This is a genomic window from Pseudoalteromonas sp. DL-6, from assembly GCF_004328665.1.
Taxonomy (GTDB): Bacteria; Pseudomonadota; Gammaproteobacteria; order Enterobacterales; family Alteromonadaceae; genus Pseudoalteromonas.
Genome location: NZ_CP019770.1, coordinates 1,903,160 through 1,960,830 on the forward strand (window position 1 = coordinate 1,903,160; position 57,671 = coordinate 1,960,830).

Consider the following 57,671-nt stretch of genomic DNA (forward strand, 5'->3'; position numbering starts at 1 on the left):
GATCACTTCATCACGCGTCATACCAATACCATTATCAGAAATGGTTACTGTGTTAGCGTCTTTATCGGCGCTTATACGTACGCGTAAATCCGCATCACCTTGATAAAGGTCACCGTTTGAAAGAGCTAAAAAGCGCAGTTTATCGGCTGCGTCAGATGCATTTGATACAAGCTCGCGTAAAAAGATTTCTTTATTTGAATAAAGCGAGTGAATCATTAAGTTTAATAGTTGTTTTACTTCTGTTTGAAAGCCTAATGTTTCTTTTTGTGCTGCAGTCATTTATGTATCTCCAATTTGCAAAGTGTCTGCGTTATGCACTTAATATGGGGTGAGCCGTGAGAAGTTCAAGTAAAAAAAATAAAAAACCTCATTCAAAGACACTTTAAAGGGCTTAATCAACTAAAAAGGCGTTGCGGCATGCCCGTGCATTGGCTTATCAGTGCGTGGATGCACAAAAAATAAGTCGCTGGCATGCAATAATAACCGTTGAGCTCTTTGCTCACTGCAATCATTTTTATATAAATCACAGCCGAGTATGGGGTGGCCAAACGTTAGGCTATGTATCCTAAGTTGATGAGTGCGTCCAGTTATAGGAGTAAAATCGACCAAGGTTTTTTGCTCTTTGTAAAAACGTTTAACCACTTTAAATTGAGTCTGCGCGGGTTTGCCGCTCTGGTGGCAAATTTTTACTTTCGGAAATAACATTTTATCTTTTGCTATTGGCGCAGTAATTTCTCCCTGAGGCTCAGAAACCAGACCCGCGAGCATTGCACGGTAATATTTTTTAACATTTCTGGATTGAAATTGCTGATTCAGTGCTTTAACTGCTTGCTCGTTAAGTGCCACCACCATTACTCCTGAGGTGCCCAAATCTAAACGATGAGGTAATATCGCTTTAGGAAACGCTGCGGTAACGCCTTGCTGACCATTGACAAGCCTATAGTGAACCGAATCCCAGTTAAGAGGGTTTTTACCCGACAAACTTAACAAACCGCTAGGTTTATTGATCAACAAAATATCATCATCTTGATAAATAATTTTTATGTGTTCATGGCAAACAGGTGCGATAAAGTCATCAACAATCACATTAGCACTTTGGGTTATTGCTGCCATACCATCCTTAAGTTTTATTTATATTCCAATCAAAGCCAATAAAAAAGCCTACAACATGTATGTAGGCTTTTAAAGTAAGTTCAAATAGTTAAGCTTAAAATAAACTATTCATGGCTGACTAAGCGCCGGCCATTAAATGCATGCATTAAGGTTGTGCCATCGACTAAATCAAGCTCGCCACCCACAGGAATACCATGAGCTATTCGCGATGCACCCACTTTGTATTTATGACAAAGCTGGGCAATATAATGAGCCGTTGTTTCACCTTCAACCGTTGGGTTAGTGGCTAATATAACTTCATTAATACCGCCGTGCGCAAGTTTTTGTTCAAGCACGTCCAGGCCAATTTCTTTAGGGCCTATGCCATCAATCGGTGACAAATGCCCCATTAATACAAAGTAGAGTCCTTTGTATTGGCCTGTTTGTTCAATCGCTAACACATCTGTAGGCGACTCAACCACACATAAAATGCCACTGTCTTGGCGCTTAGTGCTTAAGCAAATATCACATTGCGCTTGCTCGGTAAACGTACGGCACGACTGACAATGCCCTACAGCCGTCATCGCTTTTGTTAGCGCATTACCAAGCTGAGCGCCGCCTTTACGGTCGCGCTCTAATAAATGAAATGCAATACGCTGAGCAGATTTCGGGCCAATACCTGGCTGACAACGAAGTGCCTCTATGAGCGATGTTAAACTATCTGAAAGTTGCATAGTTGCTTAGAACGGCATTTTCATACCAGGTGGTAATTGCATACCACCTGTTACTTTGCCCATGCGCTCTTGAGTTTCTTCAGCAACACGGCGAACAGCATCATTACACGCTGCTGCTAGTAAATCTTCAATCATGTCTTTGTCGTCTTCCATTAAGCTTTCATCAAGCTCAACACGACGAACATTGTGGTTACCAAGCATGGTTACTTTTACTAAACCAGCACCGGCTTCACCAACCACTTCCATCGTTGCGATTTCTTCTTGGGCTTTTTGCATGCGCTCTTGCATTTGCTGCGCTTGCTTCATCATGTTACCCATTCCACCTTTAAACATAATCGTCTCTCTTTCTTTTAATACATTAACTGGAGTATAAATAAGGGCACTGGTCGTTAATTACAATGCCTGAATACTGTTTTCGTCAATTTCAGCGCTAAATAGCTGTTGGAATTGTACTATATTTTCATCGCTGGTGATCACATCAATCGCTTGCTGGTGACGACCGGCATCAATTTTTTGTTGAATCAAATAAGGTGAGTCAATCACCCCGCTAGCAAAATCAATATTAAGCTCAACGTTGTGTCCATAAATAGTAGATAACGCCACATTTAACTTTTGACGTAACATTGGCGTATCTAAATGCTTTTGCGATTCATCCACTTCAATATGAAAATGATTGTCTTGTTTGGTAAAAATTGAATGCAATGCAAACTGGCGCATGCGTCCGCCAAGTCCCATACGCTTTATTAAATAGGCCCATTCATCTTGTTGATGGGCAAATCTAATTTCACTAATTGGGCTTTGAAAATCATCAGGTACGGGAATACTAGGCTCTTGTTCAACAACAGGTGCTGGTTTTTGCGGGTTAATTTGCTCTAATAGCTCGGGTGCTAAATTTTCAGTAATCGTTTGATGCTTTGCTTTAAAGTCAACTTTGCTCGCTGGTTTGTTTACTACCTGAGCTTGGCTCCCCTGTGCTGGGAGCTGAGGCTTTTTTTGCAGGTCATCGCTCACCTCACTATCCCATGGGGGTGGCTGCTGCGATACAGTTTGTGCTTCATTGCCCTGCGGGCGACTAAATTCGGATTTTGTCGGTGCTGGTTTTTCTTCAGTTGGCTTTTCAATAGCGGCACTTGAAAGCTTACCGGCACCCGAAATGTTTCTATCGCGCAAAATACGCGCTATTGCTGACTGTGCTCGCGCTTCTTGCTCACCCATTGATGACGCAGAGTGATCTGCGTTACTAGTGACATTTGCTAACTCAGGATTAAATCCTTGGTCAACCGCGCTACTCATTACATCATCGTATTGTGCGGCAATGGTTTGTTCTACATCACTGTGCTGCATGTAAGCATCATCTTCGCTTTGACGCTGAGCTTGTTCATCACTTATTACGGGGGTATCGACAATTTGAGGCTGACTTTGTACCGAACTTTGCTCATCCTGTGTTTGGCTATTATCAGGCTTTGAAACCTCAGGCTCATCGGCTTTTGTTGGCTGCGTATTAGTTGCTAATGGCTGAATTTGTGAGGTATTACTCTGCGCTGGCTTATTTTTATTTAAAATATCACGCAGTGCATTAGCACGCCCTGCACTATTTTGCTCTGGCGTAGCTTGTGAGCTAGGTTCAGGTTGAATGGTTTGGAGCTGCGCAGGTTCAAATGCTAGCAATCTGAGCATAATCATTTCGAAGCCTAAACGAGGCTCAGGTGCCCATTGTAAATCTTTTTTGCCGTTAAGTAATAGCTGGTAATACACTTGAATTTGTTGAGCATGGGTATGCGCTGCAACATGCTCAATGTAATCAGCGTTATTGCTATCAAGCGCCGCCGCTTCAGGGACTAATTGACTCAATTGAATCACATGCGTTAGCGCAATTAAGTCGTCAAGCAGCGCAATATAATTTGGATTTCGGCTAGCGACTTGAGCCACTTCATTCATCAGGGTTGTGCCATCTTGCGCTAATAGTGCCGCAAGTAAGCTCTGACTGTAATGCGTGTCCATTAAACCAAGCATGTCTTGTACCGCTTGATTTTTAATATCACCATTTGTTTGAGCAATCGCCTGATCGGTCAGACTTAATGCATCTCGCATACTACCATCGGCCGCTTTGGCAATAATACTTAGCGCATCATTATCAAAATTAAGCTGCTCATGGGTAAGCACATGCTCAAGCTGTTGCTTAATCTCAGCTTGCGACAATGCATTCAGATTAAACTGTAAACAGCGAGATAAAATAGTCACTGGTAATTTTTGAGGATCGGTGGTTGCGAGCAAAAACTTCACATGCTCAGGCGGCTCTTCAAGCGTTTTTAATAACGCATTAAAGCTATGCTTTGACAACATGTGTACTTCATCGATTAGATATACTTTGTAACGTCCACGCGTTGGCGCATATTGAACGTTATCAAGGATCTCACGCGTATCCTCAACCTTAGTGCGTGAAGCCGCATCTATTTCGAGTAAATCAATGTAGCGCCCTGCTTCTATGTCAACACAGCTACTACATTGACCACATGGTGTGGCAGATATACCTTCATCACAATTTAAGCTTTTGGCAAAAATACGGGCAATGGTGGTTTTACCAACACCACGGGTTCCAGTGAATAAATAAGCGTGATGCAGTCTATTTTGAGTCAGGGCATTTACCAACGCCTGTTTTACATGAGACTGCCCAACCAATTCATGAAAGGTTTGAGGACGCCATTTTCTCGCTAGAACCTGATAACTCATCGATTATTCGCCTTCGAATTCAACCAATTTTAAAATATTGATGCCCATTTTCTCAATGCGTTGCTCACCACCAAGCTCTGGAAGTGATACAACGAAGGCAGCATCTGTGGCGTTTCCGCCTAATTTTGCAACCAACTTGGCTGTTGCTTCAATTGTACCACCGGTCGCCAACAAGTCGTCAACTAACAAGACTTTATCACCGGCTACAATCGCATCAGTATGAAGCTCTAGTGTATCTTCGCCATACTCGAGTTGGTAATCTTGGCGAATAACTTCGCGCGGTAATTTACCGGGTTTACGAACAGGGATAAAAGGGATACCCAAGGCATAAGATAACGGTGCACCAAAAATAAAGCCACGTGATTCAGTGCCAATAATTTTAGTAAAACCTTGATCTTTATAAGCGTCAATAAATGCATCTATGGTTGCTTTAAATGCTTCAGGGTTTGCCATTAGGGTTGTTACATCGCGAAACATAATGCCCGCTTTAGGATAATCAGCAATTGTAGTAATGCTGTTTTTGATAATTGCTGGTGTTACTTGAGTCATAATTTTAACTGCTCAATGATTAATATTACAAAGCAGGTGATTATAACCTTAAGTGGTCGTAAATTGCGAGTTTGCGATAATTATAAAGTGTCGGGAGAGGGAAGTGATAAAAATGTAAGGCTGATGACAAGCAACAGCCTTAAAATAAAACCTGATTAAGTTAAGCTGGTGATCCAACCTAAAATGGCATTTAAACACCCTATTCCAGCAAATACGGCTAAGAATGCAAAAAAGTAAGCCGCATTGAACGGGTCTTTAAAGTCTTTATCATCTGACATGGGTACAACCTTTTATTAAGCACAACAAATAAAGGCGCTATAATAGACGATGTGAAATAATCAATAAAGAGCTTAGCCTTGATTTTTTGTCACTATAATTTGCCGCTGTGCCATAGCTGTTAAGGTACTCAGTGCCCCTTGTGTTATTTGCTCTAGATTAAATTGTGGTGCATTTTCACTAACCTGTTGGCAAACCTGCTCAAACGTAATCCCCGCTTCATTTTCAATAATAGACAGTAGCATGGCGGTCATGGCATTGGTTGCCAAAAATTGCACTTCATCATCCTCATCGCGATAAACAACAAAGAAATACGGCTGCTCTGAAGGCTGTTGAGGTTGAAATTCTTCACTAATATTTTGCACTGGATAGTCGTAGCTTAAGTTACGCGCTGTTTTAGATAAATACAAAGGAGAATGGGTAAGCTTATTAGCGCTTAAAGGGGACTCAAGGGGGTCAGCCTTCATTACAGACACATCAAGTTCAATCCATTCATAATGGGCTAGCGCCAGCATAAATACCGGATCAGACTCCTTAGGTACATAGCTTGTCATTAAATAGGTAATAAATTCTTCAGCAATATCTAAAAAGTAAGGAGACTGGCAATCATGTTCACTAAAAAATTGACGAACCAGTAATAGCCACTGTTGATCACTGTAGAGTGTTTTTAAAACTGGAAATGCAGATGAAACAAAGCCATTAATATTATTAAAAAACAGATCCCGATAAATGGCCATTCGTCTGTCTTCAATATCGGTTGGACACGGCTGCATATTAGGCTCTCGAATATGGGCCATAAACTCATTTTGCACATCGATAAAACTCATAATAACGACTCTTATAAAACCCTAAAATAGCAAGTACTTATTAAATTCAAACAGCTAAGCGCTTTGTGCTGTTGATAACAACTTAAGATGCTTTGCTTGTAATTGATGGATTGTATCCAACTCTTTGGTTAACTCATTAATAGGCGGAATATTAAAATCTCGCTCTAGCAGTGTGGGAAAAACACCATGTGCTTGATATGCGCTATCGAGCAATTGCCAAACAGGATCTATAACATCTGCGCCGTGAGTATCGATAATTAGGTCATCAGCTTCATTGTAGTGACCTGCAACATGGCAATAGGCAATTTTATTAGTTGGTAGCCCACTTAAAAACGCTTGTGCATCATAGCCATGATTAATCGAGTTCACATAAATATTATTAACGTCTAATAGCAGCTGGCAGTCTGCGTCTTCTAAAATAGCATTGGTAAATTCAAGCTCCGATAGTTGCTGGCCAGGGGCACCATAATAAGACACATTTTCCAGCACAAGTGGTCGCTCTAATATATCTTGTACCTGTTTAACCCGAGAAACGACATGTTTAATCGCTTCTTCAGTAAAAGGAATTGGCATTAAGTCATACATATGGCCTTTACCTGAGCAGTAGCTTAAATGTTCGCTATAGGCCTTAATATTGTGGTGATCAAAGAAAGATTTTAACGACTTTATAAATTCAATATCGAGCGGCTCAGGCGAGCCAATAGAAAGTGACAAACCATGACAAACAAAGTGATTATTATTAGTTAACTGTTTAAATTGCTTTTCAAAGCGCCCACCTAGCTTTAACCAGTTCTCTGGAGCTACTTCCATAAACTCAATTTGTTTTGGTATTGCATTTTCAAGCTCATCTAGCATTTCTCTTCGCAAACCTAAACCGACCATGCCAAAGTTAGGCGTTTGAATGTGAGCCATAATAAAACCTCATATTAAATAAAAAGGGCCTAATGGCCCTCTCACTTGTATCAAAAAAAGAAAAATTTAGTGGTTACCACCACATTTACCTTCGCCACACTTACCTTCTTTTTTTGCTTTAGCGTCACCGCCACATTTACCTTCTTCGGCTTTGCCTACTTTTTTGGCTTTACCTTGTGCGCCGCATTTACCCTCACCGCACTTACCTTCTTTTTGAGCTTTGCCTTGTGCACCGCATTTACCTTCGCCAGCTTTACTTTCTTTCTTAGCATCGCCGCCACATTTGCCTTCGCCGCATTTGCCTTCTTTTTTAGCCTTTGCGTCGCCGCCACATTTGCCTTCGCCGCACTTACCTTCTTTTTTAGCCTTAGCGTCGCCGCCACATTTGCCTTCGCCGCACTTGCCTTCTTTTTTAGCTTTAGCGTCACCGCCACATTTGCCTTCGCCGCATTTGCCTTCACCAGCGTCTAACTGATAACCAGCTACCATTTGTTGAAACTCAAATGGGTTAGCTTGTACATCAGTACTCGCCATACTTGCACTGCCAACAACCACTGCGCCTAATGTTAATGCAATTGAGTTTTTCTTTATTGTATTCATTTTTAATTACCTTTTAAACTTGTTGAACATCATTATACAAGTAGACCTGCATAAAACTAAAAACTTTCAAATTATCTGTTTTTTTTGCAAATAAGTTATTTAACTAACTATGAACCCTAATAAGCGTTTTATCAATTTATCATTTACAGGTAAACTGACGCTCTTTTTTAGTAATACATTAATCACACTATGAAACTTATTTTAGCACCCATGGAAGGTGTTGTTGACTTTAAAATGCGCCAACTACTCACCGACATAGGCGGCTTCGATCTCTGTGTGACCGAATTTATCCGTGTTGTAGATACTTGTTTACCAGATAAAGTATTCCATCGTTATTGCCCTGAACTCAAAAATGCGGGGCTCACTCGTAGTGGTACTCCAGTACGTATTCAGTTATTAGGCCAAGTAGCCGACGTTTTAGCTGAAAATGCGGTAAAAGCAATTGGCTTAGGCTCTTATGGCGTTGATTTAAACTTTGGTTGCCCAGCAAAAACCGTCAATAAAAATAAAGGCGGTGCTGTATTACTCAAAGATCCAGAACATATGTACTCGATTATAAAAACAGTAAGGGATGCTGTTGATAGTAAACATGACGTCAGTGCTAAAATACGTTTAGGTTTTGATGATGATAGTAATAGCCAAGAAATAGTTGATGCCGTTGTTAGCGCCGGCGCTACCAGTATTGCTATACATGCACGAACTAAACGCGATGGTTACAATCCACCCGCCTATTGGGAAAAAATCCCTCCTTTAGTCAAAGATAAACAAATTGCTGTGGTTGCCAATGGAGAAATTTGGCAAGTGGAAGATGCACTTTTATGCCAAACACGCAGTGGTTGTCGTGATTTGATGATTGGTCGTGGCGCCCTTTCACATCCAGATTTGGCTAGAAAAATTAAAGCGCAAGTTAATAACGAAAGCTACAGCGAACTGACATGGGAAAATATTTTACACCATATTATTCATTCATCTATGCACCAAACAGCCAGCAAAGATACTAAATACTTTGCATCTCGGACAAAGCAGTGGCTTGGTTATTTAAAACGCCAATATCCACAAGCAGGACTATTATTTGATGAAATTCGTCGTTTAAAAGCCAAGGATGAAGTAGCCGAAGTATTAAAGAAGTATGCGAAAGCGCCACAATTTGATGCAAATCATAACACCTAAGTAAATCTAAATAGATAATAGCAGTATCACTACTAATTAACTAAGGGTTATACTGCTAATGCATCATCAGCAACGACTAAACGATGAAATAGAAAGTGTTAAAGCAACGATATTAGGTTTGTTGTCACAATCAACTCACCCTACACATCAAAACCTGCTCTGCATCCTAACCCATACATCCAATGAAGAGTGGCTCGATTTAGCAGCTCAACAATTAGGTAATGAGTATAATCCGTTAATTGAACGAATGAATAAGCTTGAAGCAGCAATTAGCCAAATGGATATTGGTCAATATGGCTACTGCTGTGACTGTGAAGAGAAAATATCAGAGCAGCGCTTAGAAAGAGACCCTGCTGCACAGCGGTGTGATAAGTGCGCTAAGTAACAGCGCACTTTTGTTTAATTGAGTAATTGCGGTGCAAAACTAAATGATTGCCCTGGATAAAAAATAATATCCTCAACTAATATGCTCGCATCTTCTTCACTAATATTTAAACGTTTTAGTAAATTTAAACGCGCTTGCGATAATGTCCACGCATGATAATGCACCCCAAGATCAGTTTCCATCATCGTTAAATAGAGTCGCTTATCAGCAGCCGTTAATTGCTTATTGTTAGCATATTGAGGTAAAAGCATATAACCCGTTGACCAGTCTAAACCTAATACTTGCGTCTCTTTTAAAAATGTTTCGCTAAGCTGCGATACATCAGAGATACCCACCGTTATTTGCTCGGTTGAGCTTTGCATTGTTTTAAATTTACTATCTATAAGGCTTAGCCACTCAAGCGGTGAAAGTACATCATTTGCAAAATAATTTAGTTTGCTCTGATACCATTGGCTGCCATTAGCAAGACCAGACAACCCAATACTGCCTCTTGGCTTATACTGCGCTAAGTAATTATTTAATACACTCAGAGACTCATTTAGCTCAATAGGTGTGTTAGTACTGTTAATTGCTTGCTGCACATAATGTTTTAAATAAGTGTGCTCTATTTTATTAAGCTTTAAGTTACTTTGCTCAGCGGCTTTAAGCTGTGTTTGAACAAATATCAGCCATTGCTCAATGTTTTTATACTGAGCATCATTTTTAACTATCGAAAGCATGTTTGATAGCACATCAGTGTGTGCAGGCCATGCGAAATACCGCTCTGGAAATCGCTCAGCAATCACCAAATAATTTACCTGATTAGTTTGCGCAACAGTTAACTTCATTTGCATTAGCTGCTGGTAAATAGCGTGACGACGCGCTAAATATGCATCAGTAAAAGGCAGTTGCTCATTACTGAGTTCTGTAACATGTGAGTTTTTTTGTGCACTTAAAGCCGTATTAAGTGATATTAACGCGGTTTGTGCCTCTTCATAAGATGAAAATAAGTCAGCTGGCTTAGAGCAGGATGCTAAAAGCAAACAAAAGAGCAATGAAATAATAGGCGTTTTGTTCATGTTAATTCCAATAAAAAAAGCCCCAATGGGGCTTTTTAAAAATACTAGAGTACATTAAATATTAAATTTTAACACCGTTGCGAGCGGCTTTATCTTTAATATATGTAGCCCAACCTTTTGCAAACCTACGTGTGCTTGGGTCGTCCATAGCTTTAGTAATAGCAGCATGTGCTTGCTTATACTTGCCTTGGTAGTAAAACGCTTCAGCTAAATCTGAATAAATAGTACCTTTCTTTTCAGAGCCAAGCTCTAATGCTTTGTTCAAACGAACAACAGCAGCACTGAATTTTTCAGATTGTAGAAGTAATGAACCTGCTTTGCGGTAAAGCTCAGCATCATTATCAAATTTAGCAGCTTCTTCGTAGTACTTAGCAGCTTTCTCTATATCTTTCGAACGATGGTAGTTACTAGCAATTGCACTCATATTTTGCTTAGTGCGTTTAACTTTTTCTTCTTTAACGGCCTTTTCAAGCGTTACAGCTGCTTTATAAGGAATTTCGTTTAAAGAATAAAAGTTAGCTAAAACTTTGTATTCAACTTCGTTTTCAAAGTAACCGTTCTTGTAAGCAACTTCCATAGTTGCTAGCCCTTTCTGGTATTCTTCGGTTTGTAAATAATACTTACCTAAGCCTACCCAAGACTTTTTGTCTTCAGGCCATACGCGAACGATTTCTTCAGCAACTTTAACCATATTTTGATATTGCTTTTGCTCAAAATAGGCAGCTAATTTAAGTTGATAAGGAGCTTTATTAGGCTCTTTTGCTAACTTAATTGCTTTGTTTGCCGGCTCAAGAACCTCATTAAACTGTTTAAGCTCATAACTTGCTTGCGCAATACGAGTGTAAACTTTTGGGTCCTCTTCGCCTGTGAAGTCCATCCAATCAGAATATGCTTGCTTGGCAGCACTGTATTGTTCAGTACCCGCATACATATCACCCAAGGTTTTTAAACCCTGAGCCTGATCAGCAAAGTTTAATACATCTGGTGCAATCGCTGCTTTCATATACTTAATAGCAACCTTGTACTGCTCTTTTTGAGCATACATGCTGCCTAAGTAACGATTAACGGTCGCTTTGTCAAAATCATTAGACGGATCTAACTCTTTCAATAAAGCAATTGCGCCATCAACATCATCTTCATTATACAAATCAAACGCTTTAATTACTTTTTTACCAGTACGTTCGCCCATGATTTTAGTTTTTGCTTTCTTACGCTCTTCAATTTTCGCGTAATCTGGCGCCGCTAAAACAGGTGCAGTCAATGCTACACCTGACACAGACATAAGAATTGCAAGTGCAGTTACTTTAGAAAAATTTCTCATTACTCGCCTCCTTAATTGCCTTGGTTAAGTTTAAAGTCTAGTTGAACTTGTAAACCAACTTGCTTTTGTGGTTTTCCGTCAATGATCTTAGGACGGTATTTCCACTTGCGCAATGCACGTTTAGCTTCACGGTCAAAGATACGTTTTGGATCTGCGTCAATTACATCAACGTCAATCACGCCACCTAACTCATCAATTGTGAATGAAAGTTGAACCCAACCTTCTTTACCATCACGTGCTGCTTGTGTTGGATATTTTGGTTCAATACGAACGATCGGTGTCGCATCACCATCTCGTCCAAATGCACCTGGACCACTCAGTCCACCGGCCGTGCTTCCCACATCGATGCTTGGCATATTAAACGACAAGCTCGTATTTGGGTTGCTGTTTTCCGGCTGTGGCGGCTGCGGTTTAGGCGGCTGCTTTGGCGGTGGCGGAGGCGGAGGCGGTACACGCTTCCTCTCCTGCACCTTAGATTCAGGCGGATTCGTCATAATTTCGACTATGATCTGCTCTTTTTGTTCCGTATTACGGTCAGCCCCACCAGAGATGAGGTATGCCATGAAGTAGAACAAGCCGAAAGTAACTGCCCCACCTGCAATCAGTGAAAACAGAAAACGAATCATTACTGATCTCCAGCTATTGAAATTCTCAGGTTATCACCTGTCGCTTTAATCTGGTCCATCACTTTAACCACTGTGCCGTGTTTTGCTTCTTTATCAGCTTGCAAAATTACAACATCAGTAGGTTGTTCTGCTAATAAACTTTCAATTTTTGCTGAAACACGTTCAACATCAACTTGCTGTTTATCAATCCAGATTGCACCGTCACTGCGAATAGCAATAAAAATGTTAGCATTTTTTTGCTTCGTAGCTTGGGCAGCTTTTGGTTTATTGACCTCGATACCAGCCTCTTTAACGAACGATGTAGTTACGATAAAGAAAATAAGCATGATAAATACGATGTCAAGCATTGGCGTCATATCTACCGCTGCTTCTTCTTCTTCACGAAAACGTTGTTTACGTGCCATATTTAATTCTCTCTCTAGTGATGAGGCATACTATCTACAAGTTTGGCTTTCACCATTCTCGCTCTTGCCTCAAGGCGTGAGCTAAAGAATACCCCAGATAGTGCCGCAACCATTCCAGCCATTGTTGGGATTGTTGCCATTGATATGCCTGATGCCATTAAACGTGCATTACCTGTACCTTGGGTTGCCATGGTTTCAAAAACCGCGATCATACCCGTAACAGTACCAAGTAAGCCTATTAAAGGACATACAGCTACTAATGTTTTAATCAACAACATACGCTGATCTAATTTTTCAGACGCTTCAGAAATCCATGCTTCACGGATTCTGTGTGCGTACCAAGACGTAGTGTCTTGGCGGGCATCCCACTTGGCTACAATTTCCTTCGTTAAACGAGGAAACTCAGCAAGTAGGAACCAATAGCGCTCAATCATTAAAACCCACATAAGAAAGAGTGCTATCGCGACCACGTATAAAACCTGGCCGCCTGTGCCAACAAAATCCCTGATAGATTCCCATATCTCCATCAGGACTAGCATTAGGCTTTCTCCTTCTCCGCGTGAGTCGCGATGATACCCGCGCTTTGCTCATCAAGGATGTGTAATACCGACTTACTACGACCTGCAACAATAGAGTGAAGTAGGATAAGTGGTAGTGCTGCAATTAGACCTAGCGCTGTAGTTACAAGTGCTAGAGAGATGTTACCAGCCATGATCTTCGGATCGCCCGTACCGAACAATGTGATTGTTTGGAACGTTAGGATCATACCGATTACCGTACCTAATAGACCTAGTAATGGTGCGATAGCAGCAAGGATCTTGATGATATTGATACCCGCTTCGATGCGTGGCGTTTCACGAAGAATCGCTTCATCAAGTTTAAGCTCAAGGTTTTCAACATCTTGGTTTTTGTTGTCAGAGTACACTTTAAGAATACGACCCAGTGGGTTATTTGTATTCGGTGTAGACAAGTTCTTAAGCTGACCTTTGATCTTAGAAGTAGTAAGCGCTAAGTCAACGAAACGTACTAAGAAGATTAAAAGACCTACAGCAAGTAGTACTGTGATGATGTAACCAACTTCAGCACCTTGCTCGTAGTACTCCATAAGAGACTTTTTCTGAGTGTTGATACGTAAAATTGCACCACGTGTAGGATCCACGTATACGCCAGCGTAATTATCAGCTGAAGTACCTTCTAGATCAGAAATACCTTTAAGGATATAGCTGTCAGGTTGCTTACCTAGAGGCTGGATAGATTTAGTCTCTGGTGAGTAGATTAAGTAGCCGTCGTCTGTAACTAAGTTGAAGTTACCGATACGTGTTACTTTTTTCATTGACGGGTTACCGTCAAGACCTGCAACTTCAGTTTCAAACGTTGAAACTTTAGCTGACTCAGTCATTTCTGTTTGAAGTGAAATCCAAAGTTCTTCTAATTCACGAACTGTTGGAAGTTCTTTAGCGGCTGCTAATGAACGAAGTACTTCTGCACGACCTGGTTTTTCAGCACTTACTAAAGATGCTTCAATTGAACCAATTGCGTCAGCTGCTGCACGACGAACAACACCAAACATTTCACCTAACGTACCTTGTGCGTTTTGAAGAGCTTGCTCTTTTTCTGCTAAAGTATTTTCGTTTTGTGCATATTCTTTGCTAAGACGATCACCACGTGCTTTTTCAGCAGCTAGTTGGCTTTTCGCTTTGTTAAGTAACGCTTGCTTATCAGCACGATCTGACAAGAACTCTTGTTCACGTTGCTTATTGATTTTTCCTTCAGAAATACGCTCTTGCTTTACTTGCTCTAGAATTTTATCTAAAGCATCAGTATTTGCATGTGCATTAAGCGCGGTACCGGCAGAAACAGACAGTACTGCTGCAACAGCAAAACCTTTAAATAGTTTCTTCATTATTGATTACTCCGCGCCAAAAATTGGTAGTTTAACAAGTTCTAGTGTCGCTTGCTTACGTGCCATACGGATCACTTCTTTAACAGGTTTTAGGTATTCTTCACCTAATTCTTTCCACTGTTTAGTGTTGTTATCCCACACCCAAGCGTGTTTTAGATCGAATGATTGCGCTACGTAAGTAATACGACCTAAACGACCGATATCAACGTTAATGCTACGACCATCAACATCTAAAGTACCTTGAGAAGCAGTTACAGCTGAGCTGTAGGCTGTTTCAACAGTGTACGCTTCAAGAACCTGACGGAACTTCTCAGACGTTGTTACAGATGCAGATGCCATGATCTCACGTAATCTTTCAACGCGTCCAAGACGGTTTTCTAGATTAAATGGAACGTCCGCTTTGATGAATTGCTCAAGCGTATCGATCATGCGATACATCAAAGGCACAACGTTTTGTTTAGTGTTGTCGATAGTCGCGATTTGACGATCGAACGATGCGATAGACGCGTTTTGGTCTGCGACCAAACGTGCTACGTGATCGTTGTACACTTTCATAAGTTCAGTCTCATCAACGATGCTACGGTACTCAGCGATTAGCTCCTGAGTTTGACCATATACATTGTCAATTTTAGTTTGAGACTTAACCGCAGCCTTTTGAATTGTTTGACCTGCTTTTTGCACGTCATTCAAAGGATCTGCAATCACATTGCTGCTTGCAAATGCAAAAGCGCCAACCAACGCAGTTGCTACAAGACTCTTTCTGATTTTAACAGACATAGTTCCCAACCAATTAAGTAATGTTACTTTTATAATTTAATTATCAACCCGCTAAGGGGAAGACAACCCTGATATCTTTTAATAGATATCAACTTACCAATAATGCTAAATGCATTAAGTCATGTCAACTTCATGTTTAGCATAACCTATAAATAAATCAGCTTGTTTGTAAGATATTTACTGGGCTCGACCAAAAAAATTAACATTATTATAACTAACGTGATAATCATAATTTCTGCAAACCCTGATATAGTAAGAATAACGATAACCCCCTCTGTTAATGTAAACAAAAATATAACATTTAAAATTAACTTTATCGTTGCTGAAAAAAAATTAAAAATAAGCTAATTTTCTGTCCCGAATATTCATTTTGAAGGTTTTTTAAGACTTTTTTGCCCAAAAATACAGCTAATCGTAATTATTGGGTTATTCATCGCATAAGAATAATGACGTGCAAATTTAATAAAAAGCAGTACAAAGGAGGGGAAACCGATTACAAAAAATCATTTTTATTAACACCTGTGTTTTTTCTCTCTTAAAGCATAAACACCCAGGCCTTTTTTTGTATTTTCCCAAGTACAAATCTCAACTTTAAATATGTATTTCCTCAGCAATAACTAAATCCGTATGAGGCTGTTAGATTAGTCATAAGGTTAAATAACTAATGTGCAATTATTGACCAATAAAATACTTAAAACATAAAAGTTTGTATTCGAACAAATGAGTAGAAGTTTAAAACTAGATGAAGGTGTTAATATATGAGGGATACTACAAAGGGATTGAAAAGTTTTAGATTTATATGAATTATGGTGAAACAGGTTAGTGCTTCACCACGATGAACTTAGGTTCACATAATAAATTATGCTACTTCTACGTTCTCAGCTTCTGGGCCTTTTTGACCTTGCTTGATGCTGAAAGTCACTGCTTGACCTTCGCTAAGAGTGCGAAAACCAGAACCAGTGATTGCGCTGAAATGTACAAACACGTCAGGACCATTTTCTTGTTCAATGAAACCAAAGCCTTTAGCTTCGTTGAAAAATTTTACTTTACCAGTAACCGACATACTAAATTTTCCTGTAAGTCAATAATTAAAATTCAGCCATATTATTATGGCAATATCCTCCCTGAGTCAATGCCCAAAAAACTGGAGGTGATAGTACAGGAAGAAGTAATAACCAAACCGGTAACCTTAAACGCAGCACAATACCGTAATTCAATACGCAAAAACTCAAAGCCAATTAAGGTTAACACAATAATATTTTTTTAGCTCTATTAATTGGGATTTATTTTTGAAGATTCATCGATTTATTAATTTTTTTATAAGTTTCTAATTTTTAAAAGGATAAACAACATAAAACTTGTATTTTTTATAAGCAGATTATAAATTTTTAAAATATGGCTCACCCGAACCGCTTTTTTGGTAACTTAAAATAAAAAAACCACCTTAATTTTAAGGTGGTTTTAGTTTAAATTTTAACTATTTAACTTGCCAGTCAATAACGCTATCGGCTTTAATTGGTACAACTTCTGAGTCGCCTAGCGAATAGCTAGACGGCACTGTCCAAGGCGCTTTTTCTAAAGTAATAGTGTCTGCATTACGCTCAAGGCCATAAAAATCAGGGCCGAAGTGACTTGCAAAGCCCTCTAACTTATCAAGCGCTCCCGCTTCTTCAAAAGCTTCAGCATAAAGTTCAATAGCAGCATGTGCGGTATAAGCACCAGCACAACCACATGCCGCTTCTTTTTTATCTTTATAATGTGGGGCTGAATCCGTGCCTAAAAAGAATTTTTTACTACCACTTGTAGCTGCAGCCATTAGCGCTTGTTGATGAATGTTACGCTTTAGTATAGGTAGGCAGTAATAATGTGGGCGAATGCCCCCAGCTAACATGTGATTACGGTTGTATAATAAATGATGCGCAGTAATTGTAGCTGCTACATTATCCGAGGCATTTTCAACAAACTCTACTGCATCTTTAGTGGTTATGTGTTCAAGAACAATTTTCAGCTCAGGAAAGTCTGCAACAACGTCGCCTAAAATAGTGTCTAAAAACACTTTTTCACGATCGAATATGTCAATAGATGAATCAGTAACCTCACCATGGACGAGTAACAGCATGCCAACTTCTTGCATTGCTTTTAATACCGGGTAAATATTTTTTACTGAAGTTACGCCAGAATCTGAGTTAGTTGTTGCACCTGCTGGGTAGAGTTTAGCTGCAAAAATTTTACCTGTCGCTTTTGCCTTTTTTATTTCATCCGGCGTCGTTTTATCAGTAAGGTAAAGCACCATTAAAGGTTCAAACTGGCCTTGAGGTTTAGCAGCCATAATTCGCTCTCGGTACGACAATGCAGTTTCTGTACACGTAGCTGGCGGAACTAAATTTGGCATAATAATCGCGCGGCCCATATATCGGCTAATATCACGCACCGTATCTTTTAACTGATCTCCATCGCGTAAATGCACATGCCAATCATCGGGTCTAGTAATCGTTAAAGTTGTTATTTTGCTCGTCATCGTAAAGTCCTAATGCTTAAGTTAACTGATCATAGGCATATGGTGTTTTCGAGTAAAGGGCTTATTAAAAATAATCCTTAGATACTAAATATAAAGTAAGCTTTACACTTTATAATTATCATTTAACGTTTTATTTTGTAGAAAAGTTAATATTAGGTTAACGTATATACCTTTAACAATAATTATAAGGCCTTCCATAGCTGCCTATGTCGAACAATATCGATACCTCTAAAGCGCTCGAAACTAAAACAGACCAATTGAGTATAATCAATCAGTTTTCATCAAGTTTATTGCAACTGAATACTTTAGAAGAGCTTTTTAGTTATGTCACTACACAGGTCGTTAATCGGCTTGGGTTTGTCGATTGCGTTATTTACTTAGCAGATGACAACCAGTCTTTGCTAAATCAAGTGGCTTCTATGGGCATTAAAAACGGACATATTAGTTATCAATCTGAGCGCAAAATTATTCGCTTTAGCGAGGGAATAACTGGCTATGCAGCATCCACAGGGCAAGCATTAATAATTGGCGATGTAAATAAAGACAGCCGTTACATAGCTGATGAGCGTCCAGCTCAATCAGAAATATGCGTACCCTTAATATATAAAGATCGTGTTTTAGGAGTTATCGATTGTGAGCACCCAATAAAAAATTACTTTACTAGTTCACATTTAGAAATATTAACCACAGTCGCTCACTTACTCAGTGCAAAAATAAATCAGGTCAATACGGTTAATAGCTTGCAAGATACTGTAATGCAGCTCAACAATGCACAAAAATTAGAAAGTAGCCTACTGCAAATAGCTAACTTAACCTACAAAGCACAAAATTTAGACACCTTTTTTCAATCCTTACACGTAATCATTGACAGCTTATTGACAGCGAGTAACTTTTTTATTGCGCTATACGACAAAAAAGAAGACGCACTCGACTTTGTTTATACCGTTGAAGGCGGTGTACAAACAAATACCCATAAAATAATATCCAAAGATCAACTAAAAGAAACAGCCTCTTATTATTTGCTGATTAATGAACGACCATTACTACTTAATAAACAGCAATACCTTGAACATATTACACAAGGGCATTTTAAGTTAGTAGGTGAACAAGCGGATTCATGGCTAGGCGTTCCCTTTAAAGTTAATGAGCGCATGAGTGGCGTCATTGTTGTACAAAGTTATGACGAACAACATTACTACAATGAGCATGATAGCTCGTTGCTAACGTATGTAAGTCGACAAATAAGCATGGTTATAGATAGGCATTTAGCCCGTCAAGAGCTGGAGCACAAAGCGCTGCACGATGAACTAACTGGCTTGGCAAATCGTTCTCTACTCATAGAAAGAATGAAGCATGCGATTTTACGCCTAAATCGCGCTAAAAAAGGGACTTTTCATGCCCTGCTCTATCTTGATTTTGACCGCTTTAAAAGTATTAATGATTCGTTAGGTCACGAAGTAGGCGATCACTTTTTAATTGCTATATGTAAGCTTATTACTCAAACCGTGCGCAATACAGATACCTTTTCTCGCTTAGGTGGCGATGAATTTGCTATTTTTATGGAAAATCTAAGTCATCGTGACCAAGTAAACGATGCCCTGACTCGTATTAAAACCGCGCTATCGGAACCCGTTAATATTGATGGCCATTTACTTCAGCCCTCTACCAGTATTGGCGTTGCATTTAGTGACAGCGTAGACGATGAAGCATTTTTATTATTGCAACAATCAGATGCGGCTATGTATGAGGCAAAATCATCTGGGCGTGGCCAAGTTAAATTTTTTAATAACGTGATGCGCAATAAGCTAAAAACGCATGCAGATCTTGAAAACGATTTACAGCACGGTATTGAGCATAATGAATTTGAACTGTATTTTCAGCCTATCTTTACTATTAACAGTGGCGAGGTTATAGGATTTGAAGCTCTCGTACGTTGGCATCACCCAAAAAAAGGGTTTATATCACCGAACGACTTTATTCCAATTGCTGAAAAGACCGGGCAAATTATTAACTTAGATTTGCATTTACTAGACCTCGCAGCGCAACATATTGCTTTATGGCAACAGCAAGGTCATCGCTTTTTACGTGTCACGGTTAATGTATCGTCGCGGCATTTTGCCAGCTTAGAGTTTGTAGAACAGCTTCATGCTATTTATAAAAAACACCAACTGCCTTTAGGTTCATTGTGCCTGGAAATAACAGAGTCGGGCTTAATTGAAAATTTAGAATTAGCGACACAAATTATACAAGGGTTATCGCCATTAAAAGTATTACTTTGCTTAGACGATTTTGGCACTGGCTACTCTGCCTTAGGCTACTTGCACCAACTGCCTATTCATGTACTTAAAATTGATAAAAGTTTTATTGATAATTTAAAAACCACTGCTAACCCGTTAATAGATGCTATTTTAACCTTGGCTATTTCTTTAGAGCTTATTGTTATTGCAGAAGGAATAGAAACCGCTGAGCAACTTACAATTTTACAAAAAACCCAATGTGATTATGGGCAAGGCTTTTTAAAATCAAAACCTGTTACAGCAACAGAGGCTATTTTACTAATACACACCCCTCTTTAATAAGCTAAGCACAGGTGAAATTTACAACCAAATATTCAGGTTTAAACTGACGGCTGTGCTTACCCGCTTTTATACTCTATACAATGCATTTAATCAGGCTTGTAACAGCAGCTAATGAAGTCTTAATAATAACCTCATCGGCACTTTTCAAAATCTGAATAATCGCTAAATATGCACAGCTTAATCACCGTATAACCAAGCGACCCTAACCTGTTCTTAATTTCTGTTTAACCATTAAAACCTTAATTATGCAGTGCAGCGATGTAAAGTTTCGGTATAAGTCATTAGATAATATTAAAATAAGGCGTTCATCATCAAGCCTTACAAACACCTCCATTAAACATGAGCTAAATTCAACAATAAACAAAAAAAAAACATCATTTGACTATACAAAGTTAATAAATTTAATGTTTACCGTAAAAAACACGCCAAATTTAATTTTTATAGCCATCCAGACGTTGAAACGTTTTTTGCAAAGGCGTAGTATGTAGTTAATCTAAGCAATACTCACCATACCCATGAGATTTATTAAAGATGATTGACATTAAACACCTAAAAACTATAGCGACCCTTAAAGAAACGGGATCGTTAGTTAATACAGCCCGCGAGCTATTTTTAACTCAGTCAGCTTTATCACATCAAATCAAGGACTTAGAAAATAAATTAGACTGTCAGTTGTTCGAGCGAAAAACTCAACCCGTCCGATTTACACCTCAAGGTATGTTGTTACTTGAATTGGCACACGACATATTACCTAAATTAGAAGCAACTAAATGCCGATTAAAAGAAAGTTTAAATCAGCCAATATCACAGTTGCGTCTAAGCGTAGAATGTCATGCCTGTTTTCATTGGTTGTTGCCTACTATTAAAGAGTTTAATAATTTTTGGCCTGACATAAAGATTGATTACGAGCGTGGTTTTAGCTATGACGCTATTCCAGATTTACTCGATGATGAATTGGACTTAGTGCTTACATCGGATGTTCGCGACCCAGACAAACTAGAATACGCCCACCTGTTTGACTTTAAACTTAAGCTTATTGTGGCACCGGATCATGACTTAGCTAAAAAAGCCTATGTAACTGCGCTTGATTTAAAAAATGAAACCATTATCTCTTACCCTATCCCGCGTGAGCGCCAAGATATATTTAAGCATTTCATTCAAAATGCACGTTTTGACGGCACACTAAAAACAGTTGATCAGGGCCTACTTATATTTCAGTTAGTCAGCGCTGGAATGGGGGTTGCGGCCTTACCCGATTGGCTGGTTACCCCATATGAGAGCCAAGGGCTAATTAAATCAATTCCACTTGGCGCACTTGGTTTAACCCGTCCTATGTATTTAGCGATGAAAAAAGAGATGAAAGACAACCCTGTTTACCGTCATTTTTTAAACACCTGTAAATTAAATAACGGTCGATAAATCCAAAAGTTATGAGTAACATGCTGGTAAATATATTCAACCGTGTTACTCATTATGTTTGAACTTAAAAAAATACTGAGCGGCTTACTTATGCCGTTACCATTACTGGGCTTGCTTAGTCTAATACTACTTATTTTTGCACTCAAACAACGAAAGCTTGTTATTACCTTATCTTTTTTGAGTCTCGCGACCTTATTACTTGCCAGCACGCCCTGGGTTGCCAACTTATTGATTAAACATAATCAACCTACTTCATTGGCTTTTAATTTCCTTAAGCACCCAAAAATAGACAAAATTGTGGTGCTTGGCTGTGATATAAACCCTAACCCGGCACTCAGCGCTAACAGTCAGCTAGGAAATTGTGCATTAACACGTTTAGTGGAAGGCATTAGGCTCGCAAATATATATCCGCGAGCTCAGCTAATTGTATCGGGTGGGGGTTATGAAAAAATAACCAACAGCGCACTCATGTATAAAACGGCAATTAGCTTGGGTATTAATAAAAATCGTATTGTACAAAATCCAAACGCAATGGACACAGCGCAAGAAGCTGCATTTTTAGCCTCAAAACTTGTCGACTATAATACCGCTTTAGTTACCTCTGTAAGTCATATGCCCAGAGCAATAAATTTATTCAATGCACAAGGTGTCGCAGCGATCCCTGCAGCAACTGACTACCACAACTTTGCCGCTTACCCGTGGTACAAGCAACTCATACCCAACGCAAAAGCATTATTAGTGGTAACTCAATTTGCCCATGAAGTTGTAGGTAATGCATGGATAAAAATACGTCGTACAATAAATCCTGAAGCTCTTTGATTTATTAAATCTTTATTTAAGTAAATATATTATCCCCCGTGAAAAACTGCGGCAATTAGTTTATTAACAGGGGGTATTAAAAAATAAAAAACACTATCAGCTATAAACAAGCCTATATTTGTTATTGTTGATGAGTTTTAACCTCTGCAGCTTGGTTCCAAAGACGATACAGTGTAAGCAAGAATACACAAAGAAATAATAAACTGAGGGCTGTTAAGCTATCAACCCCAAAAGAATCAAAGGTAGCGCCAAAAGTGAAGCCTCCACCAACTAAAACAACGACCCAAGCCAGTGCAGAGCATGCATTTAATAGGCTAAAACGGCGCCAACTAATCGAGGTGAGCCCAATCGGGAGAGCACCAATAGTACGAAGCCCTTTTGGATACCGATATAAAAAAATATAAGCAGTGCCATATGTTCTTGCGAGAGCAAATCGTAATTCATCCCCTAAATATCCGCCCATAAAAGCTGCCAGAGCAACATAGCCAACATCAAGTGCACCGGTATGTGCAGCATAGCCTGCAAATAAAGGTAACCACCCACTTTTTAAAGCACAATAACCAAAAAGTAACAGATAAACCAACAACCCATATTGCTGTATTAAAGCTAACATGCCTTCCATTTTATACCTTTACGTTGAATTGCCTGGCGGCGAGAAAATAACATTTTAATTTAAACGGGATAATTGCAGCGAAAGATCTGTTATGTACCAATGGAATAGAAGCTTCCTTTGGCTTGATAAAGTAGTTAGTTATTTTGAAGATTTTAAATAACCTACTCAGGATAAATGATGAGTAGGTTACATTAATGACATTGCTTTTACGGCAAGCGTTTACACAGGGTTATCTATATCAATAAATGTTACGTCAAAACCATATTGCTCTGCGAGAAGCTCTCCCAGCGCTTTAATACCGTATCGCTCGGTGGCATGGTGGCCTGCAGCAAAAAAGTCGATATTTTGCTCGCGAGAACTATGTATAGTTTGTTCTGATGCTTCACCGGTTAAGTACGCATCTAGCCCCTGCTCAGCTGCTAAATCTATATAGCCTTGCCCACCACCGGTACATAAGGCAATGGTTTCAATTTTACCAGTGCGCACTAAGCTCGTTAATGGCGCTCGATTAAGCACTTGGCTAATTTTGTCAGCAAATTCACTGCCCGTTAACGGTGTTTTTAAACGCCCTTTCATGGCTACACTGTTGTTGACGGGCTCAAGGCCTGCTTCAATTTCAATATCGAGCAATTGCGCCAGCTGTGCGTTATTACCCATTTCAGGGTGAATATCTAACGGCAAATGATAGGCAAATAAGTTAATGTCTTTGGCGAGTAACGCAGCCACGCGGCGTTTCTTCATACCAGTGATCGGTTGCGACTCACCTTTCCAAAAATAGCCATGATGTACTAAAATAGCATCGGCATTTTTTTCAATCGCGGCATCAATAAGTGCTTGGCTTGCCGTTACACCCGTTACTATGGTGCGTATCTCATCTTTACCTTCTACCTGAAGTCCGTTTGGACAAAAATCGTTAATGGTTTCTGGCTTTAACAGGGTATTTAATAGTTGATTAAATTCTCTACGTTGCATACTACTTACCTTACTTTGCACTGAATTTTGTACAAATTTTGGCGGTTATGCGCTAAAAATGAAAGGAAAATCGCAAAAAATTGAAAAACAGTTCTAAAATAGGTATAAATACCTCTTCTTTATCTGTGAAAACAACGTATAGGGTCTCTGATGAGCAAACTAGACAAAACAGAAGTGTTATCTGCCTTTGAAGCTGCATATGAAGCTGCCAACGGTAAAAAACCTGAAATAACAACTAAACCTGGCTGGTACAGCGTTGATGGCGGCAAGAATATGCGCCTAGCTGATGTAGCAGAGCTGACTAAAGAATTAAGCTCTGGTAAGTCTACAAAGAAAGCTGCAGTAAAAGCACCTGCTAAAAAAACTAAAAAAGCTGCTCCTGTAAAAGCACAGAAAAAAGCGCCTTTCACCGTAATCACTGAGAACGAAGAAGGTTACACAGCAGAAGAGCTTTGGATAGTAGAGCTTGCTCGTAAAGATCACGACTGCCGTCTACCGCGCGGTGTAGTGTAATTCACTGAGTGCTCAGTATAAAAGAAACCGCGTCAAGCGGTTTTTTTATGTTTAGTTTCTATCAATAGCTGCAAAAACCACGTCGCGACAAAACCACACACCACAATAAATACTGTCCCGGCAAGTACTGGCATTATTAAAAAATCCCAACTTTGGCTAGACTCAATAATTAAGATAGGGTTTGCACCGGCAGCAGGGTGAATGGTTTTAGTAATCATCATCAAAGTTATAGCAATACCCACAGCCAGCCCAATCATGATCGCACTATCAGCACTATAATAGCTAAAAACAACCCCAATCATTGCGGTCAGCATATGCCCCCCTATTACGTTTTTTGGCTTAGCTAATGGGCTCTGTGGTACGCCAAAAACAAGCACAGCTGTTGCGCCAAATGGCGCCATTAACCAAATACCGTAATCACCCATATAATTTAGCCACGCCAAAAAACCCAAAACAAAAGTAGAAAAAACACCTGCGATTAATGCCGACTTTATTTGCTCACTATGCATATTACCTCCTCAAAAGTAGACCGATTTGTCTACACTTGCAATATAGACAAGTCGGTCTACCTATGTCAAGCTGTGTTTTTACTGCTCAAATTTGGAATATCATGAATAAACAACAACAAATAATCAGTACGGCACTGAGCCTTTTTTATAAAAAGGGTATACACGCTGTTGGTATTAATGAAATTTTAGCTGTATCCGGCATTGCAAAAAAAACCTTATACAAGCACTTTGAAAGCAAAGATGCGCTTATTTGTGCTTGTTTAGTCGCACGCGACATGTGCTTTAACGCTTGGCTAAAAAAAATATGTCTACAACCAAGTGCTATATTAGTCGCGCAAGCAATTTTTTTCGGACTGAAAAAGTGGATTAATAATGAGGTTTCAGAGTTAGGTAACTTTAATGGCTGTTTTTTTATTAATACTGCAGCTGAATACCCTATAGAGAATGACCCTATTGCCAAACTTTGCAAACAGCATAAGCAAACGAACTTTGAGATTATACTATCAGCTCTTTTAGAAACCCCTGAATTTGCTCATAATAGAGAAAAAGCAATTGAAGCCGCACACCATTTACTCATTTTAAAAGAAGGATTTATAACTAGAGCGAGAGTGATGCATGATGTATCAGTAGCTCCACCTAGTGATAATATTTTAAAAGCGATAGTAGCAGTTGGTTAAATAGGTAAACACAATATAAAAAAAGCGGCTAAATAGCCGCTTATTAACTAAAAAACGCCTGCCTTATTCAAAAAATAATGGGGCACGTTGTTTTTTACCAACTTCGTTCATCGTTGCTGCGTCGAACAAGCGGCCGTTGATCATGGTGTAATCAATTTTGTCTGAATCGCGGATGTTTTTCAGTGGGTCGCCATCTATAACCATTAAATCTGCCAGTTTACCGACTTCTAATGAGCCTACGTTTTTATCTAAACCTAGGTATTTAGCAGGATCGAGCGTTGATGCTCGAATAGCCTCAAGCGGCGTCATACCACCTTGAGCAAACATCCACATTTCCCAGTGCGCACCTAAACCTTCACGCTGACCATGTGCACCTAAATTAACCAGTACACCTAAATCTTGTAGTTCAGCTGCCACACGTGCATTGTTAAAGTGGTTATAGTGATGATCGGGCGCTTTAACACGACGCATTGAGCGTGGTAGTAACTGGTTTTTAGGCACAAATTTACTTAATCGAGGATGATTCCACACATCAGTTTTATCGTACCAGTAGTTTTCACCCCAAATACCGCCATAAGCAACCACCAATGTAGGTGTATAACCTACATCACTTTGTGACCACAACTGTTTAATATCATCATAAATATGTTCAACCGGAATGGAATGCTCAATCCCTGTATGCCCATCAACTACCATACTCAAGTTATGTTGTAATAATGAGCCCCCTTCTGGTACCACCATCATTTCAAGTTCACGACCAGCCTCAATCACTTGCTGACGCTGCTCTCTGCGAGGTTGGTTATAAGATTTAACACTAAACGCCCCTACTTTTTTCAAACGCTCTAAATGAAATTTAGCATCATCTAATGAATCAATATGCGAAGTATAACCAGGCATATTCGCTCCATATAAAATGGTACCGGTAGAGAAAATACGCGGGCCGACAATCATACCGGCTTTTTGCATTTCACTGGCAGTGAATATTTCAGTGGTGTCGTTTGATGGATCGTGGATGGTGGTAACACCCAGCGCAAGGCCTGCAAAATTTTTCCAGTTTTGTTGTGGAATAATTTCATCGCTTGCTTGTGAGCCATGCGCATGCGCATCAACCATACCAGGCATAATTGTTTTGCCTGTTACATCAACAACCTTAGCATTTTTTGGAATGCTAATATCTGCAGCAGAGCCAATAGCTTTAATATGTTTACCATCGGTAACAATAACGCCATTTTCAATGACTTTTTCGCCGTCCATGGTAATAATTTTTGCGCCAGTTAAGGCAACCATGCCTTCTGGTTCAGCCATTTTTTTACTAAAACCAATGTTAGTCCCGCTTTTGACTTTAACGTCTTGGTCATCGGCTTTATTAATAGCAAACATTCCCTCTAAGCTGGCATGGTATAGCTCAGGGCCAAGTGTCCAATAGAGTTTATTGCTGTTGGCACTCCAGCTAATATTTTCACCAGCACGAACAGATAATTGCTCAATTGGAAATTGGCTGTCTTTAGGCCCAATATTAATGGTTTTACCGCGCTCAACAAACGGTGTTACAAACACTTTAAAGCGCTCTGCAAATGCTAAGTACTCACCATCAGGTGAGACCCTAAATTCAGTGGCATGCTCTGACTCATAGAGTTTGCGCACTTTTTTACTTTCAAGCTCAACCACACTCAACGTCGGTTTAGGCCATGGGCTCATAATATAAACACGATCGTTGGCACTACCAAACTGCGGTTGGTAGCCACTTTTAGAAATTAGTTCACTTTTACCGCCTTTAGCACTGACACTGTAAACCCCAGGATGCAGTGACCATTTAGGATTTAAAATGCTGCCGCCGCTGGCTTTACGATATATCACTGTTTTGCCATCTGGACTAAAGGTAGGCTCTACATATTTACCCGGTTCGTCGGTAATCGTATCGCCGCGACCACTGCGTGCAGAAACAACGCGCACTGTCCCTTGTTCATTATCGTCCCACGTGGTGTAGACAATTTTTTTACCATCACGAGAGTACTGTGGAAATAACTCATAATGATCGGTTTGCTTGGTTAAACGTTTGATTTTTCCTGAGTCTAAATCGCGTTTATAAATATGACCCAGTGCTTCAAAAAGTGCTGTTTCACCATCTGGGCTAATTTGTACATTTCGCAGCATTTTTACATCAAACTCTTCAGTATCGATATTTTGAGTAAAACGCACTGCTTTTTGAATTTTTTTCGTGGTATCTACTTTGAATGCAATATCGCTGACAGATTTATCATCGACATTGAGTTTATGAAGGGTGCCACCAGCCCAAAATACTAGTTCTTCATTATCTGGTGTCCACGCAATTGTTGGGTATACCCCATGAATAGCCCACGTTTCTTGCATATCGCGCTCTAGCTTGTCATATAGTTTGGTATGCTCACCGCTGGTTAAATCGTATAAGTACAAACTAGTTTGAAAGTCATCGCGCTTTATATAAGCAAGTTTTTTACCATCAGGTGACGGGGTCGGTCTGATTGCCCCACCCATACCACTAATAATCGTTTCTATTTCACCCGTTTCGCGGTCATAACGCTTAATTTTATAAATACCCGCAACCGAGTCTTTTGAATAATGAAAGGTTTTACCTGGGGTGGCATCATGAGAAAAATAAACATAACGACCATCAGGTGAAAACATCGGCTCACCTAAATCTTTTTGATCGTTTTCACGCTTAGTCAATTGAACCCCTTTACCACCCGCTTTATGATAAAGCCATACTTCACCCGCGCCCAAAGAACGACTGGCGGTAAAGTGCTTACGTGCAACTAAATAATCGCCATCAGGGCTCCATGCCGGGCTATTAAGTAAACGAAACGTTTCATCCGTTACTGCGGTTTGGTTCTCGCCATTAACGTCCATAACCCAAATATTATCACCGCCCCCCTGATCTGAGGTAAATGCGATATGTTTACCATCTGGGCTAAAACGCGGCTGCATTTGCCATGCGATATCTGAGGTTATTTGAGTGGCTTTACCACCGCTCATTGGCATAGTGTAAATATCGCCCAGTAAGTCAAATACTAAGGTTTCTCCGTCAGGGCTTATATCTACATTCATCCATGTGCCTTGTTGCACACTAATTGATGCATCTACAAATTGTCCTTTTGGTGAATCAACTTGCCATTTTGTTTCATCTGTTTGCTCTGCGTGTACTTGGCCTAATGCCAATGAAACCGATAACGCAAGCGCTGTTTGCAGCATTTTTTTCATGCTTATCTCACTTATTATTGTTGCTGTGTGTTGCTCTATTACATGATTGCAACAAAAACGCTAGCAAGTTACCAGCGTAATAGGATGAAGTGCATAAAATTAATGCCAAACGATAGGATCAAATTGATAAAAATCCACCAGCAGACGGTAAATCTCGGGGTCTTCACGGCGTAAATCCGCAGGTTTCTCTAAAAATGTTTCGGTGATCACCGCAAAAAATTCAGCCTCATTTGTAGCTCCGTAACTATGAATAACATGCGGCATACTGTAGGCTACGTGCGTTTTTAACTGCGAAAATGCTCGGCTAAATACCTTGCCCCATTGTTGATATTGAGCCTGCGATGAAAGCAGTGGCGTGCCGGTGGTTTTACCGGTTTCTTGATCAAGTTGATGCGCAAACTCATGAAACACTAAATTATGCCCATCACTGGGTAAGCGATTACCCTCAAGCACATCATGCCAGCTCAGCACCAGCGTGCCTCCTGGCCACGACTCACCCTGCCTTACGGTATTATGAAAACTAACAAGTCCAGCGTTATCACGACTCGACTGAGGCGCATAATAGGCGCTGGGATAGAGTAAAATTTCCTTCACGTTTTTATACAAAGGCCAAGGTTTATTTAGTACCAGCAGGCAAGCATCGGCGGCAATAATGAGTTTCATTGCTTCAGTTAGTTGTAACCCATCACAGCCAACAAAGCGCTTTTCATTTAAAAACCATACAATATGAGATGCTAACTTGGCTCGCTCTGCATCGGTCATTTTGTTATAGATTGGCATAGCCCGTATTAACAGCGCATGCTGTTGTGGGCTTAATGATAAGTTACTGTATTTACGACGCCATAGGGTATTTTGAATATCAGACCAACGCCAAAAAATGGCTATAAATACAATTAAAACAAAAATTAATAGCGCATTTATCATTGGCTCACCCTAAGTCAAACCATTTAGCTTTAACGCTAAAACACCGCGTCCTCGATTATTTAAATAATATGGGTACTGAAGAGCTGTTTTTCAATCACACCACTTCAGTTCGATTTCGGCCATTGTTTTTAGCTTTATACAAAGCTTGGTCAGCATGTGATAATAACCGATCGTAATCATCGACGTTATCTGAGTCAGAAACACCAAAGCTCACGGTTACGCTAAGCCCCTGGGCAATAGACGAAAAATCTTTATTTTCGATTTCTTTGCGTAATTGCTCACATAATTGCTGTGCTTGCACAGTATTCATGTCAGGAAATACAAATGTAAATTCTTCACCGCCCCAACGAGCCACTTCTTGCTCGCCTTTACAATGCGCTTTAAGAATATTGGCGACTTCGCATATAACCTGATCGCCAATCAAATGAGACCAGCCATCATTAATTCGTTTAAAGTGGTCAATATCCATAATGGCAATCGCAAGCGGGGTATTACGCGCTTTAAAATCTGTAAAGTTGTCGGCCAGCCAACCATCAAATGCCCGGCGATTCGGTAAGTCGGTGAGCTGATCATGGGTAGCTTGATAAGCAAAGGCACTTGCTTGCTCTTGCAGTGCTTGAGTTTGCTTCACCACTCGGCTGGTTAATTCTTTTTCTACTTGTTTATAGTGGTACAAGCGATAACGATATGCGCTGTATATAACAACAACAAAAATAAAAAACACTAATAACTTAAAGCTGGTTTTTTGCCAAAAATGCGATTGAATTTCAAAATGAATCACTTTGTCATTTTGCTGCCAATCGGTATTAGGATAGGCAGAACGCACTGCAAATGAATATTTTCCTGCGGGTAAATTAGTATACTCAGCTGTCGCAATGTGCAAACGATCGACCCATTCATCATCAAAACCTTTCATTTTTGTTTGAAAGTTTAATCGCTGCGGCATAATAAAACTTAAGCCCGCATAATGGAACGACAGCCGTGTAACTCCAGGTGGCAAAACAAGTGTTTCACCATCAACAGGCAGTAACATGGGTTTACCATCAACAGAAAAACTTTCTACAATAGTTGGTAACGGTATCTCGGTGGCTTCTTTTAATCGCGCGGGTTTAACCGTACTCACCCCTTTTGCGGTGGCAAACCAAATAGTACCATCTGAATGCGCTGTAGCCGAAGGCGTTGACCCTCCATTGGCTTGCGCACTGAGCATGCCATCGCCTTCATCATATAATTGAAAAGCTAGCGACTGACTATTGTTTGTAGGTGAATCTAGTAGCTGATTAACCTGTTTATAATTAACTTCAATAATGCCACGGTTACTTGATAGCCAGAGTGAGTCTTTAAACGGCACAATTTGAAAAAGCTTATCAACCGGTAATCCTAACTCCCTCCCTAAAATAGTCATATGGCCATTTGAATGTTGATAACGCAATAAACCTCTATCGGTCGCCATCCAGGTATATTTATCGTCAATATAAAAGCCAAACGCATATTTAGCCGAAAACGCTTTAGGGAACTGAATTGGTTTAAATTTATCCGTTTGGGTATTGTAAACTACTACGCCATTGCCAGTGCCTATCCAAATATTAGCCCTCTTATCCTCACTCAAAGCTAGAATAAAGCCACTCGGTAACTCTTTCTCATTAGTAAATTGCACTAAACTGCCGTCGGTATTAACTCGCGTTAACCCCATGGCTGAACCTATCCATAAACGATTTTTTGAATCAAAAAGTAACGAGCGTACTTCATTACTACCAAGGCCATTATCACGATTTAAGTAAGGTACAAGCTCGTTATTCACCACCTTTAACACACCTGAAGTATAAGTACCGACCCAAACATCACCTTGGCTTTGTTCAAGTAAGCTCAATACTGAATAAGGAGAGCCTTGCTTAGTGCCTTTAATATGGGTAATTTTATTATTTTGCAGCCGATCTAAGCCTGTACTCCCGCCTATCCATAAACTGCCATCAGAATGTGAAAGTACCGTTCGTACGTAGTCGCTAGATAAGCCTCGCTTTTTTCCCCACGATGAAAACGGGGCTTCTCTTAATCTAAATACACCCGCGTTGGTACCTACCCAAATACTGTTTTCTCTGTCTTGCAATAACGACAATATGCGGTTTGCAGGTAAGCCATTTTTAGCATCTAATTGTTCTATGCCATCAACACTAAGCCTAAATACCCCTTTATTAATAGTGCCAAACCATAAATCACCATGGTTATCTTCTAATAAACTAGAAATAGACTCGGCATTAAGCTGTGGATGGGGCGACTCGAACACATTGCCATTTAATACTCGCGCACCTCTTTCACTGCCAATAACAAGACGACCTTCACGAGTAATCAATAGAGTATATACAGGTGCATCTGGCAAACCATGATGTGGAGTCATCAATTTAGCCGTGTAGTTAACTATTTTATACAGCCCATCACTGGTTGCCGCCCATATAACCCCCTGCTTATCCTCAATTATTCTGTAAGCACTAACGTTTTGTATTATTGGGATATCTTGAGTGCTTTTGGCAGGTCGATAAAACACACCATCATTTTCAAGTGCCAACCACAAATCCTCGTTTTTACTCTTAAATACGTGATTAACCATTGCTTGGGCATTAGGTTGAGTGTCCCATTCTCGGTGCTGATATAAACTAATACCGCCGCGCGCTCCGGCTATGAGTAAGCCGCCATCGGATGTGGGGGTAAGCGCACGTACGCCTGAGTCAGGCAAATCGGTAATTTCTGAGCGGGTAAATAGTTTAAATTCTTGACCGTTAAAGCGGGCAAGCCCTTCCCAAGTACCTACCCATAAATAGCCATCTTGTGTTTGTGCAAGGCTATTAATACTATTGTGAGGAAGGCCCGAACGGGTATTCCACGTTTCAAAAAAATAATCGCGCAACGGCAGGCGAGTCTGTTGCTGAGCATCAACAGTAAAAATCACCAACAAGAAGCATAAAATCACCAAGCGATTCATCAGACACTGCCTTTATAATTATTAGTTTTTATATTTGAGTAAATTCAAGGTGAAAATTTAATTAAAAAACATCACCAACAAATAATAACATAAGATTTACAACTTTTTCATTAAGTATTATCACTTAAACTATCAAATGTATGTTGTAATTGTTGAACGAACTTAGCCACATGTAGTCCATCTAGTAACGCATGATGAACATCAATGGAGAGTGGCATTTCGCCGGTATTAGGGTTGTATTGGCCGAACACAAATTTAGGAATGCCACAGCTTTGACCCTGGGTAAACGCATGCGAAAAGCTACTAAAGTTTAACCAAGGTAAAACAGAAACGTGAATTAAATCAGCTTGCCCTTCTGTTGCCGCAAAAGCATCAGAAAACAGCGGGTTTAACTTTGCTTCATGACTAATCGCTTTTGCTTTATTAGCAAACTCATTTAACGAGTTTTGCTGTTTAAAATAACTAAAGCGAAACGAGTCATCATCGGCAAGCTCAACAACACTCGCGCGCATGGTGTTTAAATAATAAGGTTTTTGATTAACAATACGCAGCATCATCGGCTCATACTCATGACATGCTTTTAATAAGCAATAAACATAACCATGAAAAAAAGCACTATTAGTTTGCTTACACACGGTATATAGCTTTTTAGCACTGAGCTTTACACAAACATTAAAATAAGGCTGAGTGAAGTTTTGAAACAATTCAAAATGTTGTTTGCGCGGCCACTGATCAAAATCAATAGCCCGAAGAGATAAATCGGCAGAAGACATAAATTATACACAGAGCAAAAGTAAAATTTTACCTCGCTTTGCCTATATTCGCATTAACTAAAATGATGCTTTGGGTGTAGTTATACCAAAGTCTTATATAGGCATAAAAAAAGGAGCGATAGTCGCTCCTTTTTTGAACCGTGTGAAAACTTAAAGTCCGTTTTCAATAATTTCTTGAGCAAGTTCATCAGCAATTAAATGCGTTGATTTTTGCTCTTTTTCACTGCGTGTAAAGATTTCAGCTAATGTATCGAAAATCTTCTCTACGTGTTTATTAGACGCCTCTTTACTGTAACCTTCAGGTGCTGTTTCGTAATACACGTTAATAATACCGCCTGCATTTATTACATAATCTGGTGCGTATAAAATACCTTTTTCACGTAAAATTTCACCATGGCGTGACTCTGCAAGCTGATTATTTGCACAACCTGCAACAATTGTTGCTTTTAAACGAGGGATTGTTGTGTCATTGATAGTGGCACCTAACGCACAAGGCGCATATACATCAACATCTAAGTCGTATATTTCATCAATACCAACCGCTGTTGCACCAAAGTCGTTTACTACACGCTCAACTGCAGCTTGGTTAATATCAGTAACAAATAATTCTGCACCAGCTTCAGCCAAGTGTTTACACAAGCCATAAGCCACTGCACCTAAACCTTGCACAGCCACTTTAATACCTGAGAAATCTTGAATGCCGCGTTGATGGTGGAGCGCTGCTTTCATACCTAAAAACGTGCCGTAAGCTGTAAATGGCGATGGATTACCACTTTTGCCTTCAAGGCCTAGCACGTAGTTTGTTTCTTTGTTCATTAAGGCAACATCATCACAGGTGATGTTTACGTCTTCTGCTGAGTAGTAACTGCCATTTAAACGCTCTAATTGACGACCAAATGCACGGAATAGCTGTTCAGACTTGATCTCTTTTGCATTACCAATAATAACTGACTTACCACCACCAAATGGCAAGCGTGCCACAGCATTTTTATAGGTCATCCCTTTTGATAGACGCAGTACATCGTATACTGCATCCTCATCGTTGGCATAATCCCACATTCTACAACCGCCTACAGCTGGGCCTAAGTTTGTGTTATGTACCGCAATAATGGCCTTTAAACCAGACGCTTTGTCTGAACAAAAAACCACTTGTTCATGGTTATCAAATTCAACTTGATTAAATACAACCACTTTAAATACTCCGAAAATAATGAGCCCTTTTGGGCAAGCACGCTACAAATTGACGAGACTTTATCACTTCAGATACTGGTTCGCTATACTATGAGTAGATAAACCAAATAAACCGCACTCAACTGAAAAACAAAACGACTTATTGCGATAAAAATGCATAAAAAAATCAATAATAATCATTTCATTAAATATAAAAACTAAAAACACCACCGCAATTAAAGTTTACGCTTACGTGAACGTCACTCTAAATTTATATGTAAACTTAATCGTACATCTTGAAAAAGAACACTAGCTCATAAAATACAATGGCTTATACAAAAACTGCCTATGTAGCACAAACTGGTCTGAGGTGTATAAGTATCTGCAAATTTAAAAATAAAAAAACGAGCACAGGGTGCTCGCTTTTATGATTACTCCGCAAATTTACTTCATTTTGCTGTCTAGTTCTTCAATTTTTGCTTTCCAAATTGCAGGACCTTGGGTGTGGGCATTTGCACCCTCACTGTCAACGGCAACCGTTACTGGCATATCTTCTACTTCAAATTCGTAGATAGCTTCCATACCTAAATCTTCAAACGCAACAACACGTGCTTTTTTAATTGCTTTAGATACTAAGTATGCCGCACCACCTACAGCCATTAAATACACTGACTGATGCTTTTTAATAGATTCAACCGTTGCTGGGCCTCGTTCAGCTTTACCAATCATTCCCACGATGCCTGTTTTTTCTAACATCATGTCGGTAAATTTATCCATACGAGTAGCCGTTGTCGGGCCAGCAGGACCTACTGCTTCATCGCCTACTGCATCCACAGGACCAACGTAGTAAATAAACTTGTTATCAAAATCAACACCTTCAGGTAAACCTTCCCCTGAGTTGATCATATCTTGCAGACGCTTATGAGCAGCATCTCGACCCGTTAAAATAGTACCTGATAGTAAAACGGTTTCACCCATTTTCCATTCTTTAGTGTCTTCTTTAGTCAGGGTATCCAAATTAACACGGCGTGTGCCCTCACCGACTTCGAAAGTCACTTCTGGCCAATCTTCTAATTTAGGTGCTTTTAAATTCGCAGGGCCTGAACCATCAAGCGTAAAGTGTACGTGGCGCGTAGCAGCACAATTTGGGATCATAACCACTGGCTTTGAAGCCGCGTGAGTTGGCGCCGTTTTAATTTTAATATCAACAACCGTGGTTAAACCGCCAAGGCCTTGCGCACCAATACCTAACTTATTAGCACGTTCAAAGATTTCTAAACGCAGTTTTTCTTCTGTTGTTTCTGCGCCACGCTCAATTAGTTCATGAATATCAACAGGATCCATTAATGACTCTTTCGCCATTACCGCTGCTTTTTCTGCCGTGCCACCAATACCTATGCCTAGCATGCCTGGTGGACACCAACCCGCCCCCATTGTCGGTAGCGTTTTTTCAACCCACTCAGCCACATCGTCAGATGGGTTTAACATCACCATTTTACTTTTGTTTTCTGAGCCGCCGCCTTTAGCAGCCACCATTACTTCAACTTTATCGCCTGCAACTAAGTCAATGTGTACCACTGATGGCGTATTATCTTTAGTATTTTTACGTGTTCCCGCAGGATCAGCAACAATCGACGCGCGCAAGGGATTGTCTGGATTTAAGTACGCACGGCGCGTTCCCTCATCAACCATTTGTTGTACTGTTAAGTCGGTTTTATCCCAATCAACATCCATACCTACTTTTACAAAACAGGTGATGATCCCGGTATCCTGACACAGCGGGCGCTTACCTTCTGCCGACATACGCGAGTTAATTAAAATTTGCGCAATCGCATCTTTAGCGGCTTTGCTCTGCTCTTTGTTGTACGCTTTTTCTAGCGCTTGAACAAAATCAAGAGGATGGTAAAACGAGATGTATTGCAAGGCATCTTCGATGCTATCAATAAAGTCTTGCTGACGAATTGTACTCATAGTGGTTCCTTAAGTTGTTGTTACGCACGCTGCACGTAATCTTTATCAAACCCGTGACGGTGGTTCGAACTGTTTTCAACCACAGCGCTCACTAAACGCTGCCAAAAAAATTTGACTTATGATACCCTCCCAGCCCGTTTCGAGCCAGTTCTTAAAGGGGTAGTAAATGCTAAACAATAAAAAAAATTGTGTTGAATTAGCCATATCACAAAATTGTATAGAGGTATTTTCGCATTTTGCTCATTTACCCTACGCTATTTTGCTAGATTCGGGTGATAGCGATCACATTAACAGTCGTTTTGACATGATTGCGATTGAACCTCAAAGCACCCTAGAAGTTAAAAATAATCAAACTGTTTTTAATAACCAAGCGAGTGCTAAAAGCTGCTTTGAAATAATGAACGATGAATTAGCTAAGCTCGATACAACAAAAGCCGCTAACAATTTACCCTTTAATGGTGGCTGGCTTGGTTATTTTGGTTATGACTTAGGGCGTACCATAGAGCAACTGCCAAGCAGTGCTTTAAACGATATTGATTTACCACAAATGGCCGTTGGACTTTACCTTGATGCACTCATTTACGATAAACAACTGGATACTTGGTTTTATGTTTCGCAGCCCAATGTAAATCGTCTCTGGTTGTATCAGCAATATTTAACGCAACCACCTAAGCACGAAAGCTTTTCGCTTACATCACAGTGGCAGTCAAATATGAGTCAGACAAGTTATAGCGAAAAATTTGCCGCGATTGAAGAATACTTAAAAAGTGGTGATTGTTATCAAATTAATTTAGCTCAGCGTTTTAGCGCTCATTACCAAGGCTCTCCTTGGGCGGCTTATGTTAAATTAACGCAGGCCAATAAAGCCCCTTTTTCTAGTTTTGTTAATCATCCTCAAGGCGCTATTTTATCAATATCACCCGAGCGTTTTATTGCTGTACATGACAACCAAGTAGAAACAAAACCGATTAAAGGCACGCTACCACGTAAAGCCGATGCTTTAGAAGATGCTAAACAAGCCACATTATTGGCAAACTCCACTAAAGACCGTGCTGAGAATGTAATGATAGTGGATCTGTTACGAAATGATTTAGGTAAAGTCGCAAAACCGGGCTCTGTTGTTGTGCCTTCATTATTTGCTATTGAAAGCTTTCCGGCAGTACACCATTTGGTAAGTACAGTTACATCCATCCTTGATGAAGGAAAAACAGCAGTCGATCAACTTGAAGCTGCATTCCCTGGAGGGTCTATTACCGGGGCACCAAAAGTGCGCGCCATGGAAATAATAGAAGAGCTGGAGCCTCACAGACGCAGTATTTATTGTGGCTCTATTGGCTATATCAGCGCCTGCGGTAATATGGATACCAGTATTACCATTCGAACTTTAGTTACTCATCAACAACAAATACATTGCTGGGCTGGCGGTGGCATTGTTGCTGATTCAAAAGTCGAATTGGAATATCAAGAAACATACGATAAAGTAAATAAAATACTCCCTACATTAAATGAAGGTTGCTTTGAATAATGAAACCATTTCGGCTCGTTTTCAATTAAACCGCAGTTTAGCCGTGGTTCAGCTTAAAGATAATAAAAAAAAGCGCGCCAGTGCGGTGATGCTACCTTTGATTGATATAGATAACGAAGCACATATTTTATTATGTAAGCGACCAACCTATTTACATCACCACCCTGGGGAGATTTGTTTACCGGGTGGTAAATTTGAAATTAATGATGTTAACCTGCGCACCACAGCGCTACGTGAATTACATGAGGAGCTAAACATTGCCCCGCATAATGTTCAAGTTTTAGGTCAGCTGCCGGAATACTCTACCCTGACTGGATTTACCATACGTCCTTTTGTGGGCTTGATTAAAAAAGAAACGGTATGGGAGAACGATCACAACGAAGTACAAGCCAGCTTTTTGCTCTCTATCGAAGCGTTAAGTAATGAAGCTAATTGGCAACCAATCCCCTTTGAACGTAATGGAAGAACCCTAACTTTAAATGGCTTCATCACTCCTCACGGACTTTTGTGGGGAGCAACGGCCAGTATTATTAAAAACTTTACAAAGCAACTCGCCATACCAGTTTAAATCTTTGCTAATAAGGGTTACACACCTGGATTTCCACGTTATTATAGTCGACCGTTCAAAGAACAGCTTAATGCTGAGAAAACTAAGTAGAGACACACATTATGATCAGTGCATTTGACATGTTTAGCATTGGTATTGGCCCTTCATCGTCACATACCGTCGGCCCAATGCGTGCATCACGCTTATTTGTTAATGACCTAAACGAGCAACAACTATTAGCAAATGTGACCGATGTAAAAGTAGAGCTTTACGGCTCACTGGGCCAAACAGGTGTTGGTCACGGTTCGGGAAAAGCAGTAATACTTGGCTTAGCCGGTTATGATCCTGAAACCATAGATGCCGATTTGGTGGACGACATTTTAGCAAAAATAGAAAATGAGCAGGTTATTTACCTAAACCAAACTCATAAAGCTAAATTCCCTAAACAAGGCGCTATTGTTTTTCATCGCAGAAAAACACTCCCTAAACATTCCAACGCAATGGAAATTATTGCCTATAACAATGGCGAAAAAGTATATAGCAAAGTTTACTACTCTATTGGTGGCGGGTTTATTGTTACGGATGAAGAGTTTGAAAAAGAAAAACAAGCCGCTTTAGATATACGCGAAGAAAACCCTGCCCCGTTCCCGTTTGGGTCGGCTAAAGAATTACTCGAAATGTGTAAAGAATCGGGTTACAGCGTCTCTACGTTAATGATGAAAAACGAAAAAACCCTACGTAGCGAAGAAGCTATTAAAGACGAGCTATTTAATATTTGGCAAGTAATGAAAGCCTGTATTGAACGTGGTATGCGCACCGAAGGTATTTTACCCGGTGGGTTGAAAGTAAAACGCCGTGCACCAAGTTTATATTTAAAACTTAATGTAGAAGTGAGTAACGATCCACTTCGCGCTATGGATTGGGTTGATTTATTCGCATTAGCAGTAAATGAAGAAAATGCAGCAGGCGGTCGTGTGGTTACTGCACCAACAAATGGTGCAGCTGGTATCCTACCAGCCGTGTTAATGTACTATCATACTTTTATCAAAGAAGTTGATCGCGACATTGCTACTCGGTATTTATTAACCGCGGCCGCTATTGGTATTTTATACAAAAAAAATGCCTCTATCTCAGGTGCTGAAGTGGGTTGCCAAGGTGAAGTTGGTGTTGCCTGTTCAATGGCTGCTGGTGCGCTGACTGAAATTGTTGGTGGTAACGTGGTACACGTAGAAAATGCCGCTGAAATTGGCATGGAACATAACTTAGGGTTGACCTGCGACCCTGTGGGCGGCTTAGTGCAAGTACCCTGTATCGAACGTAATGCAATGGGCGCTATTAAAGCAATTAATGCCTCTCGCCTTGCTATTCGCGGCAGTGGTGAACAAAAAGTATCGCTTGATAAAGTAATTAAAACCATGCTCGATACCGGTAACGATATGAAAACAAAATACAAAGAAACCGCTCGCGGTGGATTAGCTGTTAACATTATCGAGTGTTAATTAGATAGCATAAAAAAAGCCGCTTAGTTGTAAAACTAAGCGGCTTTTTCATTACTGTGTAGCTGTTATTTAACCGGTAATTCGATATCAGCAAATAATTTATCAACATCGTCTTGATTACGCAGCAAACTTGCTCGCTCTACTCGCTCTTTGGTTAAATGCGGTGCAAAACGTTCGATAAAGTCATACATGTAGGTACGTAAAAAGCTACCTTTTCTAAAACCAATCTTAGTGGTGCTTGCTTCAAATAAATGGCTAGCATCAATGCACACTAAGTCGTTGTCGTTTACCTGATCAATTGCCATAGATGCAACCACACCGACACCTAATCCCAGGCGCACATACGTTTTAATAACATCGGCATCGGTGGCGGTAAATACAATATGTGGATCAAGCCCATAGGCGTTAAATGCTTTATCAAGCTCTGAGCGACCAGTAAAACCAAATACATAAGTGATCAAAGGATACTGCGCTATATCTGCCACTGTTAAGTTATCGACTTTTTTCGCAAGAGGATGATCTTTAGCAACCACAATACTACGATTCCAATGGTAACAAGGCAACATAACTAAATCTGAATATAAGTGCAGTGCTTCAGTAGCAATCGCAAAATCTGCATCACCGCGGGCAGCTGCATCAGATATTTGTTGCGGCGTACCCTGGTGCATATGCAATGACACTGCTGGGTATTTTTGGGTAAAGCCTTTAATTACGCTTGGTAACGCATAACGTGCTTGCGTGTGCGTAGTCGCAATATTAAGTTTACCTTGATCGGGCAACGTATGCTCATTAGCCACCGCTTTAATGCCCTCAACTTTTGAGAGTATTTCTCGCGATATATTAATGATTTCCTCGCCAGCACCTGTAACGTGAGTTAAATGTTTACCACTACGGCCAAAAATTTGTACACCTAGTTCATCTTCTAACATACGTACTTGCTTAGAAATACCAGGCTGGGAGGTAAATAAACTCTCAGCGGTAGCTGAAACGTTTAATTTATGATTTTGAACTTCTACGATATATCTAAGTTGTTGTAATTTCATGGCTATGTAGTTTCGTTATAATTCACATTGACAGATTAAAGCGCACCCTATAATTAATAGGTAACTAACTATATAAAAGGCTGATTAAAGTTACACAATATAACAATTAATTTATTGAAATTTCAGGTTAACACAATAAGTAAAATTGAGGTAGCAATGATTATCAGTAAACCAAACATAACATATTAAGATTTAAACGCTTTATATTGGTACTTTTTTTAGTTAATCAGCGCAAAGTTTCCCACCTTTTATATATTTAATGTAAGATTAGTGGATAAGGTTAAGAATTTGAGAATTATAACATGATCGTTTCCATTATAATTGTACTAATTGTTGCGCTTATCGTCATCGCACTATGGGTTAGTGCTGTTCAACAACACAAAGAAAAACAAGAAGCTGAACGACGTAAAGAGCTAACAAAACAAAAAGTTATCATTGAAGAAACTGAAGAAGCACTGATGAATAGTGCCAACATCCCACTCTCAGAGGCAACTCAGCGAGTATTACAACGTCGTATTCATGATGCACTCAGTAATATGGTATCTATTTCAAGCGGTGGTAGCGGGCTTAAAAATCGCTTAAAAGAAGCGAAAGAGCGACTGCAAAACCCTATTCAAGACGGCTCTGAAGGCTTTGTATTACCAAGTAACGACAAACAACTGATATCGCTGATACAGGGTATTAAAAAGCTTCGTACTATTATTCGTTCTGAGCATAATAAAGGCAAAGTAGACAGCCAGGTATTTATTGCAGAAGATAAGCGCCTTGAAAAACTGCAGCTAAGAATAAACATTGAAAGCCAAATAAAACGTGGTATAGCAGCGCAAACAGCCGGGATGATAGGATCTGCTAGGCAATACTTTGAAAAAGCGTCGGCGACGCTTAATAGTGTATCATTTACTGATGATTACATTACGGCAAAACGAGCTGAAGTTGAGGGTTACCTAGAAACAATAAGCAACGAACTAAAGGCATCCAATGCCACATCATTGAAGAAAAAGAATGAGCAAGAGCAAGATGATTTAGACGTGTTGTTTGCACCGAAAAAGAAATGGTAATTCGTTACCTAATAAAAAAGCCCATACAACTGTATGGGCTTTTTTATTGCTAAAGTTTAGTCACGATATAAATTTACATACCCAAACTAAATCGCGTTTTTTAACATAAGCATTAAGATAAAAATGCAAACTTAACAATAAACAGTGCCGTTAAAATCCAGACACTAATACTTACCTGATCTTTTTTACCACACAGCACTTTAACCGCGGTGTAAGAGATAAAGCCCAGTGCAATACCGTGTGCAATTGAGAAGGTCAACGGTGTCATTAATAGTACAACACTCACTGGAATTGCATCGGTCATATCATCCCAATTTACAAATTTTAAGTTTTGTAGCATTAGAACAGATACGTATAAGATTGCTCCTGCTGTTGCGTATGCTGGTACCATTTGTGCCAAAGGAGCAAAAAACATCATCAATAAAAAGCAGCAACCTACAACCACAGCCGTTAGACCCGTTCGACCACCCACTGATACCCCGGCTACAGACTCTATGTATGAGGTCGTTGTTGAAGTACCTAGCATTGCACCGGCTATAGTTGCAGTGCTATCAGCGCTTAATGCACGACCTAAACGCGGCATATTGCCGTTTTTATCTGCTAGACCCGCTTTTTGAGTAACAGCTACCAACGTCCCTGAGGTATCAAATAAATCAACAAATAAAAACGCAAAAATAACACTTAGCATAGACAGTTCAAAAGCAGCACTAAAATCAAGTTGCATGAACGTCGGCATTATTGAAGGTGGCATTGCAACAACACCATGATATTCAACTAATCCCATAGACACTGCAATCGCGGTGACAAGCAAAATACTAATAAGCACGCCGCTTTTAAAGTCGCGATAAAGTAATGCCGCAATAACAAAAAAACTAAAAATAGCTAATAACGGACCCGGTGACGTTATATCACCTAGCTGCACAAGTGTTGCAGGGCTAGATACAATAATACCAGCACTTTTAAGCGCGATAAGTGCTAAGAATGCACCAATACCGGTTGCTATTGCTTGTTTAAGCACCAGAGGGATTGCATTAATAATCCATTCACGCACCTTAAACAAGCTTAATATTAAAAATATACAGCCTGACATAAATACCGCGCCCAGCGCTGCTTGCCAGCTATAGCCCATACCTAACACAACGCCATAGGTAAAAAATGCATTTAATCCCATACCCGGTGCCAATGCCAGTGGATAATTGGCCCACAAACCCATAATAAAACACCCTATTGCAGCAGCAATACAGGTGGCAACAAATGCGGCACCTTGGTCCATACCGGCTTCTGCAAGCATAGCTGGGTTAACGAATACGATATAAACCATCGTAATAAATGTAGTCATACCGGCAATACATTCACGGCGAACCGAAGAATCATTTGCACGGATTTTAAATAAGGCTTCGAGCATAATAAACTTGTGGTTGTAAAAAGTGGCGAGATTTTAGCATAAAAATAACTTTTTACAGGACATTTTACCTTGCTATATACTAAACTAGCTAAGTGATTAAAATAACAAACGAAGTAGCATGATCAAAACGACACCAAGTGGCCAAGACTTAGAGCAACAATTAGACAACATTCTTTCTTTTGTAACGCAACCAAGCGATGCAAACCTCCCTGCGAGCTCTAAAAGCACCGATCAAGACACATTAAATAAAGCCCTTTATTACCTTAAAAATGAACAAGGCGCTTTAGCCGCAAAATGGATGCGTTTAGCAGCAATGGCAGGAAACTATCGTGCACAGTTTTACTTAGGGCTGTTTTTTATTAAAGGGCAAGGCGTACCACAAAGCGTATTTCATGGGGCTGCGTGGCTTAGCTTAGCTAGTAGCCAAGGATATGAGCCAGCAACAGAAGCAATGAGCGATATACGTAAGCATATTAGCACTAAACGACTTAAAGACGCCCAATGTTATGCTGCCAGCTTATATGAACAAATTCATCAGTTACAATTTTCACATTTGATCCCTATAAGTCACGAAAAATAATTTTACTACCTTGTAACTCATTTCATCTATAAATTAATTAAGCGTTTATATGCTAAATGCAACAACGCTTAATTTTTTAAAAGTACTGTATATCCCCTGTATTTCAGCTTAGTCGTAGATTAAAAAACTAACACCAAAAGCGCTCACCCACTAAATACCTAATCAATTGTTATATATAACTTATTTGTTTTTAAATAATTAAATTTTCATGCTCAGCTGAATAACTGTACAAAAAATAGCAAAAAACACTTGCACCAAACAACTGTATAAACTACTGTATACATGTACTGTATAAAAACCCAGTGAGTGAGACGATTATGTTACAGCCTATTACCGTAAGAACAGTTAAGAGCTACCAACAAGATGACCAATCAGATTGTGTTAACGTTGTTCAAATTGAAGATGAAATTTCAGCAACGTTTGAATTATTAAAAGTATTACACCAATACAATAGTTTAAATGCATGGACACTTTTAATTGCACCAGACCATGTGCCTAGCAAAGCGCTGCTTGATTCATGCTCAATTGATACCAGTAAATTACTGGTTATACGTCAAAAGCACTTAGTTAATTTAGAGTATGTTTTAAGCTCTGCACTTCATAATGGTAATTTTGCCGCGGTGATCACCTGGACTGACATAATAAATAATCAGCAGCTATCTCAGTTATCATTAAACCTGAGCCATACACGCACTAAGCTATATTGCTTTAGCAAAAAAAGCGCCCAAGCTGAGATTTCACTAACGCAATAAGCTTGGTAAACTAGCGTTTTAATACACAGTACATTTATTATGACCTCCAACGCCCTACTATGTTTTTGTGGCAGTCAGCAACTTTATGCTGATTGCTGTGAACCTTTTCATTTAAAAACCAAACAGCCACAAACACCTGAGCAACTTATGCGTGCTCGCTACAGTGCTTATGCTGTTAAAAATGCAGCTTTTGTTCGTGATAGCTACGCAAAAGAAAAACAAGCTGAAAACTCACTATCAGAAATTAAAGACTTTGCAACTAGCTGCCGCTTTGTAAACTTAACCGTTTTAGATTCTGGCTATGATGAAGATACAGGGTTTGTAAAGTTTAAAGCTCATTACTTTTATCAAGATCTATATTGCGAGTTGGCTGAGCATTCAAAGTTTATTAAAGAAGATGAACAGTGGCGATACCTTGATGGTGAGATCACACCGGTTGCCGATATTAAAATAAAACGCAATGATACTTGCCCTTGCGGAAGTAATAAAAAGTATAAAAAGTGTCATAGTGTATAAGTAAAAACCACAAAAAATGGGCCACTTGGCCCATTTTCAAAAACTACACTAAACGCAACTTAGCGTTTTATTCGTCATCACCTTCATCGAAGTCTTGACGCTGCGCAGGTCTTGCTAAAATCTCTAAGTAAAAAGAGGTTAAACCTTGCTTTTCAATTTCACTGATGTGATTGTTAATTTCAGCAACGTGAACTACTTGGGCTTCTTCAGCCGTGTTACCAAACTTACAATCGAATGCCCAGTAGTCGGCATCAACAGGTAAAGTTTTATTACGTTCTCTTTTCAAATATTTTTTCACTTCATGCTTTGCAGCATCAACCATACGAGGGTATTTGATTTTCTCATGATTCAGCGTGAATGTTTTCTTCATTACGTTCCTAATTACCTTGGTTTAATGATAATGGCATTCAATGTCATACCATTTGCGCCATTATAGCAATTGCATTTAAATTTTGGATGCTTTTTTTATATTAAATCAGTTATTAAAATAAAGCACCTGTAAAACCACTCGTTACTTACTAATATAAACACAGTTTATTACAATCTAATGGCGCTTAAAAATAGCATTCAATGTAATTTAATTAGGCACTAAACAAATGTAGTGGCTGGTGGAGGGCTTCATTTTGTAAATCATCATAAAATGCTGCGGCATCCATTTGCACATTTGAGAGCGGCATATAAGTGTTTTTAATTCGCCGACGGACTGCTAGTTCACAGTTATCAATTACGTTAAGCGGGATATGATTTTTATCATCTCGAATATTTAACGGCTCAGGCTTTAAACACTGGGTTAATTTTATGTCACTCATCCCTACAGCGCTTCCCATTTTTGCTAAAAGTTCCGTGTTATTTTTGCCAATTAATATATTAAAACTCTCAGGCGCTAATGGCTGCTTTGGACCCGCACCAAATTGTTTGCGCAGGGTCTCTTCATCAGCTTGATAACCACTTGAATCACTTTTAGGTAAGTGAAACTCACTAAAATCAAGCGCATCATGAGATAGCATTGCTAATAAAAGAGCAAATTCACCCCGACGGCTTTCATGCACACTTTTATTGAGTCGTGTTTTTAATTGACTCTCTGTGATTAACAAATCACCAATCTGCATAGACTTTAGCCTATTTAACTAATTAATAAGTATTTATCGGCTAAATTTGAATTTTCTTTAGCTTTTTTCTTTACTTAAATAAGAAGTTTGCTATTATCTGCCGCGTTGCATTGGAGGGGTTCCCGAGCGGCCAAAGGGATCAGACTGTAAATCTGACGGCTCAGCCTTCGCTGGTTCGAATCCAGCTCCCTCCACCACTTTTCTTAGGCTAAGTTAAGTGGGGCCAAATGCAATAAAAATTAGTGTGGAGGGGTTCCCGAGCGGCCAAAGGGATCAGACTGTAAATCTGACGGCTCAGCCTTCGCTGGTTCGAATCCAGCTCCCTCCACCACTTCTCTTCTTTACCTCGTTTATTTTTCTTACTATTCAAAAACCCATTGTAAACTCATGCTATGCTTATTTAACCAAGCGCTTGCTTTTTTGTGTTCTGAATAAAATAATCCTACACGATGCCAAAATTGAGCACTGTGATTTAAATACTTTAAATGCGCTAACTCATGCACAATTACATAGTCAATTACCCAGGTGGGTGCGCCTGCAAGGTGTAAATTAAAGGTAAGCTCACGCCTGCGGTTACAACTGCCCCAGCGACGCTTATACGATTGAATACGAATATTACTCGGTAGCTTTTCACCCATCAGCTGACAATAGTAGTTTACTCGCATTTCAATATAACTTTCTAACTTCTCATGCAAAAACTGCTCTAGCAAAGCTTGATACATTTGCGTTCGATACTTCACACGTGAAGAAATACTCAGTAACAGCGTTTGGCTTTCATTGTGCTGCTGCCATTGAGTGCGTGCTGCATTTTCAAATTGCACATTTACAGCTTCATTAAATAATTTAATACTATTGGTTTTGAGTGGAAACTGTCGTGTATCGGCTTGAGTTTGTTGCTTATGTAGCTGAGCATCAATCCAGCCCTGTTTACTTAACAACCACTCATCAATTTGTGCTTTGGGAACATAATGAGGTGCATAAACTGTAAGCTCTTTTTGTGCGACTTTAATAGCCACTGTTTTTCGCCGACGGCTTCTTCTTAACGTATAATCTAACAATCTAAAGTGCCTGTAAGTTACTATAAAATAAAACTTTCTCTATCAGCTTAATAAGTTAATTCATAGAAAAGAAAAACAAGTTAGCAGATATCATTTTAATAATGCTCGATGCTAAATAAACTGAGTGATGGATAATAATTCTATCCCAAGCAATTTTAACTATTAAAACTTTGTCATAAAAGCCGCTAGCTCTCAAGTTGCGCTTTTATGACATTATAATCATGAGAAGTGATCTCATGGCTATTACCACTAATATCTTTAAAATACATTGAAAATGTCACGCCATGATCAGCCAATATGGTTTTTACTTGGTGCTGCTCAAGATGCTTGAGCCACATAACAAATTGCTCCCCTGTTGCAGCAAAAGCGATTCCTTTACTACGCCCATCGCCTTCAAATAAAGCCAATCGTGTAGTGGCGTTTTCATCTTCGAGTGTTAAAGGACCTTTTCCCTCTTCATTCCAAAAGGCTAACTCCTCTACTACGGTAAAACCAAGCACCTTTTCATACCACTCAATAGCTTGGTTAAGGCTTTGAACATTTAAATGACAATGATCAATTCCCGAAAGTTTAGGTGTCATCGCGTTGTTCACCAATTTCAGATTTAAGCTGAGCTAAAAAGTCGTGCATGTATGCAGTGCGTCTTTGTGCTTCGGCTTTTGCAGAAGGAGTATTCATACTCTGGGCAATATGCAGTAATTTAATAAAAAAATGATCTAGGGTGTACTTTTTATCGTCTGCTTCTCGGTTTAAACAAAATGGATCATCGGGGTTGTATAATAACCGGCTAATAGAGCCGCCTACTTTCATACAACGGCTTACACCAATAGCTCCTAAGGCATCCATTCTATCTGCATCTTGTACAATCTGTGCTTCCACCGTTTTAATAGCAATATTGGCGCTAAAACTGTGTGCTGCAATAGCGTGGTGAATATCAGCAAATAGTTGTTCATCGTAACCAATAGACGCTAAAAAGTTAATCGCTTTATCGGCTGCCATTGTTGATGCTTTCGCCCTGTCTGGGTGATTTTTAGCCACCGCAACACAATCATGTAACCAAGCTGCAGGCAATACAATGGCCATATCAGCCTGCTCTGCAATACATAACTGCACAGCAACACGTACTACCCGTTCAATATGGGTAATATCATGGGCTACATCGGCATGTACTAAGGATGTAATAAAGTCTCTGCATTGCTGATTAAGTTGCTGTAATGAGGGGCTAAGAGCTGAATTGTCCACCGAATTTCCAAAAATCTATTTAAACGAGTTAATAATGGCTACTTTACCGCGATTTATAAGCCCCTTGCAAAACATTCATTGTATGTTGCGCGAGCCTTGACTAAAATACAGCGCTTATTTATTACTATAGAGAAGCCCTATGTCATCTGCCGTTTACCTGCAAGCTGGTCGCGATAAATCATTAAAAAGAAAACACCCTTGGTTATTTTCTAAAGCCATCAAAAAAATTAAAGGTAAACCTGGATTAGGTGACACGGTAACCATTCACGATAGTGAAGGTAAGTTTTTGGCCACCGCAGCTTACAGTCCTCATTCGCAAATTCGTGCTCGTGTTTGGAGCTTTGACGAAAAAGAAGTGATAGATCAACATTTCTTTGAGCGCCGTCTTCGCCGTGCTTTAGAAGCGCGTAGTCATGCGATTGAAGAAGGTGGACTTACCGGCTTTAGATTATGTGCAGCAGAATCAGACTACTTACCCGGTATTACTATAGATAAGTTTGATAATGTTCTTGTGTGTCAATTACTGAGCGCAGGTGCAGAACGTCACAAAGGTGAAATTGTTGGCGCTTTAATGGCTATTTTCCCTGGCTCTACTATTTATGAGCGCTCAGATGTAGATGTTCGCATTAAAGAGGGGCTTGAGCCTATTAAGGGCGTGCTATGGGGGAGTGAACCCACTGAACCTGTCATAATTGAAGAAAATGGCTTAAAGATTGAAGTTGATATAATGGAAGGCCATAAAACCGGCTTTTATTTAGACCAACGTGATAGTCGTGCTGCACTGGAGCGTTTTTCAAAAGACAAAACCGTATTAAATTGCTTTAGTTATACAGGTACTTTTTCTCTTTACGCCCTGCGTGGTGGCTGCAAGCATGTAACCAATGTAGATGTTTCACAACCAGCACTTGATACAGCAAAGCGTAATGTAGAGCATAATAATCTTGATTTAAATAAAGTCGACTTTGTTAAACAAGATGTCTTTAAATTATTACGTCAATACCGTGAAGACGGCGTTTTATTTGATACCATTGTTATGGACCCGCCTAAATTTGCTGATAACAAAGCGCAGTTAACTGGGGCGTGTCGTGGTTATAAAGATATAAATATGATTGCGATGCAAATTTTAAAGCCAGGTGGCACGCTACTAACATTCTCATGTTCTGGTTTAATGGAGCAAAACTTGTTTCAAAAAGTGGTCGCAGATGCAGCCCTTGATGCAGGTAAGGATTTACTGATCATGGAGCGCTTAAATCAAGCAGCTGACCACCCTATTGCAGGCAGCTATCCTGAAGGCTTTTACCTTAAAGGGCTTATTTGTAAGGTTTACTAAAAACTAATTAAGTAGTTAGTTAAACTCTACAATTTCGAGCCCTGCGGTTATCGTGCCATCCTCTTCGGTGCTGGCACGTATCACCTTAACGGTGGCTTTCAATGGTGCAATACTCGGATGTGTTGATGCAATATCAACCGATAAAATTGAGTTAAGCTCTAACAAATCATCGAGTTGTAATGAAAGACCCGTTGCACTTAAATCAAGGCAGGTGCCAGTGTAACTGAGCCCAGCAACAGGCTCTATTGAGGTTAACTTTGCTGGCGTGTTAACCTGCATACGTCTATAGTTTCTCTTATCTTCGGTAAACATAATTCCCTCTACACAATATTATTAATTTTTTCTCGTAGTACAGCGATAGAAAAAGGTTTTACAACGTAAGCATCGCACCCTGCGTCAAAGCCTGCTTGTTGCTCAAGCTCCGACTCAAGTCCAGATATCATGACCACCGGAATGTTTTTTGTCTCTGGCGTGTGTTTAAGTATGCGACACGTATCATAACCGTCGAGTCCTGGCATACACACATCAAGCAAAATAATATCGGGCGGATTTGCAATCGCAGATGCTAAACAACTTTTACCTGAGTCAGCATAGCTCAAATCAAATGTTGATGCTAACCCTGCTTTGAGTATTTCAAAATTGAAATACTCATCATCAACCACTAACAACTGTCGCGCTTTGTGTTTTAGTAATGAGGACATAGGTATGTCATTTCCTTCTCAAGTTAGTCCCTCTGTTAACTTACTTAGCTTAATAGAGAATAAAGAGATTATTCAATTTCTTTTATCGCATTTAACACACGTTTTGCTGAAATTGGATAAGGCGTACCTAAGGTTTGTGCGAATAAGGATACGCGTAATTCTTGCTGCATCCAAAAAATAGCCTCAACATCAGTAGGCAATGGCATTCCTTTAGGTGTTTTATTCGTTAGTTTTTTATATTCTTGCGCTACTTTTTCAAGCTCTAACACACATAATCTATCACGATTTGGGTCAACAGGTAGTTTTTCTAGGCGTTTTTGAATCGCTTTTAAATAACGAATTAAATCGCCGAGTTTGTCTGCCCCATGTTGACTGACAAAGCCTTTAAAAATAAGTGATTCTAGCTGAGACTTAATATCCCCATGAGCGGTGATCATGGTTAAATCTACACGCCCTTTCATTTTTTTATGCAGTGCATGCGCAATACTCAGCACTTGCTCAACCTGTGTAGCAATGGCCACAACGGTATCGCCTAACTCGCCGCGAATATGCTCTTTAACCGTTTCAAATGCCTCACTTGTACGAATGTCACCATATTTAACTAATAGGCTATCAACGCCTGATGCAATGCAGTCATCAATTAAATCGGCAATTTTACCAAAAGGATTAAAGTACAATCCTAATTTAGCTTTGTTTGGTAGATTTTGCTGCAGGTATTTAATAGGTGATGGCACGTTTAACAGTACTAAACGACGTAAACCTTGCTGGTGCGCTAATTGCGCTTTTATTTCGTTATCGAATAGCTCTACTGCGGCCGTTGATTTTTTATCCACCAGCGCTGGATAGGCTTTAATTTCGTATTGACCTTGCTTTTTCACATACGATGTTGGTAACTCACCAAAATCCCACTGGGTTAAATCGGTTTTTTCTATGCCTTTGTCGGCCACTTTAGATAAGGTGTCTGTCACTTTGCCTTGAAGCTGCGCTTTAAGCTTAGCTAAATCGAGCCCACGGGCAAGAAGTTGGTCGTTTTCATCACGGACTTCAAACTGCAATCTTAAATGAGGAGCAAGGGCTGTTAAATCCCACGCCTCAGGGTCGACTCGCACGCCAGTCATGCGCAATAACCGATTACTTAGTGAGTCGATTAACGAGCCTTGTAGAGGCTCTATGGCCGCTAACACCGCATCGGCATAATTAGGCGCAGGGACAAAGTTACGGCGAAGTGACTTTGGCAATGACTTGATTAACCCACAAATTAGCTCATGACGAAATGCCGGTATATGCCAATCAAAACCACTTTCTTGAACTTGGTTTAATAGCGCAACCGGTATCTGCACGGCAACACCATCAACTGCTTGGCCTGGATCAAAATGATAAGTAAGCGGCAACATTAAATTATCTTGTTGCCATGTATCTGGATAGTCAAATTCGGTAATGCTACTTGCACCATGCTGCATGAGCTCTTCTCGCGTCATGTGCAGGTAGTGTTTGTCTTGCTGTTTTTGTGTTTTATACCACTTAATAAACGCAGCACGATTATTAATATCGTTCGGTATTTTTTTCTCGTAAAACTCAAATAAGGTTTGTTCATCAACTAAAATATCGCGCCTACGAGATTTGTTCTCGAGCACTTGAATATCTTCAATTAATTCGCGGTTATATTGTAAAAATCCTTCATTGAGTCCCAGCTCTTGTTCAACCAGCGCTGTGCGAATAAACAACTCACGGCTTACTTTTGGGTCAATATTGCTGTACACACAGCGGCGCTTATTAACAATTAATAAGCCATACAAAGTTTGTTGCTCAAAGGCAATCACTGCACCGGGCTTTTTCTCCCAATGAGGCTCTGTGTAGCTGCGTTTTACTAAATGCTGAGCAAACGGCTCTACCCAGTTCACATCAATTTTGGCATTAATACGAGCATAGAGTTTACTGGTTTCCACCAACTCAGCCGACATCATCCATTTTGGACTCTTTTTAAATAAGCCTGAGCCTGGGAAAATATGAAATTGGCTATTACGCGCACCTTTATATAGCTGCTTTTCGTCTTTGAAACCGATGTGACTGAGCATGCCACTTAAAAGTGCTTTGTGAATAAGCTCACTGCCTGCAATATTAGTGGTGGCTTTCATTTTCATTTCATTGCACACAGTGCTGATTTGATAAACGATATCTTGCCATTCACGAATACGCATATAGGCTAAAAAGTCTTTTTGACATAACTTTCTAAACTGGCTGTTAGTCAGCTCACTTTGCTGCTCTTCTAGGTAATTCCACAGGTTTAAAAAGGCAATAAAGTCAGAGTCTGGATCGTCAAAGCGACCATGTTTTTCATTCGCGGCTTGGCGTTTTTCTTGTGGTCGCTCGCGGGGGTCTTGAATCGAAAGCGCGGCAACAATAACTATCACCTCACGCAATGCACCCAGTTTATGTGCAGTTAGCACCATTTTTGCTAAACGCGGGTCAACCGGCAAACGACTTAGCTCTCGCCCAGATTGTGTTAGGCTGGTTTTTTGATGACGCTTAGCCGCTTTTACTGCTTGTAGCTCTTCAAGCAATGTTAAACCATCATTAATATTTCGGCTATCTGGAGCTTGCACAAAAGGAAATTGCGCCATATCACCCAGCCCAAGGGCTAACATTTGCAAAATAACTGATGCTAAATTAGTACGCAATATTTCAGGGTCAGTAAATTCAGGACGCGATAAAAAGTCATCTTCTGAATATAAACGAATACAAATACCCGCTTCAACACGTCCACAGCGCCCCATTCGCTGATTAGCACTGGCTTGCGAAATAGGCTCTATAGGTAAACGTTGCACTTTTGTGCGATAACTATAACGACTAATTCGCGCTGTACCCGGGTCAATAACATAACGAATACCAGGTACTGTTAGCGATGTTTCAGCGACGTTGGTAGAGAGTATAATATGGCGGCGCGAATGCGGCGCAAAAATACGGTTTTGCTCAGCGTTCGATAGCCTTGAATACAAAGGTAATACATCTGTGTGTTTTAAATTACGCTTGCTTAGTGCATCGGCGGTATCGCGTATTTCTCGCTCACCATTTAAAAAAATCAGTATATCGCCAGGACCTTCGGCGCAAAGTTCATCTACCGCATCAAAAATCCCCTGAAGTTGGTCGCCTTCGGCTTCCATATCTTCTTTTTGAATATCACTAATTGGGTTATAGCGTACATCAACTGGAAACGTTCTTCCTGATACTTCAATAATAGGTGCATCATCAAAATGCTTAGAAAAGCGCTCAGGGTCGATAGTTGCTGAGGTGATAATAACTTTTAAATCGGGGCGTTTTGGGAGTAAATTTTTAAGATAACCTAAAATAAAGTCAATGTTTAAGCTACGTTCATGTGCTTCATCAATAATAATGGTGTCGTATTGATTTAAAAATCGGTCTTGTTGTATTTCAGCTAATAAAATACCGTCGGTCATCAGTTTAATGTAACTGTTATTAGATACCTGATCGCTAAAACGAATTTTAAAACCGACCTGCTGGCCAAGCTCGCATTGCATTTCTTCTGCTATACGGTTGGCAACACTACGTGCTGCTAAACGCCTTGGTTGCGTATGGCCAATGTAGCCCTCAACGCCTCGGCCTAGCTCTAAACACATTTTGGGTATTTGTGTAGTTTTGCCTGAGCCAGTTTCACCAGCAATGATCACCACTTGATTATTAGCAATGGCCTCTTTAATGGTGTCTTTTTTTTGACTAACCGGTAACTGCTCAGGGTAAGTAACTTTAGGTAGCCCAGCTAAGCGCTGCTCTCGAAGCGTTTGACTACGACTAATATCAGCCGCAATTTTTTCAAGCGCACTGGTAAGCTTTGCCTCGTCGGTGATTTTTTTAACGCCGTGAAGACGCTTTTTAAAACTGAATTGATCTTTTTTTAAGCACGTTTTTAGCTCGCCAAATAACTGACCTAGGTTTACCACCTGCATACCTTATAAAAATTAGTCAAAGAGCCCCGATTGTAGCAAATTAAATGGCTGGGGTTAATCCTGTAAAGAATATAACAATCAGCGGATTATTATATAAACCACCAGCCAATGACTAATTGCGTTTATTCGTCGCTAAAAATACCTACATAAGTTGCTTGCGTATTGGACTTACTCGCACGATACATGCCAGTAGTATTAAAGGGCAGACTAATACTGCCTTTTGTATCAATAATAATAACACCGCCTGTGCCCCCTATCGGTTTAAGCACCTCGTTTATTACTTCATTACCTGCTTGGTCTATGGTTTTACCTTGGTACTTTACTCGCGCACAAATATCACTTGCCACATTATAACGAATAAAATATTCGCCGTGCCCAGTTGCCGAAACCGCACATGAGGCATTTTCAGCAAAAGTACCTGCGCCAATAACCGGTGCATCGCCAATACGACCAAAACGTTTTGCGGTCATTCCGCCAGTTGACGTGCCCGCTGCTAAATTCCCTTGTTTATCCAGTGCCACCGCTCCGACCGTGCCCACTTTATAATTTACTGGTAAGGCTTTATGCGCTGCCTGATAATCTTTACTGGTATTTTTGCTCGCCTCGAGTTTCTTTTTGGCTTTTAATAAAGCCTCATAACGATGCTCAGTATCAAATATATTGTTCTCTACTAGGCTAATGCCTTGCTCTTTGGCAAACTCTTCTGCACCTTGACCACTTAACATCACATGCACTGATTTTTCCATTACTAACCGGGCAAGTTTAATTGGACTTTCGATATGTTTAATACCTGACACAGCGCCAGCTTGACGATTGCGACCATCCATTATAGAGGCATCTAATTCGTGACTACCATCATAGGTATATACCGCACCACGCCCAGCATTAAAATAAGGCGATTGTTCAAGTACTTCAATGGCAGTAGTCACTGCATCAAGGCTTTCTCCGCCTTGTTCAAGTACCTTATATCCGGCCTCAACAGCTTCTGTTAATTTATTGCGATAAGCTTGCTCTTGATCTGCCGTAAATTTACTTTTTTCAATCGTGCCTGCACCGCCATGAATCGCAATGGCAAACGGCGTATTTGTGTTTTCACTCAATGCCTGCGTGCTCAACCCCATTAAACTTGTTGCAATGAGCCCTAATAATAGTGATTTTTTCATTGTGTGTTCTTTTATAAATACAGGATTAAAACCAATGTGAATGGTTATGAAGCGTTTTTCAAGTGAACTGAGTTTAATGGCACAAAAAAAGCGCCCTAAGGCGCTTTTTTTAATTCTGTTTAAAATTACGCTTGTTGCGCTTTTAAACGCGCTAAACGTGCTACTTGGTGCGTAGACGTTAAGAAAGAATAGATTGGTGCTAAATAACCGCGCTTACGAAGCTCAAGGAAGTCTGCATCGCTTAGTTCATTTAATTTTTTCTCATCAATAAGGTAAATACCGTTGATGTCTTTTTTCTCGCCTTTAATATCAACTGTTAGCGTTTGTGCTACCAGTAGTTCTTTATCAGCAAGGAATTTAGTGAAGGCATCAGTTACTTGAGAAAACTCAATAAATGATACTAACGCTTCTTTGCGGCGCTTCAGGTAGTCAGTTTCCTCACCGTTTTCGAATAATGCATTGCCTTCTTCGCCTACTAACGGGCTTGCTTCGTCAATTACAATACCAAATTGATCTTGCTCTGGGTGCTTTACTAAACCTAATGGGTAACGCGTTGTTGCCATAGGTGCAAATGCTGCTGTCCATTTGTCGCCATCAATAAATAAATTTTCACCTGGCTCTAGACCAAACATAGCAACCGCTTGGAAAGTACCTGTTTCGTTATTTTTAACAAAAGACATTGGGAATTCATTAGCAATACGCGCAAACTCATGTGCAACCACTGGCACTAAGTGTTGAGTTTTCATAAATTCGATGTTGATGCCATTTTTAATTTTAGTATTGGCATGTTTTTCGTTGTGTAAAGGCTGTACTTGTTGCTCCGCCATGTTACTGCTCCGTTATTTTATAAATTTGATTTTTTACTGTTAGTAGCCTAAGGCTAATGGTTTTGGTGACAAAAAGGAAGTGAAAATTTTGTGTCATTTTGTACGTTAATAATTAACAAAAACATTATCGCTTATTATTTCAACAAATAACCAATAAACGCCACTGAAGAAGAAATTCGTAAACACAATTAGCTCAAAAAGCGCTCTTTGACAACGCTGTCTTCGGTGGTATATTAATTTTGTGCCTAAATAGAAAGTTCACATTTAAATAAGCCCATCAAAAATAGACACTAAAATAATGAAAAATTTAACTGTAAAC

General features: G+C 39.8%; 56 protein-coding genes and 2 tRNA genes (2 of these 58 running past the window's edge). 18 read left to right on the plus strand and 40 right to left on the minus strand.

Features of this window, described 5'->3' with window-relative positions; all coding sequences use genetic code 11:
- The 10 genes from htpG to B1F84_RS08785 all read right to left on the minus strand — a co-directional run.
- Positions 1-279, minus strand: partial view of a molecular chaperone HtpG gene (htpG, locus tag B1F84_RS08745; RefSeq protein ID WP_054201119.1) — the beginning only. It extends 1,635 nt beyond the left edge of the window; only the first 279 of its 1,914 coding nucleotides appear in the window; the start codon lies at positions 277-279; its stop codon lies beyond the left edge, outside the window.
- Between the two features lie 120 nt (positions 280-399).
- Complete coding sequence (locus tag B1F84_RS08750) at positions 400-1,113, minus strand: RluA family pseudouridine synthase (RefSeq protein ID WP_076918532.1); 714 nt, start codon at positions 1,111-1,113, stop codon at positions 400-402.
- Between the two features lie 104 nt (positions 1,114-1,217).
- Positions 1,218-1,826 (minus strand): recombination mediator RecR, encoded by a 609-nt coding sequence (gene recR, locus B1F84_RS08755; RefSeq protein ID WP_131691197.1) that lies wholly within the window; start codon positions 1,824-1,826, stop codon positions 1,218-1,220.
- Between the two features lie 6 nt (positions 1,827-1,832).
- The gene (locus B1F84_RS08760) at positions 1,833-2,159 is read right to left on the minus strand and encodes a YbaB/EbfC family nucleoid-associated protein (RefSeq protein WP_010388590.1); all 327 of its coding nucleotides are present in this window, start codon (positions 2,157-2,159) and stop codon (positions 1,833-1,835) included.
- A gap of 60 nt (positions 2,160-2,219) precedes the next feature.
- Positions 2,220-4,556, minus strand: coding sequence for a DNA polymerase III subunit gamma/tau (dnaX, locus tag B1F84_RS08765; protein ID WP_131691198.1), 2,337 nt, complete (start codon positions 4,554-4,556; stop codon positions 2,220-2,222).
- A gap of 3 nt (positions 4,557-4,559) precedes the next feature.
- Positions 4,560-5,105 carry an adenine phosphoribosyltransferase gene (gene apt, locus B1F84_RS08770; RefSeq protein WP_008109316.1) on the minus strand — a complete coding sequence of 182 codons (546 nt, stop codon included), beginning with the start codon at positions 5,103-5,105 and terminating at the stop codon, positions 4,560-4,562.
- Between the two features lie 155 nt (positions 5,106-5,260).
- Positions 5,261-5,383, minus strand: coding sequence for a hypothetical protein (locus B1F84_RS18060; protein WP_008109320.1), 123 nt, complete (start codon positions 5,381-5,383; stop codon positions 5,261-5,263).
- Between the two features lie 72 nt (positions 5,384-5,455).
- Complete coding sequence (locus tag B1F84_RS08775) at positions 5,456-6,208, minus strand: putative DNA-binding domain-containing protein (protein ID WP_131691199.1); 753 nt, start codon at positions 6,206-6,208, stop codon at positions 5,456-5,458.
- A 54-nt stretch (positions 6,209-6,262) separates the two neighbouring features.
- The gene (locus tag B1F84_RS08780) at positions 6,263-7,120 is read right to left on the minus strand and encodes a DUF692 domain-containing protein (protein ID WP_131691200.1); all 858 of its coding nucleotides are present in this window, start codon (positions 7,118-7,120) and stop codon (positions 6,263-6,265) included.
- Positions 7,121-7,186: 66 nt separating this feature from the next.
- Positions 7,187-7,720 carry a hypothetical protein gene (locus B1F84_RS08785; protein WP_076918528.1) on the minus strand — a complete coding sequence of 178 codons (534 nt, stop codon included), beginning with the start codon at positions 7,718-7,720 and terminating at the stop codon, positions 7,187-7,189.
- A gap of 189 nt (positions 7,721-7,909) precedes the next feature.
- On the opposite strand from B1F84_RS08785, the gene B1F84_RS08790 reads away from it, so the two are divergent.
- Positions 7,910-8,890: a tRNA-dihydrouridine synthase gene (locus B1F84_RS08790; RefSeq protein ID WP_131691201.1), complete on the plus strand. Its 981-nt coding sequence runs from the start codon at positions 7,910-7,912 to the stop codon at positions 8,888-8,890.
- A 58-nt stretch (positions 8,891-8,948) separates the two neighbouring features.
- Positions 8,949-9,275: a TraR/DksA C4-type zinc finger protein gene (locus B1F84_RS08795; RefSeq protein WP_131691202.1), complete on the plus strand. Its 327-nt coding sequence runs from the start codon at positions 8,949-8,951 to the stop codon at positions 9,273-9,275.
- A 14-nt stretch (positions 9,276-9,289) separates the two neighbouring features.
- Here the strand turns inward: B1F84_RS08795 and B1F84_RS08800 are convergent, their stop codons facing one another.
- The 9 genes from B1F84_RS08800 to pyrC all read right to left on the minus strand — a co-directional run bounded on the left by B1F84_RS08800 (position 9,290) and on the right by pyrC (position 17,882).
- Complete coding sequence (locus tag B1F84_RS08800; RefSeq protein WP_131691203.1) at positions 9,290-10,333, minus strand: hypothetical protein; 1,044 nt, start codon at positions 10,331-10,333, stop codon at positions 9,290-9,292.
- Positions 10,334-10,394: 61 nt separating this feature from the next.
- The gene (locus B1F84_RS08805; protein WP_131691204.1) at positions 10,395-11,654 is read right to left on the minus strand and encodes a tetratricopeptide repeat protein; all 1,260 of its coding nucleotides are present in this window, start codon (positions 11,652-11,654) and stop codon (positions 10,395-10,397) included.
- Between the two features lie 11 nt (positions 11,655-11,665).
- Entirely contained in the window at positions 11,666-12,280 is a 615-nt protein-coding gene (locus tag B1F84_RS08810) for an energy transducer TonB (protein ID WP_076918523.1), read from the minus strand.
- Positions 12,280-12,684: a biopolymer transporter ExbD gene (locus tag B1F84_RS08815; protein WP_006792384.1), complete on the minus strand. Its 405-nt coding sequence runs from the start codon at positions 12,682-12,684 to the stop codon at positions 12,280-12,282. The genes B1F84_RS08810 and B1F84_RS08815 overlap by 1 nt, the downstream gene beginning before the upstream one ends.
- A gap of 14 nt (positions 12,685-12,698) precedes the next feature.
- Entirely contained in the window at positions 12,699-13,223 is a 525-nt protein-coding gene (locus B1F84_RS08820) for a MotA/TolQ/ExbB proton channel family protein (RefSeq protein WP_010388565.1), read from the minus strand.
- On the minus strand, positions 13,223-14,587 hold the full coding sequence (locus B1F84_RS08825) for a MotA/TolQ/ExbB proton channel family protein (protein ID WP_008109347.1): 1,365 nt from the start codon (positions 14,585-14,587) through the stop codon (positions 13,223-13,225). Before B1F84_RS08825 ends, B1F84_RS08820 begins: the two co-directional genes overlap by 1 nt.
- Positions 14,588-14,593: 6 nt before the next feature.
- The gene (locus B1F84_RS08830) at positions 14,594-15,364 is read right to left on the minus strand and encodes a DUF3450 domain-containing protein (RefSeq protein ID WP_010388561.1); all 771 of its coding nucleotides are present in this window, start codon (positions 15,362-15,364) and stop codon (positions 14,594-14,596) included.
- An 859-nt stretch (positions 15,365-16,223) separates the two neighbouring features.
- Positions 16,224-16,427, minus strand: a complete 204-nt coding sequence (locus tag B1F84_RS08835; protein ID WP_004588138.1) for a cold-shock protein — start codon at positions 16,425-16,427, stop codon at positions 16,224-16,226.
- A 414-nt stretch (positions 16,428-16,841) separates the two neighbouring features.
- The gene (gene pyrC, locus B1F84_RS08840; RefSeq protein ID WP_131691205.1) at positions 16,842-17,882 is read right to left on the minus strand and encodes a dihydroorotase; all 1,041 of its coding nucleotides are present in this window, start codon (positions 17,880-17,882) and stop codon (positions 16,842-16,844) included.
- A gap of 206 nt (positions 17,883-18,088) precedes the next feature.
- Between pyrC and B1F84_RS08845 the strand changes: the two genes are divergently transcribed.
- From B1F84_RS08845 to B1F84_RS08855, 3 genes are all read left to right on the plus strand, one after another.
- On the plus strand, positions 18,089-20,458 hold the full coding sequence (locus tag B1F84_RS08845; RefSeq protein WP_131691206.1) for a GGDEF domain-containing protein: 2,370 nt from the start codon (positions 18,089-18,091) through the stop codon (positions 20,456-20,458).
- A gap of 534 nt (positions 20,459-20,992) precedes the next feature.
- Positions 20,993-21,880: a LysR family transcriptional regulator gene (locus B1F84_RS08850; protein WP_008466215.1), complete on the plus strand. Its 888-nt coding sequence runs from the start codon at positions 20,993-20,995 to the stop codon at positions 21,878-21,880.
- Between the two features lie 54 nt (positions 21,881-21,934).
- Complete coding sequence (locus B1F84_RS08855) at positions 21,935-22,699, plus strand: YdcF family protein (protein ID WP_165489682.1); 765 nt, start codon at positions 21,935-21,937, stop codon at positions 22,697-22,699.
- Positions 22,700-22,820: 121 nt separating this feature from the next.
- On the opposite strand, the gene B1F84_RS08860 is transcribed toward B1F84_RS08855, so the two are convergent.
- The gene (locus B1F84_RS08860) at positions 22,821-23,321 is read right to left on the minus strand and encodes a DedA family protein (protein ID WP_131691208.1); all 501 of its coding nucleotides are present in this window, start codon (positions 23,319-23,321) and stop codon (positions 22,821-22,823) included.
- 210 nt (positions 23,322-23,531) lie between these two features.
- Positions 23,532-24,284 carry a Nif3-like dinuclear metal center hexameric protein gene (locus tag B1F84_RS08865; RefSeq protein WP_131691209.1) on the minus strand — a complete coding sequence of 251 codons (753 nt, stop codon included), beginning with the start codon at positions 24,282-24,284 and terminating at the stop codon, positions 23,532-23,534.
- A 150-nt stretch (positions 24,285-24,434) separates the two neighbouring features.
- Here B1F84_RS08865 and B1F84_RS08870 point away from each other — a divergent pair, with 150 nt between their 5' ends.
- Positions 24,435-24,797: a hypothetical protein gene (locus tag B1F84_RS08870; protein WP_010388549.1), complete on the plus strand. Its 363-nt coding sequence runs from the start codon at positions 24,435-24,437 to the stop codon at positions 24,795-24,797.
- Positions 24,798-24,829: 32 nt separating this feature from the next.
- Here B1F84_RS08870 and B1F84_RS08875 read toward each other — a convergent pair whose 3' ends face one another.
- Entirely contained in the window at positions 24,830-25,306 is a 477-nt protein-coding gene (locus B1F84_RS08875; RefSeq protein ID WP_131691210.1) for an HPP family protein, read from the minus strand.
- A gap of 101 nt (positions 25,307-25,407) precedes the next feature.
- Here B1F84_RS08875 and B1F84_RS08880 point away from each other — a divergent pair, with 101 nt between their 5' ends.
- A complete protein-coding gene (locus B1F84_RS08880) occupies positions 25,408-25,983 on the plus strand; it encodes a TetR/AcrR family transcriptional regulator (protein WP_131691211.1) in 576 nt (191 codons plus the stop codon).
- A gap of 63 nt (positions 25,984-26,046) precedes the next feature.
- Here the strand turns inward: B1F84_RS08880 and B1F84_RS08885 are convergent, their stop codons facing one another.
- The 6 genes from B1F84_RS08885 to B1F84_RS08910 all read right to left on the minus strand — a co-directional run bounded on the left by B1F84_RS08885 (position 26,047) and on the right by B1F84_RS08910 (position 37,035).
- On the minus strand, positions 26,047-29,220 hold the full coding sequence (locus B1F84_RS08885; RefSeq protein WP_131691212.1) for an amidohydrolase family protein: 3,174 nt from the start codon (positions 29,218-29,220) through the stop codon (positions 26,047-26,049).
- 99 nt (positions 29,221-29,319) lie between these two features.
- Positions 29,320-30,144, minus strand: coding sequence for a M90 family metallopeptidase (locus B1F84_RS08890; protein WP_131691213.1), 825 nt, complete (start codon positions 30,142-30,144; stop codon positions 29,320-29,322).
- Positions 30,145-30,238: 94 nt separating this feature from the next.
- Complete coding sequence (locus tag B1F84_RS08895; protein ID WP_131691214.1) at positions 30,239-33,121, minus strand: ligand-binding sensor domain-containing diguanylate cyclase; 2,883 nt, start codon at positions 33,119-33,121, stop codon at positions 30,239-30,241.
- Positions 33,122-33,231: 110 nt separating this feature from the next.
- A complete protein-coding gene (locus tag B1F84_RS08900; RefSeq protein WP_131691215.1) occupies positions 33,232-33,894 on the minus strand; it encodes a CatA-like O-acetyltransferase in 663 nt (220 codons plus the stop codon).
- A 150-nt stretch (positions 33,895-34,044) separates the two neighbouring features.
- A complete protein-coding gene (locus B1F84_RS08905; protein WP_076918514.1) occupies positions 34,045-35,085 on the minus strand; it encodes a Glu/Leu/Phe/Val dehydrogenase in 1,041 nt (346 codons plus the stop codon).
- 423 nt (positions 35,086-35,508) lie between these two features.
- A complete protein-coding gene (locus tag B1F84_RS08910; RefSeq protein WP_131691216.1) occupies positions 35,509-37,035 on the minus strand; it encodes a fumarate hydratase in 1,527 nt (508 codons plus the stop codon).
- Positions 37,036-37,201: 166 nt separating this feature from the next.
- On the opposite strand from B1F84_RS08910, the gene pabB reads away from it, so the two are divergent.
- The 3 genes from pabB (at position 37,202) to B1F84_RS08925 (ending at position 40,606) form a co-directional block, all read left to right on the plus strand.
- A complete protein-coding gene (pabB, locus tag B1F84_RS08915; protein WP_131691217.1) occupies positions 37,202-38,560 on the plus strand; it encodes an aminodeoxychorismate synthase component I in 1,359 nt (452 codons plus the stop codon).
- Positions 38,553-39,128, plus strand: a complete 576-nt coding sequence (locus tag B1F84_RS08920) for a CoA pyrophosphatase (protein WP_131691218.1) — start codon at positions 38,553-38,555, stop codon at positions 39,126-39,128. Before pabB ends, B1F84_RS08920 begins: the two co-directional genes overlap by 8 nt.
- Before the next feature lie 101 nt (positions 39,129-39,229).
- On the plus strand, positions 39,230-40,606 hold the full coding sequence (locus B1F84_RS08925) for an L-serine ammonia-lyase (protein ID WP_131691219.1): 1,377 nt from the start codon (positions 39,230-39,232) through the stop codon (positions 40,604-40,606).
- A gap of 65 nt (positions 40,607-40,671) precedes the next feature.
- Here B1F84_RS08925 and cysB read toward each other — a convergent pair whose 3' ends face one another.
- Positions 40,672-41,649, minus strand: a complete 978-nt coding sequence (cysB, locus tag B1F84_RS08930) for an HTH-type transcriptional regulator CysB (RefSeq protein ID WP_131691220.1) — start codon at positions 41,647-41,649, stop codon at positions 40,672-40,674.
- A gap of 302 nt (positions 41,650-41,951) precedes the next feature.
- Between cysB and B1F84_RS08935 the strand changes: the two genes are divergently transcribed.
- The gene (locus tag B1F84_RS08935) at positions 41,952-42,707 is read left to right on the plus strand and encodes a hypothetical protein (protein ID WP_008466188.1); all 756 of its coding nucleotides are present in this window, start codon (positions 41,952-41,954) and stop codon (positions 42,705-42,707) included.
- Between the two features lie 112 nt (positions 42,708-42,819).
- On the opposite strand, the gene B1F84_RS08940 is transcribed toward B1F84_RS08935, so the two are convergent.
- On the minus strand, positions 42,820-44,112 hold the full coding sequence (locus B1F84_RS08940; protein ID WP_008465893.1) for an NCS2 family permease: 1,293 nt from the start codon (positions 44,110-44,112) through the stop codon (positions 42,820-42,822).
- Positions 44,113-44,230: 118 nt separating this feature from the next.
- Between B1F84_RS08940 and B1F84_RS08945 the strand changes: the two genes are divergently transcribed.
- From B1F84_RS08945 to B1F84_RS08955, 3 genes are all read left to right on the plus strand, one after another.
- On the plus strand, positions 44,231-44,692 hold the full coding sequence (locus B1F84_RS08945; protein ID WP_131691221.1) for a sel1 repeat family protein: 462 nt from the start codon (positions 44,231-44,233) through the stop codon (positions 44,690-44,692).
- A gap of 317 nt (positions 44,693-45,009) precedes the next feature.
- Positions 45,010-45,444, plus strand: coding sequence for a SulA-like leucine-rich domain-containing protein (locus B1F84_RS08950; RefSeq protein ID WP_008465889.1), 435 nt, complete (start codon positions 45,010-45,012; stop codon positions 45,442-45,444).
- 39 nt (positions 45,445-45,483) lie between these two features.
- Complete coding sequence (locus B1F84_RS08955; protein ID WP_131691222.1) at positions 45,484-45,960, plus strand: YchJ family protein; 477 nt, start codon at positions 45,484-45,486, stop codon at positions 45,958-45,960.
- A 67-nt stretch (positions 45,961-46,027) separates the two neighbouring features.
- On the opposite strand, the gene B1F84_RS08960 is transcribed toward B1F84_RS08955, so the two are convergent.
- Entirely contained in the window at positions 46,028-46,330 is a 303-nt protein-coding gene (locus B1F84_RS08960) for a DUF6172 family protein (protein ID WP_054201143.1), read from the minus strand.
- A gap of 211 nt (positions 46,331-46,541) precedes the next feature.
- Positions 46,542-47,069, minus strand: a complete 528-nt coding sequence (locus B1F84_RS08965; protein WP_131691223.1) for a VC2046/SO_2500 family protein — start codon at positions 47,067-47,069, stop codon at positions 46,542-46,544.
- A gap of 112 nt (positions 47,070-47,181) precedes the next feature.
- Between B1F84_RS08965 and B1F84_RS08970 the strand changes: the two genes are divergently transcribed.
- Together B1F84_RS08970 and B1F84_RS08975 are read left to right on the plus strand one after the other, a co-directional pair.
- Positions 47,182-47,266, plus strand: a tRNA-Tyr gene (locus tag B1F84_RS08970).
- A gap of 49 nt (positions 47,267-47,315) precedes the next feature.
- Positions 47,316-47,400, plus strand: a tRNA-Tyr gene (locus tag B1F84_RS08975).
- Between the two features lie 31 nt (positions 47,401-47,431).
- Here the strand turns inward: B1F84_RS08975 and B1F84_RS08980 are convergent.
- From B1F84_RS08980 to B1F84_RS08990, 3 genes are all read right to left on the minus strand, one after another.
- The gene (locus tag B1F84_RS08980; RefSeq protein WP_131691224.1) at positions 47,432-48,127 is read right to left on the minus strand and encodes a SprT family zinc-dependent metalloprotease; all 696 of its coding nucleotides are present in this window, start codon (positions 48,125-48,127) and stop codon (positions 47,432-47,434) included.
- 185 nt (positions 48,128-48,312) lie between these two features.
- Positions 48,313-48,708: a VOC family protein gene (locus tag B1F84_RS08985; protein ID WP_131691225.1), complete on the minus strand. Its 396-nt coding sequence runs from the start codon at positions 48,706-48,708 to the stop codon at positions 48,313-48,315.
- On the minus strand, positions 48,698-49,369 hold the full coding sequence (locus tag B1F84_RS08990; RefSeq protein WP_008113030.1) for an HD domain-containing protein: 672 nt from the start codon (positions 49,367-49,369) through the stop codon (positions 48,698-48,700). Before B1F84_RS08990 ends, B1F84_RS08985 begins: the two co-directional genes overlap by 11 nt.
- Before the next feature lie 139 nt (positions 49,370-49,508).
- Between B1F84_RS08990 and B1F84_RS08995 the strand changes: the two genes are divergently transcribed.
- Positions 49,509-50,699 (plus strand): class I SAM-dependent methyltransferase, encoded by a 1,191-nt coding sequence (locus tag B1F84_RS08995; RefSeq protein ID WP_131691226.1) that lies wholly within the window; start codon positions 49,509-49,511, stop codon positions 50,697-50,699.
- A gap of 15 nt (positions 50,700-50,714) precedes the next feature.
- Here the strand turns inward: B1F84_RS08995 and B1F84_RS09000 are convergent, their stop codons facing one another.
- The 5 genes from B1F84_RS09000 to B1F84_RS09020 all read right to left on the minus strand — a co-directional run bounded on the left by B1F84_RS09000 (position 50,715) and on the right by B1F84_RS09020 (position 57,352).
- A complete protein-coding gene (locus B1F84_RS09000) occupies positions 50,715-51,011 on the minus strand; it encodes a PilZ domain-containing protein (protein WP_010388503.1) in 297 nt (98 codons plus the stop codon).
- Between the two features lie 8 nt (positions 51,012-51,019).
- Positions 51,020-51,400 carry a response regulator gene (locus B1F84_RS09005; RefSeq protein WP_008113026.1) on the minus strand — a complete coding sequence of 127 codons (381 nt, stop codon included), beginning with the start codon at positions 51,398-51,400 and terminating at the stop codon, positions 51,020-51,022.
- A 68-nt stretch (positions 51,401-51,468) separates the two neighbouring features.
- Positions 51,469-55,356 carry an ATP-dependent RNA helicase HrpA gene (gene hrpA, locus B1F84_RS09010; protein WP_205988816.1) on the minus strand — a complete coding sequence of 1,296 codons (3,888 nt, stop codon included), beginning with the start codon at positions 55,354-55,356 and terminating at the stop codon, positions 51,469-51,471.
- 128 nt (positions 55,357-55,484) lie between these two features.
- Positions 55,485-56,525: an isoaspartyl peptidase/L-asparaginase gene (locus B1F84_RS09015; RefSeq protein WP_131691228.1), complete on the minus strand. Its 1,041-nt coding sequence runs from the start codon at positions 56,523-56,525 to the stop codon at positions 55,485-55,487.
- 125 nt (positions 56,526-56,650) lie between these two features.
- Positions 56,651-57,352 carry a SapC family protein gene (locus tag B1F84_RS09020; RefSeq protein ID WP_131691229.1) on the minus strand — a complete coding sequence of 234 codons (702 nt, stop codon included), beginning with the start codon at positions 57,350-57,352 and terminating at the stop codon, positions 56,651-56,653.
- 298 nt (positions 57,353-57,650) lie between these two features.
- On the opposite strand from B1F84_RS09020, the gene B1F84_RS09025 reads away from it, so the two are divergent.
- Positions 57,651-57,671: the 5' portion of a DUF6445 family protein gene (locus tag B1F84_RS09025; RefSeq protein ID WP_131691230.1), read on the plus strand. 690 nt of this gene lie beyond the right edge of the window; the window shows 21 of its 711 coding nt (coding positions 1-21); the start codon lies at positions 57,651-57,653; its stop codon lies beyond the right edge, outside the window.

Excerpts from the sequence above, each read along its gene's own strand:
- B1F84_RS08750 (WP_076918532.1), bottom strand. The coding sequence starts at position 1,113 with ATGGCAGCAATAACCCAAAGTGCTAATGTGATTGTTGATGACTTTATC.
- recR (WP_131691197.1), bottom strand. The coding sequence starts at position 1,826 with ATGCAACTTTCAGATAGTTTAACATCGCTCATAGAGGCACTTCGTTGT.
- B1F84_RS08760 (WP_010388590.1), bottom strand. The coding sequence starts at position 2,159 with ATGTTTAAAGGTGGAATGGGTAACATGATGAAGCAAGCGCAGCAAATG.
- dnaX (WP_131691198.1), bottom strand. The coding sequence starts at position 4,556 with ATGAGTTATCAGGTTCTAGCGAGAAAATGGCGTCCTCAAACCTTTCAT.
- apt (WP_008109316.1), bottom strand. The coding sequence starts at position 5,105 with ATGACTCAAGTAACACCAGCAATTATCAAAAACAGCATTACTACAATT.
- B1F84_RS18060 (WP_008109320.1), bottom strand. The coding sequence starts at position 5,383 with ATGTCAGATGATAAAGACTTTAAAGACCCGTTCAATGCGGCTTACTTT.
- B1F84_RS08775 (WP_131691199.1), bottom strand. The coding sequence starts at position 6,208 with ATGAGTTTTATCGATGTGCAAAATGAGTTTATGGCCCATATTCGAGAG.
- B1F84_RS08780 (WP_131691200.1), bottom strand. The coding sequence starts at position 7,120 with ATGGCTCACATTCAAACGCCTAACTTTGGCATGGTCGGTTTAGGTTTG.
- B1F84_RS08785 (WP_076918528.1), bottom strand. The coding sequence starts at position 7,720 with ATGAATACAATAAAGAAAAACTCAATTGCATTAACATTAGGCGCAGTG.
- B1F84_RS08790 (WP_131691201.1), top strand. The coding sequence starts at position 7,910 with ATGAAACTTATTTTAGCACCCATGGAAGGTGTTGTTGACTTTAAAATG.
- B1F84_RS08795 (WP_131691202.1), top strand. The coding sequence starts at position 8,949 with ATGCATCATCAGCAACGACTAAACGATGAAATAGAAAGTGTTAAAGCA.
- B1F84_RS08800 (WP_131691203.1), bottom strand. The coding sequence starts at position 10,333 with ATGAACAAAACGCCTATTATTTCATTGCTCTTTTGTTTGCTTTTAGCA.
- B1F84_RS08805 (WP_131691204.1), bottom strand. The coding sequence starts at position 11,654 with ATGAGAAATTTTTCTAAAGTAACTGCACTTGCAATTCTTATGTCTGTG.
- B1F84_RS08810 (WP_076918523.1), bottom strand. The coding sequence starts at position 12,280 with ATGATTCGTTTTCTGTTTTCACTGATTGCAGGTGGGGCAGTTACTTTC.
- B1F84_RS08815 (WP_006792384.1), bottom strand. The coding sequence starts at position 12,684 with ATGGCACGTAAACAACGTTTTCGTGAAGAAGAAGAAGCAGCGGTAGAT.
- B1F84_RS08820 (WP_010388565.1), bottom strand. The coding sequence starts at position 13,223 with ATGCTAGTCCTGATGGAGATATGGGAATCTATCAGGGATTTTGTTGGC.
- B1F84_RS08825 (WP_008109347.1), bottom strand. The coding sequence starts at position 14,587 with ATGAAGAAACTATTTAAAGGTTTTGCTGTTGCAGCAGTACTGTCTGTT.
- B1F84_RS08830 (WP_010388561.1), bottom strand. The coding sequence starts at position 15,364 with ATGTCTGTTAAAATCAGAAAGAGTCTTGTAGCAACTGCGTTGGTTGGC.
- B1F84_RS08835 (WP_004588138.1), bottom strand. The coding sequence starts at position 16,427 with ATGTCGGTTACTGGTAAAGTAAAATTTTTCAACGAAGCTAAAGGCTTT.
- pyrC (WP_131691205.1), bottom strand. The coding sequence starts at position 17,882 with ATGACGAGCAAAATAACAACTTTAACGATTACTAGACCCGATGATTGG.
- B1F84_RS08845 (WP_131691206.1), top strand. The coding sequence starts at position 18,089 with ATGTCGAACAATATCGATACCTCTAAAGCGCTCGAAACTAAAACAGAC.
- B1F84_RS08850 (WP_008466215.1), top strand. The coding sequence starts at position 20,993 with ATGATTGACATTAAACACCTAAAAACTATAGCGACCCTTAAAGAAACG.
- B1F84_RS08855 (WP_165489682.1), top strand. The coding sequence starts at position 21,935 with ATGTTTGAACTTAAAAAAATACTGAGCGGCTTACTTATGCCGTTACCA.
- B1F84_RS08860 (WP_131691208.1), bottom strand. The coding sequence starts at position 23,321 with ATGGAAGGCATGTTAGCTTTAATACAGCAATATGGGTTGTTGGTTTAT.
- B1F84_RS08865 (WP_131691209.1), bottom strand. The coding sequence starts at position 24,284 with ATGCAACGTAGAGAATTTAATCAACTATTAAATACCCTGTTAAAGCCA.
- B1F84_RS08870 (WP_010388549.1), top strand. The coding sequence starts at position 24,435 with ATGAGCAAACTAGACAAAACAGAAGTGTTATCTGCCTTTGAAGCTGCA.
- B1F84_RS08875 (WP_131691210.1), bottom strand. The coding sequence starts at position 25,306 with ATGCATAGTGAGCAAATAAAGTCGGCATTAATCGCAGGTGTTTTTTCT.
- B1F84_RS08880 (WP_131691211.1), top strand. The coding sequence starts at position 25,408 with ATGAATAAACAACAACAAATAATCAGTACGGCACTGAGCCTTTTTTAT.
- B1F84_RS08885 (WP_131691212.1), bottom strand. The coding sequence starts at position 29,220 with ATGAAAAAAATGCTGCAAACAGCGCTTGCGTTATCGGTTTCATTGGCA.
- B1F84_RS08890 (WP_131691213.1), bottom strand. The coding sequence starts at position 30,144 with ATGATAAATGCGCTATTAATTTTTGTTTTAATTGTATTTATAGCCATT.
- B1F84_RS08895 (WP_131691214.1), bottom strand. The coding sequence starts at position 33,121 with ATGAATCGCTTGGTGATTTTATGCTTCTTGTTGGTGATTTTTACTGTT.
- B1F84_RS08900 (WP_131691215.1), bottom strand. The coding sequence starts at position 33,894 with ATGTCTTCTGCCGATTTATCTCTTCGGGCTATTGATTTTGATCAGTGG.
- B1F84_RS08910 (WP_131691216.1), bottom strand. The coding sequence starts at position 37,035 with ATGAGTACAATTCGTCAGCAAGACTTTATTGATAGCATCGAAGATGCC.
- pabB (WP_131691217.1), top strand. The coding sequence starts at position 37,202 with ATGCTAAACAATAAAAAAAATTGTGTTGAATTAGCCATATCACAAAAT.
- B1F84_RS08925 (WP_131691219.1), top strand. The coding sequence starts at position 39,230 with ATGATCAGTGCATTTGACATGTTTAGCATTGGTATTGGCCCTTCATCG.
- cysB (WP_131691220.1), bottom strand. The coding sequence starts at position 41,649 with ATGAAATTACAACAACTTAGATATATCGTAGAAGTTCAAAATCATAAA.
- B1F84_RS08935 (WP_008466188.1), top strand. The coding sequence starts at position 41,952 with ATGATCGTTTCCATTATAATTGTACTAATTGTTGCGCTTATCGTCATC.
- B1F84_RS08940 (WP_008465893.1), bottom strand. The coding sequence starts at position 44,112 with ATGCTCGAAGCCTTATTTAAAATCCGTGCAAATGATTCTTCGGTTCGC.
- B1F84_RS08945 (WP_131691221.1), top strand. The coding sequence starts at position 44,231 with ATGATCAAAACGACACCAAGTGGCCAAGACTTAGAGCAACAATTAGAC.
- B1F84_RS08950 (WP_008465889.1), top strand. The coding sequence starts at position 45,010 with ATGTTACAGCCTATTACCGTAAGAACAGTTAAGAGCTACCAACAAGAT.
- B1F84_RS08955 (WP_131691222.1), top strand. The coding sequence starts at position 45,484 with ATGACCTCCAACGCCCTACTATGTTTTTGTGGCAGTCAGCAACTTTAT.
- B1F84_RS08960 (WP_054201143.1), bottom strand. The coding sequence starts at position 46,330 with ATGAAGAAAACATTCACGCTGAATCATGAGAAAATCAAATACCCTCGT.
- B1F84_RS08965 (WP_131691223.1), bottom strand. The coding sequence starts at position 47,069 with ATGCAGATTGGTGATTTGTTAATCACAGAGAGTCAATTAAAAACACGA.
- B1F84_RS08985 (WP_131691225.1), bottom strand. The coding sequence starts at position 48,708 with ATGACACCTAAACTTTCGGGAATTGATCATTGTCATTTAAATGTTCAA.
- B1F84_RS08995 (WP_131691226.1), top strand. The coding sequence starts at position 49,509 with ATGTCATCTGCCGTTTACCTGCAAGCTGGTCGCGATAAATCATTAAAA.
- B1F84_RS09000 (WP_010388503.1), bottom strand. The coding sequence starts at position 51,011 with ATGTTTACCGAAGATAAGAGAAACTATAGACGTATGCAGGTTAACACG.
- B1F84_RS09005 (WP_008113026.1), bottom strand. The coding sequence starts at position 51,400 with ATGTCCTCATTACTAAAACACAAAGCGCGACAGTTGTTAGTGGTTGAT.
- B1F84_RS09015 (WP_131691228.1), bottom strand. The coding sequence starts at position 56,525 with ATGAAAAAATCACTATTATTAGGGCTCATTGCAACAAGTTTAATGGGG.
- B1F84_RS09020 (WP_131691229.1), bottom strand. The coding sequence starts at position 57,352 with ATGGCGGAGCAACAAGTACAGCCTTTACACAACGAAAAACATGCCAAT.